Annotated in this window: 55 protein-coding genes and 1 CRISPR repeat array (2 of these 56 cut by a window edge); of the genes, 25 read left to right on the top strand and 30 right to left on the bottom strand. The window is 41.5% G+C overall.

Annotated features, from left to right (window positions below; genetic code table 11):
- A protein-coding gene (locus tag H6G28_RS23965) for an AAA-like domain-containing protein (RefSeq protein WP_190674799.1) crosses the window boundary here: on the bottom strand, window positions 1-307 show its beginning. 1,316 nt of this gene lie to the left of the window's left edge; 307 of the gene's 1,623 nt are visible here — the first part of the coding sequence; the start codon lies at window positions 305-307; its stop codon lies beyond the left edge, outside the window.
- A 383-nt stretch (window positions 308-690) separates the two neighbouring features.
- Between H6G28_RS23965 and H6G28_RS23960 the strand changes: the two genes are divergently transcribed.
- Window positions 691-1,248, top strand: coding sequence for a hypothetical protein (locus tag H6G28_RS23960; protein ID WP_190591026.1), 558 nt, complete (start codon window positions 691-693; stop codon window positions 1,246-1,248).
- Window positions 1,249-1,310: 62 nt separating this feature from the next.
- On the top strand, window positions 1,311-2,081 hold the full coding sequence (locus tag H6G28_RS23955; protein WP_190591023.1) for an ABC transporter ATP-binding protein: 771 nt from the start codon (window positions 1,311-1,313) through the stop codon (window positions 2,079-2,081).
- A gap of 240 nt (window positions 2,082-2,321) precedes the next feature.
- Here H6G28_RS23955 and H6G28_RS23950 read toward each other — a convergent pair whose 3' ends face one another.
- Window positions 2,322-3,089, bottom strand: coding sequence for a response regulator transcription factor (locus tag H6G28_RS23950; RefSeq protein WP_190591021.1), 768 nt, complete (start codon window positions 3,087-3,089; stop codon window positions 2,322-2,324).
- A 561-nt stretch (window positions 3,090-3,650) separates the two neighbouring features.
- Between H6G28_RS23950 and H6G28_RS23945 the strand changes: the two genes are divergently transcribed.
- Window positions 3,651-3,899 (top strand): DUF6761 family protein, encoded by a 249-nt coding sequence (locus H6G28_RS23945; RefSeq protein WP_062296854.1) that lies wholly within the window; start codon window positions 3,651-3,653, stop codon window positions 3,897-3,899.
- Window positions 3,900-4,211: 312 nt separating this feature from the next.
- Here H6G28_RS23945 and grxD read toward each other — a convergent pair whose 3' ends face one another.
- From grxD to H6G28_RS23930, 3 genes are all read right to left on the bottom strand, one after another.
- Complete coding sequence (gene grxD / locus H6G28_RS23940) at window positions 4,212-4,535, bottom strand: Grx4 family monothiol glutaredoxin (protein ID WP_190591019.1); 324 nt, start codon at window positions 4,533-4,535, stop codon at window positions 4,212-4,214.
- Between the two features lie 75 nt (window positions 4,536-4,610).
- Window positions 4,611-4,868 (bottom strand): BolA family protein, encoded by a 258-nt coding sequence (locus H6G28_RS23935; RefSeq protein WP_190591017.1) that lies wholly within the window; start codon window positions 4,866-4,868, stop codon window positions 4,611-4,613.
- A gap of 257 nt (window positions 4,869-5,125) precedes the next feature.
- On the bottom strand, window positions 5,126-5,701 hold the full coding sequence (locus H6G28_RS23930) for a hypothetical protein (protein WP_190674797.1): 576 nt from the start codon (window positions 5,699-5,701) through the stop codon (window positions 5,126-5,128).
- Between the two features lie 173 nt (window positions 5,702-5,874).
- Between H6G28_RS23930 and H6G28_RS23925 the strand changes: the two genes are divergently transcribed.
- The gene (locus H6G28_RS23925; protein ID WP_190674795.1) at window positions 5,875-7,977 is read left to right on the top strand and encodes a S8 family serine peptidase; all 2,103 of its coding nucleotides are present in this window, start codon (window positions 5,875-5,877) and stop codon (window positions 7,975-7,977) included.
- Window positions 7,978-7,998: 21 nt separating this feature from the next.
- On the opposite strand, the gene H6G28_RS23920 is transcribed toward H6G28_RS23925, so the two are convergent.
- The 6 genes from H6G28_RS23920 to H6G28_RS23895 form a co-directional block, all read right to left on the bottom strand.
- Window positions 7,999-8,769, bottom strand: coding sequence for a lysophospholipid acyltransferase family protein (locus tag H6G28_RS23920; RefSeq protein WP_190591012.1), 771 nt, complete (start codon window positions 8,767-8,769; stop codon window positions 7,999-8,001).
- 79 nt (window positions 8,770-8,848) lie between these two features.
- Window positions 8,849-9,364: a tRNA adenosine(34) deaminase TadA gene (gene tadA, locus H6G28_RS23915; protein WP_190674793.1), complete on the bottom strand. Its 516-nt coding sequence runs from the start codon at window positions 9,362-9,364 to the stop codon at window positions 8,849-8,851.
- A 465-nt stretch (window positions 9,365-9,829) separates the two neighbouring features.
- A complete protein-coding gene (gene rtcA, locus H6G28_RS23910; protein ID WP_190674791.1) occupies window positions 9,830-10,900 on the bottom strand; it encodes an RNA 3'-terminal phosphate cyclase in 1,071 nt (356 codons plus the stop codon).
- A 158-nt stretch (window positions 10,901-11,058) separates the two neighbouring features.
- Window positions 11,059-11,328: a ParE family toxin-like protein gene (locus tag H6G28_RS23905; RefSeq protein ID WP_190674789.1), complete on the bottom strand. Its 270-nt coding sequence runs from the start codon at window positions 11,326-11,328 to the stop codon at window positions 11,059-11,061.
- Window positions 11,325-11,543, bottom strand: a complete 219-nt coding sequence (locus H6G28_RS23900) for a hypothetical protein (RefSeq protein ID WP_190674786.1) — start codon at window positions 11,541-11,543, stop codon at window positions 11,325-11,327. Before H6G28_RS23900 ends, H6G28_RS23905 begins: the two co-directional genes overlap by 4 nt.
- Window positions 11,544-11,644: 101 nt before the next feature.
- On the bottom strand, window positions 11,645-12,133 hold the full coding sequence (locus tag H6G28_RS23895) for a hypothetical protein (RefSeq protein WP_190591002.1): 489 nt from the start codon (window positions 12,131-12,133) through the stop codon (window positions 11,645-11,647).
- A 308-nt stretch (window positions 12,134-12,441) separates the two neighbouring features.
- On the opposite strand from H6G28_RS23895, the gene H6G28_RS23890 reads away from it, so the two are divergent.
- Complete coding sequence (locus H6G28_RS23890; protein ID WP_190674784.1) at window positions 12,442-14,286, top strand: serine/threonine protein kinase; 1,845 nt, start codon at window positions 12,442-12,444, stop codon at window positions 14,284-14,286.
- 178 nt (window positions 14,287-14,464) lie between these two features.
- On the opposite strand, the gene rbfA is transcribed toward H6G28_RS23890, so the two are convergent.
- Both rbfA and H6G28_RS23880 read right to left on the bottom strand, forming a co-directional pair.
- The gene (gene rbfA / locus H6G28_RS23885) at window positions 14,465-14,869 is read right to left on the bottom strand and encodes a 30S ribosome-binding factor RbfA (protein ID WP_190590998.1); all 405 of its coding nucleotides are present in this window, start codon (window positions 14,867-14,869) and stop codon (window positions 14,465-14,467) included.
- Between the two features lie 93 nt (window positions 14,870-14,962).
- A complete protein-coding gene (locus H6G28_RS23880) occupies window positions 14,963-15,169 on the bottom strand; it encodes a DUF751 family protein (protein ID WP_190590997.1) in 207 nt (68 codons plus the stop codon).
- A 162-nt stretch (window positions 15,170-15,331) separates the two neighbouring features.
- Between H6G28_RS23880 and H6G28_RS23875 the strand changes: the two genes are divergently transcribed.
- Window positions 15,332-16,165 (top strand): DNA adenine methylase, encoded by an 834-nt coding sequence (locus tag H6G28_RS23875; protein ID WP_190674782.1) that lies wholly within the window; start codon window positions 15,332-15,334, stop codon window positions 16,163-16,165.
- Here H6G28_RS23875 and H6G28_RS23870 read toward each other — a convergent pair.
- The 3 genes from H6G28_RS23870 to H6G28_RS23860 form a co-directional block, all read right to left on the bottom strand.
- Window positions 16,162-16,638, bottom strand: a complete 477-nt coding sequence (locus H6G28_RS23870) for a PD-(D/E)XK nuclease superfamily protein (RefSeq protein WP_190674780.1) — start codon at window positions 16,636-16,638, stop codon at window positions 16,162-16,164. The two genes, H6G28_RS23875 and H6G28_RS23870, sit on opposite strands and share 4 nt — an antisense overlap.
- A gap of 246 nt (window positions 16,639-16,884) precedes the next feature.
- Window positions 16,885-18,102, bottom strand: coding sequence for a HetZ-related protein (locus H6G28_RS23865; protein ID WP_190674778.1), 1,218 nt, complete (start codon window positions 18,100-18,102; stop codon window positions 16,885-16,887).
- 372 nt (window positions 18,103-18,474) lie between these two features.
- Window positions 18,475-19,134, bottom strand: a complete 660-nt coding sequence (locus H6G28_RS23860) for an L-threonylcarbamoyladenylate synthase (protein WP_190590989.1) — start codon at window positions 19,132-19,134, stop codon at window positions 18,475-18,477.
- 97 nt (window positions 19,135-19,231) lie between these two features.
- On the opposite strand from H6G28_RS23860, the gene larC reads away from it, so the two are divergent.
- Entirely contained in the window at window positions 19,232-20,503 is a 1,272-nt protein-coding gene (gene larC, locus H6G28_RS23855; protein ID WP_190674776.1) for a nickel pincer cofactor biosynthesis protein LarC, read from the top strand.
- 212 nt (window positions 20,504-20,715) lie between these two features.
- Here larC and H6G28_RS23850 read toward each other — a convergent pair whose 3' ends face one another.
- Window positions 20,716-21,285: a hypothetical protein gene (locus H6G28_RS23850; RefSeq protein ID WP_190674773.1), complete on the bottom strand. Its 570-nt coding sequence runs from the start codon at window positions 21,283-21,285 to the stop codon at window positions 20,716-20,718.
- 70 nt (window positions 21,286-21,355) lie between these two features.
- Window positions 21,356-21,871, bottom strand: a complete 516-nt coding sequence (locus tag H6G28_RS23845; RefSeq protein ID WP_190674816.1) for a DUF6658 family protein — start codon at window positions 21,869-21,871, stop codon at window positions 21,356-21,358.
- A 212-nt stretch (window positions 21,872-22,083) separates the two neighbouring features.
- On the opposite strand from H6G28_RS23845, the gene H6G28_RS23840 reads away from it, so the two are divergent.
- Window positions 22,084-23,010, top strand: a complete 927-nt coding sequence (locus H6G28_RS23840; RefSeq protein ID WP_190674770.1) for a lysylphosphatidylglycerol synthase transmembrane domain-containing protein — start codon at window positions 22,084-22,086, stop codon at window positions 23,008-23,010.
- 13 nt (window positions 23,011-23,023) lie between these two features.
- On the opposite strand, the gene H6G28_RS23835 is transcribed toward H6G28_RS23840, so the two are convergent.
- From H6G28_RS23835 to H6G28_RS23825, 3 genes are all read right to left on the bottom strand, one after another.
- Window positions 23,024-23,251, bottom strand: a complete 228-nt coding sequence (locus tag H6G28_RS23835) for a DUF167 domain-containing protein (RefSeq protein WP_190590983.1) — start codon at window positions 23,249-23,251, stop codon at window positions 23,024-23,026.
- Between the two features lie 313 nt (window positions 23,252-23,564).
- The gene (locus tag H6G28_RS23830; RefSeq protein ID WP_190674813.1) at window positions 23,565-24,113 is read right to left on the bottom strand and encodes a DUF2231 domain-containing protein; all 549 of its coding nucleotides are present in this window, start codon (window positions 24,111-24,113) and stop codon (window positions 23,565-23,567) included.
- A gap of 26 nt (window positions 24,114-24,139) precedes the next feature.
- Window positions 24,140-24,880 carry an LmeA family phospholipid-binding protein gene (locus H6G28_RS23825; RefSeq protein WP_190674766.1) on the bottom strand — a complete coding sequence of 247 codons (741 nt, stop codon included), beginning with the start codon at window positions 24,878-24,880 and terminating at the stop codon, window positions 24,140-24,142.
- A 256-nt stretch (window positions 24,881-25,136) separates the two neighbouring features.
- On the opposite strand from H6G28_RS23825, the gene H6G28_RS23820 reads away from it, so the two are divergent.
- The gene (locus H6G28_RS23820; RefSeq protein ID WP_190674763.1) at window positions 25,137-26,192 is read left to right on the top strand and encodes a hemerythrin domain-containing protein; all 1,056 of its coding nucleotides are present in this window, start codon (window positions 25,137-25,139) and stop codon (window positions 26,190-26,192) included.
- Between the two features lie 566 nt (window positions 26,193-26,758).
- Here H6G28_RS23820 and H6G28_RS23815 read toward each other — a convergent pair.
- Window positions 26,759-27,049, bottom strand: a complete 291-nt coding sequence (locus H6G28_RS23815; RefSeq protein ID WP_190674761.1) for a hypothetical protein — start codon at window positions 27,047-27,049, stop codon at window positions 26,759-26,761.
- Between the two features lie 528 nt (window positions 27,050-27,577).
- On the opposite strand from H6G28_RS23815, the gene H6G28_RS23810 reads away from it, so the two are divergent.
- From H6G28_RS23810 to H6G28_RS23785, 6 genes are all read left to right on the top strand, one after another.
- Window positions 27,578-30,400, top strand: coding sequence for a CHAT domain-containing tetratricopeptide repeat protein (locus H6G28_RS23810; RefSeq protein WP_313933908.1), 2,823 nt, complete (start codon window positions 27,578-27,580; stop codon window positions 30,398-30,400).
- A 466-nt stretch (window positions 30,401-30,866) separates the two neighbouring features.
- Complete coding sequence (gene pgl / locus H6G28_RS23805; protein ID WP_190674758.1) at window positions 30,867-31,589, top strand: 6-phosphogluconolactonase; 723 nt, start codon at window positions 30,867-30,869, stop codon at window positions 31,587-31,589.
- 299 nt (window positions 31,590-31,888) lie between these two features.
- Entirely contained in the window at window positions 31,889-32,713 is an 825-nt protein-coding gene (locus H6G28_RS23800; RefSeq protein WP_190674755.1) for a double zinc ribbon and FHA domain-containing protein, read from the top strand.
- Window positions 32,714-33,075: 362 nt separating this feature from the next.
- Complete coding sequence (locus H6G28_RS23795; protein WP_190674752.1) at window positions 33,076-33,819, top strand: M50 family metallopeptidase; 744 nt, start codon at window positions 33,076-33,078, stop codon at window positions 33,817-33,819.
- 45 nt (window positions 33,820-33,864) lie between these two features.
- Window positions 33,865-34,248, top strand: a complete 384-nt coding sequence (locus tag H6G28_RS23790; protein ID WP_190674749.1) for a deaminase — start codon at window positions 33,865-33,867, stop codon at window positions 34,246-34,248.
- Window positions 34,248-34,757, top strand: a complete 510-nt coding sequence (locus H6G28_RS23785) for an Imm1 family immunity protein (protein WP_190590968.1) — start codon at window positions 34,248-34,250, stop codon at window positions 34,755-34,757. The genes H6G28_RS23790 and H6G28_RS23785 overlap by 1 nt, the downstream gene beginning before the upstream one ends.
- Before the next feature lie 113 nt (window positions 34,758-34,870).
- Here H6G28_RS23785 and H6G28_RS23780 read toward each other — a convergent pair whose 3' ends face one another.
- Complete coding sequence (locus H6G28_RS23780) at window positions 34,871-36,919, bottom strand: elongation factor G (RefSeq protein WP_190674745.1); 2,049 nt, start codon at window positions 36,917-36,919, stop codon at window positions 34,871-34,873.
- A 273-nt stretch (window positions 36,920-37,192) separates the two neighbouring features.
- On the opposite strand from H6G28_RS23780, the gene H6G28_RS23775 reads away from it, so the two are divergent.
- From H6G28_RS23775 to H6G28_RS23765, 3 genes are all read left to right on the top strand, one after another.
- On the top strand, window positions 37,193-38,119 hold the full coding sequence (locus tag H6G28_RS23775) for a tetratricopeptide repeat protein (RefSeq protein WP_190674744.1): 927 nt from the start codon (window positions 37,193-37,195) through the stop codon (window positions 38,117-38,119).
- An 86-nt stretch (window positions 38,120-38,205) separates the two neighbouring features.
- Window positions 38,206-38,754: a phosphate-starvation-inducible PsiE family protein gene (locus H6G28_RS23770; RefSeq protein WP_190674741.1), complete on the top strand. Its 549-nt coding sequence runs from the start codon at window positions 38,206-38,208 to the stop codon at window positions 38,752-38,754.
- A 156-nt stretch (window positions 38,755-38,910) separates the two neighbouring features.
- Window positions 38,911-39,153 (top strand): hypothetical protein, encoded by a 243-nt coding sequence (locus tag H6G28_RS23765; protein ID WP_190590961.1) that lies wholly within the window; start codon window positions 38,911-38,913, stop codon window positions 39,151-39,153.
- Between the two features lie 221 nt (window positions 39,154-39,374).
- On the opposite strand, the gene H6G28_RS23760 is transcribed toward H6G28_RS23765, so the two are convergent.
- The 3 genes from H6G28_RS23760 to H6G28_RS23750 form a co-directional block, all read right to left on the bottom strand.
- Window positions 39,375-40,337, bottom strand: coding sequence for an N-acetylglucosamine kinase (locus H6G28_RS23760; protein WP_190674737.1), 963 nt, complete (start codon window positions 40,335-40,337; stop codon window positions 39,375-39,377).
- 4 nt (window positions 40,338-40,341) lie between these two features.
- Window positions 40,342-41,604, bottom strand: a complete 1,263-nt coding sequence (locus H6G28_RS23755; RefSeq protein WP_190674734.1) for an MFS transporter — start codon at window positions 41,602-41,604, stop codon at window positions 40,342-40,344.
- A 65-nt stretch (window positions 41,605-41,669) separates the two neighbouring features.
- Window positions 41,670-42,059 (bottom strand): GxxExxY protein, encoded by a 390-nt coding sequence (locus H6G28_RS23750; RefSeq protein WP_190674731.1) that lies wholly within the window; start codon window positions 42,057-42,059, stop codon window positions 41,670-41,672.
- Between the two features lie 109 nt (window positions 42,060-42,168).
- Here H6G28_RS23750 and H6G28_RS23745 point away from each other — a divergent pair, with 109 nt between their 5' ends.
- The gene (locus tag H6G28_RS23745; protein WP_190674728.1) at window positions 42,169-45,195 is read left to right on the top strand and encodes a valine--tRNA ligase; all 3,027 of its coding nucleotides are present in this window, start codon (window positions 42,169-42,171) and stop codon (window positions 45,193-45,195) included.
- A gap of 168 nt (window positions 45,196-45,363) precedes the next feature.
- The gene (locus H6G28_RS23740; RefSeq protein WP_190590936.1) at window positions 45,364-45,804 is read left to right on the top strand and encodes an HmpF-related protein; all 441 of its coding nucleotides are present in this window, start codon (window positions 45,364-45,366) and stop codon (window positions 45,802-45,804) included.
- A 195-nt stretch (window positions 45,805-45,999) separates the two neighbouring features.
- On the opposite strand, the gene H6G28_RS23735 is transcribed toward H6G28_RS23740, so the two are convergent.
- The 4 genes from H6G28_RS23735 to H6G28_RS23720 all read right to left on the bottom strand — a co-directional run bounded on the left by H6G28_RS23735 (window position 46,000) and on the right by H6G28_RS23720 (window position 52,896).
- A complete protein-coding gene (locus H6G28_RS23735; protein ID WP_190674725.1) occupies window positions 46,000-49,257 on the bottom strand; it encodes a leucine-rich repeat domain-containing protein in 3,258 nt (1,085 codons plus the stop codon).
- A 564-nt stretch (window positions 49,258-49,821) separates the two neighbouring features.
- A complete protein-coding gene (locus H6G28_RS23730; protein WP_190674722.1) occupies window positions 49,822-50,664 on the bottom strand; it encodes a tetratricopeptide repeat protein in 843 nt (280 codons plus the stop codon).
- Window positions 50,665-50,889: 225 nt separating this feature from the next.
- Window positions 50,890-51,810, bottom strand: a complete 921-nt coding sequence (locus tag H6G28_RS23725; RefSeq protein WP_190674719.1) for a ribonuclease D — start codon at window positions 51,808-51,810, stop codon at window positions 50,890-50,892.
- A gap of 246 nt (window positions 51,811-52,056) precedes the next feature.
- Window positions 52,057-52,896, bottom strand: a complete 840-nt coding sequence (locus H6G28_RS23720; protein ID WP_190674717.1) for a class I SAM-dependent methyltransferase — start codon at window positions 52,894-52,896, stop codon at window positions 52,057-52,059.
- 161 nt (window positions 52,897-53,057) lie between these two features.
- On the opposite strand from H6G28_RS23720, the gene H6G28_RS23715 reads away from it, so the two are divergent.
- The 5 genes from H6G28_RS23715 to cas3 all read left to right on the top strand — a co-directional run.
- On the top strand, window positions 53,058-53,792 hold the full coding sequence (locus H6G28_RS23715; protein ID WP_190590927.1) for a phosphoadenylyl-sulfate reductase: 735 nt from the start codon (window positions 53,058-53,060) through the stop codon (window positions 53,790-53,792).
- Between the two features lie 572 nt (window positions 53,793-54,364).
- Window positions 54,365-54,763: a CRISPR direct-repeat array (repeat unit 36 nt; unit sequence CTGATTAAACCTTTGATGCCGTAAGGCGTTGATCAC).
- 268 nt (window positions 54,764-55,031) lie between these two features.
- Entirely contained in the window at window positions 55,032-56,000 is a 969-nt protein-coding gene (locus H6G28_RS23710; RefSeq protein WP_190674715.1) for a helix-turn-helix transcriptional regulator, read from the top strand.
- A 12-nt stretch (window positions 56,001-56,012) separates the two neighbouring features.
- Entirely contained in the window at window positions 56,013-56,648 is a 636-nt protein-coding gene (locus H6G28_RS23705; protein WP_190674712.1) for a hypothetical protein, read from the top strand.
- A gap of 163 nt (window positions 56,649-56,811) precedes the next feature.
- Window positions 56,812-57,465, top strand: coding sequence for a type I-MYXAN CRISPR-associated protein Cas6/Cmx6 (gene cas6, locus H6G28_RS23700; RefSeq protein ID WP_190674709.1), 654 nt, complete (start codon window positions 56,812-56,814; stop codon window positions 57,463-57,465).
- Window positions 57,462-57,671 carry the beginning of a CRISPR-associated helicase Cas3' gene (gene cas3, locus H6G28_RS23695; protein ID WP_190674706.1) on the top strand. 2,253 nt of this gene lie beyond the right edge of the window, so 210 of the gene's 2,463 nt are visible here — the first part of the coding sequence; the start codon lies at window positions 57,462-57,464; its stop codon lies beyond the right edge, outside the window. Before cas6 ends, cas3 begins: the two co-directional genes overlap by 4 nt.

Below are 57,671 nucleotides of genomic sequence, written 5' to 3'. Positions count from 1 at the left end.
TGTCTTTAAATAAACTAAATAACTTGGTTAAAGCCTCTGTACTGACTACTTGCCCTTTTCCGGCATCATTTTCTAAGACTAACCCTTGATTACCTGCGCCATGTCCCGAAAAATGCACAATTTCTGGTTCATAGTCTAACAGCGATCGCCGCAAATCTTCGGGACGCACCGCCCAACTCGCAATAATTTCAAATTTATCTCGACTATTGGCACGTTTCAATCCTGCCTGAATTTCCCTGACTTCTTGGTCTAAACGTAATGGTTTGCCGTTGCTAGGATGGGCTGATAGTATCAGGATTTTTTTCACAGAGTGAACTAGTGTAGATTAACCCAGGTTTTTTCCCTAAAATTAGTGTACTACAGCTAATATTCTCTGAATCTATGCTAAAAATAGCAGGGAACAAACTTGGATGTCTTTTACATTCTGTGTGAAGCGATCGCTATCATATCTATACAGGACTTACGCACAAAGATTATCTGTGGAGATTGGGTGCAAGGGTGAAAGGGTTTGGGGTGTAAGGATTTTGAATAAGTACACCCTCGCCAAAACCCTTAATTTTTCGTTTTTATGCGTAAGTCCTACCACAGTTAAAAGTTGAAAATTTAACTATTATTTTTCTTTTTTGAGAATGATTAAACAGGGATAAGTCCCGTTAGGATAAAACTGAAAGCAACAATCTTAATGGAACCGTGACAGCCAATTCAGCTAATACCTCTACAACCATATTTCGCCTATCTCCGTTGATTCGGATTACTCTGTTGAGTTTATATGTAGCACTCACAATACCATTGCCATTTTTAGCCCAAGCAACAGCCGCGCCAACACCACCCTCGTTACTGTGGGTAGGAATTGTCATCGGCTTTGTCGGACTGTATGCAGTGTTGACAGAAAGAGTAATTGTCAATGACCAAGAAATTCAGGTAACTTACCCTGTATGGGTTCCGCGTTTCTTTCGTAAAGGTTGGATTTTACCTTGGTCAGAGGTTAAAGAAATCAAACCCCGTTCTACAGGTCAAGGCGGGTTAGTTTATTATTTCCTCAGCAAAGATGGTAAAGCTTATTTATTACCAATGCGTGTGGCTGGTTTTGCCCGGTTAGTGAACATCGTCCAAGCCAAAACCGGCATAGACACCACAGATGTCCGTCCCTTAGCGCAGCCTTGGATGTATGCGATTTTATTTGGATTTACCTTACTACTGCTGTTAGTTGATGCTTGGACTATTAATACAGCCTTGACACTATCTTAAATTTAAAATCTCACGTAAAGACGAAAAAATCCTTTGCGTGAGAAAAAAGGAAAACTATCACTGTGGATAATTTCACTCCACAAGCCCAACTCCGGCTTGAGCAAGTTAATCTATTTACCAAACTAAAAAGCAATCACCAAGGATACCCAATCTTACAGAATATTTCCTTTCAAGTATTCCCTGGTGAAAGAATTGCGATTGTTGGCGTAACTGGTGCTGGTAAAACCTCATCACTACGCTTGATAAATCGCTTAACTGAACCGACTAGCGGTAAAATCTATCTGGAAAATCAAGAATATCGCCAAATTCCTGCTATTCAACTGCGCCAAAGAGTAACACTGGTGTTGCAAGAGTCAAGACTACTGGGGATGACAGTCCAGCAAGCATTGGAATATCCTTTAGTTTTGCGCGGAATACCCAAACAGACAATTCAGCAACGAGTTAGCCATTGCCTGGAACAACTGCATATTCCTAATGACTGGTTAGCCAAAAATGAGTTACAGTTGTCATCGGGTCAAAGGCAATTAGTTGCGATCGCGCGTGCTTTAATCATCCACCCCAAAATTTTACTATTAGATGAGCCAACATCAGCCTTGGATGCAGGTACAGCCTCTCATCTGATGCAAATCCTCATTCAACTAGCCCAAACCCAACAAACTACAATTTTGATGGTTAATCACCAGTTAGATTTAGCCCAAATGTTTTGTACAAGGCTGTTACACCTGCACCAAGGCCAGTTGTTAGCAGACAAACCCGCCTCTGAGGTAGATTTAGTCAGTTTACAAGCAAGTTTGACTCAGGCAGAAACTCAAGCCGCACAAGAATGGATTTAAAAACCTCTTATCTGATAAATCACCCTAAACACAACTCTTACAGCACTCTTTGTTTGGATAAAGCAAAATAGCCTAGTCTCTAACCTCTAGCCTCTAGCCTCTCTCCTGAAAACTTGTACTGCACCCAACCAAACCCTCTTATGTAGCAGTTGAAGCATAGTTTTAGAAATCCGCAGATGATAAAATCCAGGCAAAATCTATCACCTGTCACCTCTCACCTGTTACCTCTCACCTGCTTCATCACCGTTGAGTAGTTACTGTTGGACGTTGATTGCTAAACCGTTCTTTTGCTAACTTAGTTTGTGATTGGGGAAGATTGGCATTCAAAATTTCCATGTTAAATCTGTATCCCACATTCCGAATAGTTTGAATCAAACTAGGTTGGCGGGGATCAAGTTCTACTTTTTTACGTAGTGATAAAACATGAGTGTCTATCGTGCGCGGGTTGTCAATTGCATCTGGCCAAGCACGACGCAGTAATTCTGAGCGAGACAAAGGTACTCCGCCAGCTTGCGCCAACACATACAACAAACTAAATTCCTGGGGTGTTAAATCAATAAACTCCCCTTGGAACCGGACACGACGCTGCACTAAATCAATTTGCAAAGTGCCATAGTCTAAATAAGCTGGCGCAGTCGGCGTGCGTTTGCGGCGAATTAATGCCTCAACCCTAGCCAAAAACTCCTGCATTCCAAAAGGTTTGCTGAGGTAATCATCGGCCCCCGCCTTTAGTCCTGCGACCACATCCGCCTCGTTGCTACGTGCAGACAGCATTAAGATTAAAGGCTGTTGCTGACGATGCAACCAACGGCAAAACTCGATACCATCTCCATCGGGCAGATCCGCATCTAGAATGACTAGAGTAGGTTGATGGGTTAAAAACACTTCTCTTGCTTGATAAATGCTGGCAGCTTGATTTACCCTATACTCTAACTGTTGCAAGTGCCAACCCAGCAACGACCTCAGATGGGGATTCCCCTCAACGATTTCAATACAAACCGAACCCACGGCGGTAAGACCCCTTAGCGTTGATGACTTTCAAAGTAACAAGCCCATGCTCAAGGTTTTGTAGTCTTTGTTACTTCTACTCACAATTCATTTGACATTTATGCTAAACAAGGGTGGCAATATCTCCCACCTCAGCCTATTTCCAAGGTTAATTAGTAATTTTCTTAAATTTTTGTTAGACTTATCAAAAGTTCTTCTTAACAATCATTTTGCTTTTAGCAAATTGTAACTTGATGAAGAACTTGTACTCAGCCAAATTGTCATCCTTGTAAAAGTCCTTCAGCCTGCTGTTGAAGTCTAGTTTCTGCTTGCTTAAGCTTAACCTCAACCACAAAAATCAGGTTGTTGAAAGAAGAAATCATAAGAATAAATTACTTACCAATCAATTTCCCAGTTTTCTGGAATAGGATCTAAATACGCTGTAGCTGCTGGAGGGGGCAGATCAAAGCAGAATCATTGGCATAATTTATATGCCAAAAACGCTAAAAAAGCGAAAGTGGCACTTCACATTTCAGCGTTAATCATTTACAATTCTCATTCCAAAGAGATCAAACAGCAGTTATGCTTCAAGACACACAAACCATCCGCTATTACCAAAGACTCACAGACGCCTTCGTCGAGCTATGGAATCGCGGTTATCGTATGGACGATATGCGGATGTATTTGGATGGATATCTAGCCGCACTGCGACATGGCAACGCTATCGAGCCATATCTGATTCATCGTCTAGAAGAGGAAGCCAGCCGCTACTTGTACGATGCTTCAAATTTTGCAATGCCGGAACCACAACCACAACACGATTACTACTAAAGCTTTTGCTTTAGCCATTCAAAGTAAACGTAGATTGACGCAGATGATTATAGCACGTTATCTGTATTGATCAAGTGTGCGATGGTGCAAATTTTGGGAGAGAATGTACTGGAGAAAACATCCCCTTTGACTTGTGGTAATTTTGGTAACTCTCATAAGGGGTGTTTAAGATTGTGATTTTAATTAAAAAGCAGAAAATTTTTTATTCACTACTTGCTACTAACCATTGAGTAATTTTTCTGCTTTGGGAAGCGTAGTCCATCAAAAAAGCCCCGTTACAGGGGCTTTTTTGTAATTAAACTTATTTTAAAATTACGAAGCTAGAGCAACTTCCACTTTTTCCTGTAATGAGCCGTTTTGGTACATTTCAATCAGGATGTCGGAACCACCGATGAATTCACCATCAATGTAAACTTGGGGAATAGTCGGCCAGTTGGAATAATCTTTAATGCCTTGACGAATTTCAGAATCCTCCAGAACATTAATCGTCTCGAAGGGAACACCCAAAGTATTGAGGATTTGGACGACGTTGTTAGAAAAACCACATTGAGGCATTAACTTAGTCCCCTTCATGAAAACAAAGATTTTGTTTTGTTTAATTAAGTTCTGAATTCTCTCTTGGACTTCTTGTGACATGGTGTTTTCGTTTCCTATGCTACGGATATAAAAAAATCAATAGTCAATGCTCAACTTAGCTTGGAACTATTGATTTTATGAAGTGGTGGTTGCTTGCCAAGTTTCTGGCGTAAATGTTTTAACTGCCAAGGCGTGAATTGCTTCTGTGGACATAGCTTGCCGCAACGCGCCATAAACTAGCTGATGTTGTTGCACCAGTCCTTTACCTGCAAACTGCGATGATACGACTGTAACTTGATAGTGGTCTCCGCCACCTGTTAAGTCTTGTACTTGTATCTGAGCGTCTTGCAGTTCCGCCTTGATCATAGCCTCAATCTGCTGCGGACTAATCATCGCAATTTCTGAAAAAACTACTTCTCTATTATTAGCAGATTAGGGAGTTGGGAGTGGGGAGTTGGGAGTAGGGGGAAGAGGGATAAGCTGACAGGTGTAGGTTTTTTACGTTCTGCCCCAAAAACCTTGATTTAGGGTGTAGGGGTATAAGGGTGTGAGGGTGATGAAACTCTGATTAAATCGTGATTTTTAGAGTCGCTACTCATCACTCTGTTAAAAACCTACACTTGTGAGAGAGGGATAAGGGGGACAAGGGTTTATTTTTGAGAAGTTGAACCGCCGCTACCTTGTCTGGGGTAGGGGGTATCAACAAAACCGAGTTCAAATAGCTGTTGATATGCTTTTTTACCTAAGTCGCGTGTGGGATTTTGACTTCTAATAATTTGAATTAATAGTGGTACGGCTAATTCTGGCTGATTTTGGGCGCGATGTACGAGTGCTAGTTGATATGTGGCTTCATCTCGCTTTTGAGCAGTTAAGAAAGCTTTTTGACGTTGAGAGTCAGACACTCTGATGTCAATACCAGAAAAGCTAGAGTTTAGGTCTTGATAAAAGTTAGATAGCTGATTAAAAACTTGCCGTGCTTCTTGGAGTTTTTTGGCAGCGAGGGCATAGTTTTGGGCGGAAACTGCTGCTTCTGCCTCTTTCATCAGTCTTTCTCCGCCTTCAATGCTTAACAGGCTATTGGTTTGGGTGGTAGGACGGAGGTTGTTGGGGTCATTCGGGTCAATGGGCTGTGCTTGTTGGCTATAAGCGGGTGATAGCAAACTCAAGAGGAGGGTGACTGAGAAGGAACTGAGGCTAAGAAAAGGTGCAGTTGCAGCTATTTTCATGGATTAAATTGGGTGTGACAAATATATATAAATACTAAGAGAAACTTTGGGTATCTTAACTTTGTTTTCGTTTTAAACAAAACACAGCTATATACTTGGTTTCTTTGCTTTAGACTGAAAATCGGTTTAATCGAGTTCCCAGTGCCTCTGTATACTAATTACCATCGTCTATTATGAGCGATCGCATTAATTCCTCTGATCTTCCAACCACAGGTGTACCAGCCAGCAATTTGGGATTTGTTCTGCAACGCGGTGGTGAAGAATTAGTGTTAGAAAAAGCAACAGACCGTTTCACCATCCGCCCAGCTAACGATTTTACACCTCAACAATTATCTCAGGTAACTTGGGGCATTTGGCAGCGCAGTATTCCCCAAGCACAACTAGAATTATTTCAAGTTCCCCCCGCCCAATTAGATGCGGCGATGTCTCAAGCCCGCGCCGCAGAAACTGTAGCCTTTGCCAGCCATGTTTACACGATTAAAAATAATCCTGGGACTTTTGTTTACTTGGGCGACCAAATTACTATTCAATTTTTAGAAGATATAGCAGCGCCTAGAATTAATGCGATCGCCAGCGCCTATAGTTTAATTCAAGATCAACCTGTTTTGGGTATCCCTAACACTTTCGTATTTTTGGTTAGTAAACAAGCTACAGACAACCCGATTAAAATTACTAACCAACTCCAAGGACTCAAAGAAGTGTTAGCTGCTGAACCTAACATTATCATTAACAGCGAAACACACTATAAACCCCGTGACCCGCTTTATACCCAACAGTGGTACTTAAACCATAGCGGCGGTGAGGATTTAGTTTTAGGTTCTCATATCTCAGTGGAAAAAGCTTGGGATATTACTCGCGGTGTGCGTTCTGTGGTTGTGGCTGTGGTGGATGATTCTTTTGATTTGAATCATCCTGATTTTCAAGGTTCAGGTAAAGTTGTTGCCCCTAGAGATTTGAAACAAAATGATTTTCTACCTTTACCTGATGCGAAAGAAACTAGCCACGGGACAGCTTGTGCAGGGGTAGCCATTGCCGAAGAAAATGGTTCTGGTATTGTGGGGGTGGCTCCTGGTTGTGCGTTTATGCCCATCCGTACCACTGGCTATTTAGATGATGAATCTGTTGAACAGATTTTTAATTGGGCAATTGACAAGGGTGCAAGTGTAATTTCTTGCAGTTGGGGAGCCTCGGCTGTGTATTTCCCCTTGTCTTTGCGGCAACGGGCGGCAATTACCCGCGCAGCCACCAAAGGCAGGAAGGGAAAAGGATGTGTGATTTGTTTTGCTGCTGGTAATGCCAATCGCCCAATTAATGGGAGTGTAATTGAACAAAGTTGGCCTGATAAAATTTTACAAGGTAAAACCGAGTGGCTCAGTGGTTTTGCGGTACATCCTGATGTGATTACTGTTGCGGCTTCCACGAGTTTGAATAAGAAAGCGGCTTACAGTAATTGGGGAGATAGTATTGCGGTGTGTGCGCCTAGTAATAATGCGCCACCAGGAATGTCATTTCCGGAAAAGGGTTATGTGTATACCCAACCTGCGATCGCTGCTTATCTTAACGGGTTGGGTGTGTTTACAACTGACCAATTAGGAGCCGCAGGTTACGACAAGGGGAATTTTACCAGTACTTTTGGTGGGACTTCCAGTGCTACACCTGTGGTGGCTGGGGTAGCAGCTTTGATTTTATCAGCGAATCCCGATTTAACTGCTCAACAAGTTAAACGCATCTTACAAGAAACTGCCGATAAAATAGTTGACCCGAATCCCGACCCCCAATTAGGTTTAAAAGGCGGGACTTACAATGGTAATGGTCATTCCCAATGGTTTGGCTATGGCAAAATCAACGCCGCTAAAGCAGTCCAAGCTGCCAAGCAAATGCGAGAAGGTGCATCACCAGTCAGCCAAAATTTGCGGGTGAGTAATACCAACTCTGTAGGCATTCCCGATAACGATCGCCAAGGTGTGAAAAGTGCGATCGCCATTAACGAAGATATTGTCGTTAAAGATATTCAAGTGAGTGTGAATGTCTCGCACGATTTCTTAGGCGATGTAGAAATTTACTTAATAGCACCGAATAATCAGTCAGTTTTGTTACAAAACCGGACTTTAGGTAGACGGACAAACTTGCAGACAACTTATAGCGTGCGATCGCATCCTGCCCTCAAGCAATTACTATCCATATCTGGTCAAGGGCGCTGGCAATTGTGGCTCATCGATGCTGCACCGCAAGATGTTGGTAGATTAAACAGTTGGGAATTAGTTATTGGTAATTAGGCTTAAATCACACACAAATGACTATTGACCATTAACCATTGACCATTGCCCATTAGTCACTTCTGCTTCTTGATGATTTAAGCTTTGCAGTTCCTTGGCTAACTCATCTGTCATCCGTTTTGCATTTTGTTTGATTGAGCCGTTAGTATATTCTGCAACATTAATCGGGCTGCCGATGTTAATATGCACATCTGTACCCCAGTTGGGATAGGGTTCGCTGTAATTGATACTCATAGGCACAATTTTGACCCCCAGTCCTGGGTGATTCATTTCCGCAGTCAAAGACAAGCGGGCAATTCCTGGCTTTAAAGGATGAACCTTACCATCGCGGAAAATGCCGCCTTCGGGAAAGATGACCAAGGTTTTTCTTTGTTCTAGTAAAGAAACGCCATGTCGTAAGGTGGAAATTGTCGGATGTTGTGGATCTACAGGGAACCCACCTAAACGACGGATAAACCAGCCTTGTAAGCCCTGGCATTCAGTGATAGTCACCATAAAGCGCAAATCTCCCCCAGTAATTAGAGAAGTAGCGTAAGGGACAATTAAAGCATCCCAACGCGCCCGGTGGGTGGGTGCTAAGATAATTGGCCCTGTTGTGGGAACATTGTGTTGTCCCGTGATGGTAATTCTGCCGAAGAACAAAGGTAAAAGCAGATGTCGTCCCAAACGATACGCTATCGGCCCTAACAAGGGAGAAACCTGTGAGGTAGTATCAGCCACCTGATGATTTAATGATTTCTGTGATGTTGGCTTGATCTGTTGCGTATTTTGGGAGAAGTCAAGTTTTATCATGTCGGTAGCTGCGAATTGCCCAGAGGTTGATTAAATAGTGATTAATTAAACCGTAAATTCTCTTTTATAAATTGTGTAGTTATGATTGGACAGTTTTCTTGGTGTCTGTAGTTTTTTGTTGAAGTCTGCGAGTAGCAAACCAAGCTTGCAAATGCTGGCGACAAGCTGATTCTAGAATGCCTCCCAGGACTTGCAGACGATGATTAGAAGCTGCACCATCGGGAATATTTAGGACAGTCCGAATTGCGCCAGTTTTAGTATCGTCCACTCCATAGACAAGCGTCCTCAACCGTGATTGGATAATTGCACCTGCACACATCGGACAAGGTTCTAAAGTTACGTATAATGTACATTCATGCAGTCGCCAGCTATGTAATGTTTGAGATGCTGCTTTAATTGCTACAATTTCGGCGTGGGCTGTCGGGTCTTTGTCCCGTTCTTTGCGATTTTCCCCTTCAGCAATCAAATTTCCCTGACTATCGACAATAACAGCACCAACTGGAATTTCACCCGCCTCTCCTGCGGCTTGGGCGATTTCTAAAGCCCGACTCATCCATTGACGATGTGTCCAATATTCTGGATATTCGATTGACATATCAAATCTAGTTTGATGGTTGAATGAATGCGATCGCTTTTTGTTGGTTAAGACTTAACGCCGTGTGCAACTTTCTCTCAAACCTAACCCCCAACCCCTTCCCTACAAGGGAAGGGGAGCAAGATTCAAAGCCTCTCTCCGCTTGCCTAACGGCAGGCTAACGCCAACGGGGAGAGGTTTGGAGAGGGGTTTCAAGAATAAGTTGCACATCGCGTGACTTACTAATTTTAGCCAATTCGGGCAGAAGCCCCCACCTGTAAAATAAAGTGAGTGCTGAGTCAAACAAATTGGGATTTTATCGTAGGGAACAGGACTAGAGATTATGACTCAGGACTTACGCATCAAAATTTTCTGTGGAGATTGGGTGTGAGGATGAAAGGGTTTTGAATACTTACACCCTCATATTCCTGCACCCTGTTCTAAAACCTTATTTTTTCAAGTCCTATAACTTTCCCAAAATACCTCTCAAACTCTTACTTTCTGCGTCTCTGCGTCAGATATTGGCACTACCTTCACAATCTTTTCCACTTCATCCACCATTACCCGCGACAGTCCAAACTGCTCAATTACAGTTGCATTCGTTGTCAAATGGGTACTAATATTCGCTACGTGATACTGGCTTGCTTCTGTAGCCAAAGTGGCTGGCAAAATTAACTGATCTCCTAAATGCTCATCGACAGGCGCACCCGTTTGGTGAAACTTCAACAGTTGTTCACAAGCAATTTCAGCCACCCTTTCTGATGACATCCGCCATCGTCCAAACCCACCAAATCCCGTCAAGCTGTTCTCATATTCAGCCGTCAGAAAAATCCCAGCCCCCGCCGCGACACCTCTTTCTCGTAAAGCTTGCATAGAAACCTTGAACCCAGCTATGCGTAATATTTTCTCAGCCCGATTTGCCATTCGCTGAGGAATATGAGCAGGTAATTCCGTCACCACTGCCAGTCCCCGTACTTGGCGTAAATGACCGCGTTTGAGTAAATTTATGCCACTGAGTTGACTACCACCACTCACCTGCAATGTTACCTCTCCGCCACCTTGGGGATACCACCCCCAAGCACCTAATTTCACAGATGCTTTAACACCCATACGCTGAAGCATTGGCAGATATACCTGCTCAATATATGTCATTGTCGGGCTGAAGATCACATGAGTACCACCACGCAACGTTACTTGAGAATTACCCTTGGCTAAAGCTAAAGGTAAAAGAATTGTTTGTAAAACTAAAGTAATTGCTCCAGCCGAACCACCTTCTAACACTTCACTGACATCAAAAGTATAGTTTCCTGCCTGCACTGGGCGACTGGGCATAAATTCCAGCATCATCGAACCCAAAGCATCACCCTGTAATTGAGCTTGACAAATCTTCGCCGCCGCGCGGACTGCTGTCAGGTGTTGTGGCGCTAACCCTGGCTTTTTGCGTCCGGCACGAATATTGGCAATGCGAATAGGTTCACCCGTGATAGCGGCTAAACTCAGGCAAGTACGGAGAACTTGTCCGCCTCCCTCTCCGTAGGAACCGTCAATGTCAATCATGAGCAGTGTTGGAATGATAGATGTTGGGTAATGCCCAAGTTTTGACAATTAAAGCACAGATGACCAGAAATAAACACAGCTAAATTGAGCGTAGTCCGACAGGCTTACTTGATGGTGCGTTCCATTCCCCATAATTATTGCCTGTAATAGCTGGTATATTACATCTGAGATAGTAGCCTTTCATACTCTGTATGTGACCCCACCCAAAACCAAATAACTGTGTCTCCCTTTAACTGTCCAACGGCTCGATAGCTTATGCTGACTCTCACAGAATAAATAGGTAATTCTGAATGCACTTTTTTGAAACGTAAACTGGGATGGTTTGGGTCTTGTTTAAATTGGCGATATGCTTGGCGGGTTTGCTCTCGCACATTTTCAGGTAAGTTACCAAAAGCTTGGCGAAACTGAGAAGTGATGCGAGAATTCACAATGTATCTGGATCTAGTTGTTGAGTTTTACCTGCTTGATATTCAGCCATTGCTTGGGCTGCTAAGAAAGCTAGTGCATCTGGAGAACGCTCAAAAGCTGCATCCCATTGCTGTTCATCTTCCAGTTCTTCGAGAATCATCTTTGCCATAGCATCTTGTTGACTGACTGGTAAGCTTTTGAGTTTGATAATCGCTTGTTCAAGTAATTCCGTCATGGTGAATAGTTATCCTCTGTTTTATTAATTTTCACACAGAGTTCAGGGCTAAAATCTACTTGAGGTTGGAGCGATCGCCAACTCAGTTAATGTACTTTTACTCAACTATCAGGTAAACTTGCAAACACCTGCGCTACTAAATTTTTTGTCTTATCTTCTAGATTTTGCCAATCTACTTCACCCAACTCATCAATTAAACTAGTATCAATATCCACAGCCTCATTCTCTGGGCTGTAATTGGCGAAACACACTTGATAACACAATTCCCACAAATCAACGCTGACTTGCTGCTCTTGACGTTGCAGCTGCAAATGATATCCTGGATGGGGCATTGGCAACCGAGACAGGGTATTACGGATTTCGTCTGCTTGTTCTGGTGTGGCACTTTCCATCTCTTCCAACAGTCTTGTTACCAAGGCTTTTATTTCGTCAGTGGTACTAGGCGGCCAAATCAGCACATCATGGTAGGTTCCCTTCCAAGCAGATGCGTCGAGTTGCTTGCGAATGTTATCCACAACTCTAATGAAAGCTGGTTGCATGAGGAGTTCAGCCTGTTGCCATGCAACTGGATTGGTTATTTTAGGTGGCATCGGTCGTCAAACGATTTTGGATTTTGGATTTTGGATTTTGGATTGACTCTAACCGCTAGGGTAAAGAGTTTGAGGATTTTAAATTTTGAAAGTTGATTGATATTACGCCTTGACTTGGCGGAGTATAAACCAAAAAAATCTAAAATCGGCTATCTAAAATCTAAAATTGGCACAGTTAATTAACAGGGTTTATAAAAAAGCTAAGTATTTATTTCAAATCTTTTCTCAAGATAGCGGATTTCAAGGAAAAAAATTTGGAGATATTTATTACCAGCTGGAAAATTAGGTAATAACTCTGGGGAGGGAATATGATCGGTAAGCTACTGGATAATCGTTACCAAGTAATTCAAGTGCTGGCTAAGGGAGGGTTTGGTCAAACCTACATCGCCCAAGATACAAGACGGCCAGGAAACCCTATCTGCGTTGTCAAGCACCTCAAGCCTACCAGTTCTGACCCCAAAATTTTTGAAACTGCCAAACGCCTGTTCCAAAACGAAGCGGAAACTTTGGAACGTTTGGGATATCATGACCAAGTTCCCCGGCTGCTGGCTTACTTTGACGAAAATCAAGAATTCTTTTTAGTTCAAGAATATATCGAAGGACATCCCTTAACTGATGAACTCATTTCTGGTCAACGCTGGAATGAAAATCAAGTTTTGCAAATGTTACAGGAAGTTTTAGGGATTTTAGAGTTTGTCCATCAGCAAGGTGTGATTCACCGCGATATCAAACCAGATAATATTATTCGCCGTTCTTCAGATCATAAATTAGTTTTAGTAGATTTTGGCGCAGTTAAACAGTTAAGTTCCTCAATGGTGACGGTGGGTGGACAAACTACGGCCACTGTCGTTATTGGGACTCCTGGCTATATGCCCACTGAACAAGGACAAGGTAAACCCCGCCCCAATAGTGATATCTATGCTTTAGGGATGATTGCCATTCAAGCAATTACAGGTGTACCAACTTCTGAGTTACAAGAAGACCCAGATACAGGCGAGATTCGCTGGCAACATTTGGCCCCTGTTAGCTATCGTTTGGCATCTATCTTAACAAAGATGGTGCATTATCACTTTAAAGACCGTTACCAAACAGCCACCGAAGCACTGCAAGCTTGTGTGACTCTGATGAGTCCTATGTTAACACCAGCTGCACCACCAGAACCGTCGCTAAATCATGCTTACTCTGGGGCGAAACCTGGTTCGTCTTTTCAACCAACTCTCGCACTCGCGCCAGCAAATCCTGGTGTTAGCAAACCTACCCGCAGAACTTCTAGTAAATCTGATCCCCTACCATTATTAATTGGGATACTTTTAGCTGGTAGTGCGGCGGCTTTGGTGGCGAATGTCTATCCGAATGTGAAGAATTTTACCGCTAATTTTACAGGTCAAAACGTTCGTGCGGGGAATAAGTGTTTGGCAATGGTGACAGGTAATTCTAATATTCGTTCGGAACCGAGTTCGATTAATTCTGATAATGTTCTCAAAACCATTGGTGAGGACACAGCTTTTGAGGTGACTGGACTGCGGACAAAACGCAATTGGATACAAGTGAAATTAAACTCTGGGCGTTTGGCTTGGGCTTATGCAGATGTGATCTCGAACAATGATGAATGGCTGGGTTGTTTGCGGGATAAAGGTATTGCAATTAAGACTGTTGATGATAGCACGCTAATTGCTGCTAGACCTCTTCCCAAACCAAAGGCGGTTAAAACAACGACTCCACCAGAGACAGCAAATGCTGAGGGGGAAAAATCAGAACCAGCAAAAGCTAATGAAAATAGCGACCAGGTTGTGGAACAAGCGAAGAAAAAATATGAGTCAGGAGATTTAGTTGGTGCGATCGCATTATTAAAGTCAATTCCTGCCAATGCTTCTGCTAGTATTCAAGAAACAGGTAAAATCATTAGCCAATGGCAGCAAGATTGGTCTAAGGCTGATGCTCTATTTAATGACATCAACAAAGCAATTGACGATGGTAATTGGGACAAGGTTTTAGATTACAAAAATCATCCCGAAAAGTTACCCGATACCGAATACTGGCGTAATAAAATCGAACCTTTATTTCAACAAGCAGCCGACAATATCGGTAAACAAGCTTTTCCGCCCCAAGAAAAGCAAGATCATCAAAAAACTCCCAAAACAGAGAAACAATAGCGGTTAGGGGTTAGAGAAGAAGTTTTGTATGAGGGAATATTCTTAGGATGTACGCATAAAAATGATAAATCAAGGGTTGGGGAGAGGGTCAAGGGGTGTAGGGGGTATGTATCTAAAACCCTTACACCCCACACCCTTTCACCCAGTCTCAACAGAGAATCTTTGTATGTAAGTCCTGTTAATCTTCTTCTGCGCCAATGTCTTCTTCAGTGTCGTCAGGGTCTAGCGATCGCTCATACTGGAGTTTATTCAACAGCGATAATACCTTAGTACCACGTTCAATAGAACGGTCTTCGATAAAAATTACCTCTGGGGTGCGACGTAGCCTAACTCTAGCGCCAAGTTCACTACGTACATAACCAGTGGCGGACTTTAAACCTGCCATTGTCTCGGCTTTGGCTTCTTCCGTACCATAAATACTGACGTAGATTTTGGCGTGCTGCAAATCGCCAGAAACGTCTACATCAGTGACACTGACCATACCTGTACCCACACGGTCGTCTTTAATGCCGTTGAGTAACATTTGGCTAACTTCCCGTTTGATTAATTCAGCAACACGAGAAATGCGGCGATTTGTAGCCATAAAATCTTTGCCTGTTCACAGAGGTTATAAATAAAGTGCTGAGTGCTGAGTGCTGAGTAACATCAACAACAACAGCCACCCATCGTTCCCAGTCTAAACTGCACTCAAACCCAGCATAGCGCGGAGGGTGAGTGTCACGAAAGCCAGACCGCCCAGTAATAAGCCGACAACAGCAACTAAGGTGACTGGACGTTTTAACAAGGGCAATAATGGCTCGAATGTGTTCACCAGAAGCCCAACGAGGATTGTAATTAAGTAGCGGGGGTAGCGAAGAACGTTATCCCAAAATCCGTCAAACATGGAAATCTAAACTGCCTTGTTATGAACTGACGTTTGTTTTGATATGCTTTATCTACCTAATTGTAATCTATGCGGATGAAAATTACTCACTTAATATAGAATATGCTGCATTAGCGATATTTTGTTATATTTACTAGCTTAAATTAGTGAACTTATCAGTCAATGGTTATTCAAATGCTTCCAGAAATTTATCCACGTCCTTTTTTAAAATGGGCAGGGGGTAAAAGTCGGTTAATTCAACAATATATTAATTATTTTCCGAAGTTTTATCAGACTTACTATGAACCCTTTTTAGGTGGTGGTGCGGTTTTTTTTCATTTACAACCATCCACAGCAATCTTAACAGATATTAACGCTGAACTCATTACTACTTATCGCTGCGTCCGGGATCAAGTGGAAGATTTAATTAGCTTATTACAAGCGCATAAATCTCAACATAGTCGAGATTATTATTACAGTGTCCGCTCTCATACAAGTAATAATGATTTAGAAACAGCAGCACGATTAATTTATCTCAATAAAACTTGTTATAACGGTTTATATCGGGTTAATTCTCAAGGTAAATTTAATGTGCCTTTAGGTAGCTATAAAAATCCGAGTATTTGTCAGGAGGATTTACTCAGAGCTGCATCTCAAGCTCTGAAATCATCGGAAATCAGGCAAGCAGATTTTATTAATGTGCTGAATTATGCTAATAGTAGCGATGATTTTGTATTTTGTGACCCGCCTTATCATCCTATTAGCAATACTAGTTATTTTACTGGTTATAATGGCAATTCTTTTGGCGAACAAGACCAAATACGGTTGCGAAATGTTTGTGCTGAATTAGCAAATCGCGGTGTTAAGGTGATGGTTTGTAATTCCGATTGCGAATTTATCAGAAAAATCTACACAGAAATTAGTTTTAATATTTATGATATCTCTGCATCTCGCTCGATTAATTCTAATACTAAAAAGCGAGGAATTATCAGCGAATTATTAATTACTTCTTATTAAAAATTTTTGTTAGCCCAAGCAATAAACCTATCTAAACTGTAAACTCCGAGTAAGTTATGATTTAGGTTCACTTGCTGTCTGAGCCATTGAATTGCACCTTCGCGCATACCTTCACCACCAATTACCACAATTGTTGGGGCTGGATAATATTCTTGAATGTTCATACTCAAATACGGAAACTTTTCATCTACAGAACCGCCACTTTCTTGCCATTTACATTCAATAATTAATCCAGTGGGTTTGATGGGTAAGCCAACAACAAAAAAATCTACTTTTAACAAAGTATTATAAAGACCTGCGCCGATATAAACTTGTTTAGCGTAGCGTTTCGGTAATAAATGAGCAGTTAAAAGATATTCTTTGGTGACATGATTGCCGATTTGGAAATAATTATGTCCGGTTAATATTGCGTCTACATTACTTTCTAAAATGCGCCCTGCCTGATTTGCCCGTTTGCCTTGAGTCATAGTCATTCTCAAGTCCTCCGTCAATTTTCTATATATTCTAGAATTTCATGGAAGCAGGGACATATAGACAGTTACTTAATATGAATTTTCAAAGGGGAAAAAAGTAGGATATTTTTGGTACTTGTGTACTAAAAAAGTAGTGAAAAATGGTTGAGGTTCAGAGTAGTTAACCGCCGATACACGCAGATAAATTTGGGTGAAGAAAACTTCTATGTTCTGTGTGTTGACTTCAGCGATACTCTGCATTGAAACTCAACCAGTTTGAACTTCGCTATTACCGTTACGGATAGACCAAGCAATTTCTAGGAGATGAGTCCAACGTTTTTGCAATTGTTTGGGAGTACATTTTAAGGCTTTAGCGATCGCTTGATCACTATGTCTAGCTGCTTTTAATTGTAAAATTTGCTGTTGTTGGGGGGAAAGTACTTGAATAAAAGTTTCCCACTGTTGGGAAGACAAGCCTAATTTTTGTTCTAAACCTGCACCTAACCATTGATGAACCAATTGCCATTGGTGCTGTTTGGCGAACTTTTCGACATGATATTTAAAGCGTTGTTGCAGATAATCACGCTGGCGGCTAGTTAAACCGAGAATTTGGTCAATTTCGGGCGCAGACAGGTCTTGTAGCTTCAAGCTGAGGTAGTCGATACAGTCAGATTGACCTTGAGATTCTAAATATTTTACTAATTCGGAGATGACGCGATCGCGTTCTGATTCTTCCGACAAATCACCATGACCTTGAGCAATCATTTTAGAGCGGATTTGCTGCACGGCTGGATTACGTTGGTAAGATTCAGCATCTTCACCCTTCGCTGACTCCACCGCCATTTCAATATCTACAGGAGTTTCTTGGGGTTGACGACGGGCAAAACCTTGAGCGCGTAAGATAATTAACTGTTGATTATTCCCACCAGGTAAATTAATCCGGCGTTTGGCATACTGTTCTGTAAATGCCATATATTCCGCTAATTGCAGCTGAGTGCGTGGTTGATAATCTTCAGCCAATTCATTTTCCCGGCGGAAAGCTTTAATCGCCTCAATATAAAAAGCTTGGAGAAAATCTTCTATTAAATTGTAACGTGCGTCAAATCCGTATTCTGAACCTGATGGCATAACATGACGGTAAACCATCGCACCTAAACTACTGTGTAACTCTACCCGTCCCCGCCGAGAACCAAGTTGGTAGTAGTGCAGACACTTGTGCAGACGATGTTTTGCTAAAGTTAGCTGCCAAGATTGAACTTGTCCAGATGTTTGAATACGGGAACTTTTATCACAAATTCTTCTGACTTCTTTGGCTATGCGTTGCGCTACAGCTTTTACACATCCAGAACTTGCCTTGACTTGCGCCTGTATTTCCTGACACAGCAATTGTATTAAAGCATCTGCCTCTGAGAATTCTTCAATAGCAACATTGCTAACAACAAAATTGGGTGTGGAGGTTGGTAGATTTACAAGGTTAGCTTTCATGAATTTTCCTAGGGTAGGGTATAGCACCGTAACTACAACGCAAAGATAGCATCTGAAAACGTTCTTGTCTGGAAAGTTATTAAGTATTCATCCATACAAGATTCATTGCCAGCACTGCTTATGTATATGACTGTAGGAAATTTAAAAAAGTTACAGTGAAAGTAATGTGTCGCTTTTTGACACCGTAACCAAATTGCAGACAACACAAATATAAGCATCGCGTCCACAATTGGTGCAAATCCTTGCTAGATATACTTTTACTCCTATCCTGACTACCCACTCCCAGCCATGACTTAGTATGACAATCCCCAAACTGGAGCGTTTTTAACCGAGGTTTGCGAAACGGCAGGTTCAGTTTGTGAAGTATGTTTCTTAAACCCAAGCTGCTACTGCTTCCCAACCTAACCCCCGTCTCGTAATCATTGGTTCGTCTCCTGTCAAGTCCAAAATTGTCGATACTTGATATGTTGGTTCTTCACCCGTGTCTACAATTACATCCACTAAGTTATCCAGATAATCAAATAACTCTACCCGTGATAGCTGCGGTTCACCTTCTGAGCTAAATTTCCCATTATCCGCCTCATGACTTGGCAAATGTGCCGAAGTGGAAATAATCGGGTTTTCTAACGCTTCTAGCAAAGCCAGACATACAGTATGATTCGGTACGCGAATCCCAGTTGTTTTCCGCTTAGGATTTTGTACCAGTCGCGGTACTAACTTAGTGGCGGGGAGCAGAAATGTGTAAGGGCCGGGAATCAGCCGCTTCATCAATCTATAAGCTGTATCGCTGACAAACGCATAAGTCGCTACATTTGACAATGAAGGACACAAAAATGTTAATGGTTTATCATTCGCTAACTGCTTGATTTTCCTCACTCTTTCCACCGCCGACTTGGCATTTAAATCACAACCGATCGCATAGACCGTATCAGTAGGGTAAAGCATGACCGCCCCATTTGAGAGCGCAGACTTTATCTCTTCTATTCGGCGGCTTTGGGGATTATCCGGATGCACTGTGAAAATTTTTGCCATAGAAACACGGTGATTTGAAAAAGGGGACGAGAGACATAAGGAAGACAAGGAAGCAGGGGGATAATAACTAATGACAAGTGACTATTGACTAACCCCTATGAGTAAAATAGCTTATCTTCAATGTCCAACGGGAATTTCTGGTGATATGTGCCTGGGAGCCTTAGTCAGTCTGGGTGTTCCTGTAGAGTATTTGGTGACAAAATTAAATGATTTAGGAATTGCTCAGGAGTACCATTTACGGGCGGAACTTGTCCAAAAAAATGGTCAACAGGCAACGAAGGTTCATGTGGATTTAGTCGAGGATGATCATGATCATCATCACCACGAACATCATCACCATCATGGCCGCCATCTGCCAGAAATTGAGCTTATGATTCGTCAAGCAAAGTTACCAGCACGGGCGGAAGCTTGGAGTTTAGCAGTATTCCAACAATTAGCAGTAGCAGAGGGGGCAGTGCATGGAGTTGCGCCAGAAAAAGTCCACTTCCATGAAGTCGGTGCCGTGGATGCAATTGTAGATATTGTTGGCACTTGTTTGGGTTTAGATTGGTTGGGCATTGATAGCGATCGCTCAGGATTCCCCTTACTTTACTGCGCGGCATTGCCAACAGGTGGCGGTACGGTGCGGGCTGCACATGGTCAAATGGCGGTACCAGTACCAGCAGTGTTGAAATTATGGGAAATGAGAAGTTGCCCGGTTTACAGTAACGGCATTGAAAAGGAATTGGTAACACCAACAGGAGCTGCGATCGCTACCACATTAGTCAGAGAATTTGGTAATCCGCCATCGATGACACTCAAACAAGTGGGATTGGGAGCGGGAACTATCAATCTTCCTATTCCCAATATACTACGCCTGTGGCTGGGTGAAAGCACCAGCCTTCAGGCAGATGTCCGCAATTTTCAAGAAATCAGCCCGATTTTAGAACCCATCTCCGTACTCGAAACTCAAATTGATGACTTAAGTCCCCAAGCAATTGGCTATGTGTTTGAAGCCTTATTTGCCGCAGGTGCAGTGGATGTCTTCACCCAACCCATAGGTATGAAAAAATCCCGTCCTGGTATCTTATTAACAGTTATCTGTCATCAGGATAATTTAACCCAATGTGAAGCAGTTTTATTCCGTGAAACCAGCACTTTAGGTATTCGCCGCACCACCCAACAACGCGCCATCCTGCAACGAGAAATTCAACAAATAGAAACAAAATATGGCAAAGTACGTGTCAAAGTCGCATGGCAAGGAACATCGCCAGATAAATCAATCACCAATGTACAGCCAGAATATGAAGACTGCGCCGAATTAGCCAGACAACACAATCTGCCTTGGCGAGAAGTTCACAGAGTTGCCCTGCAACATTGGTATTCGTAAAATAATTTATCACAGGAGGCAGGAGGCAGTGGTTCGGCTTCGCTCACCAACCAGGCAGGAGGCAGGAGGTAAAATTTTTACTATGCCTAGCATTTGTGCTTTTTAAATGTCCTCATCTATACTTCGACTGCTATCCCAATAAAAAGAGAGGAGTTAGAATCATTTTTTCTAACTCCTCTCTTTTTTATTCCCTACTGGAAATTAACTAAATTCTAGTCAATATTTCTCAATGTCCGGTTGACTGTATCACCAGCATCTTCGCCTGCGCGTTGAGCATTTTTTGTTAAGTCTTGAGCCGCATCACTGGTGTTTTCTTTGATATTTTCTAAACCACGTTTTGTTCCCTTCGCTACACCTTCTGCTGTTCCTTGAACAGAACTACCAATATCTTCACCTAAGTTTTTCACTCTTTCTGGGAAAGGTGTACCTTGGCGATAATTACGAGCATATTGTTCTGCGCTATCAATGCCTTTTTCGTTAATATTTCTTTCGGCATTACGGCTTAAATCTTCGGCTCGATTTTTAGCGGCTTTTTCAAAATTTTTCGCTCTCGGATCTACATCACTAAAGTTATTCATCCCACCTTCAGGAGAATTGAGGTTATAAGATTTTGTGGGGTCATAACGCTCAGTATTAGGTGATTGGGCGCTGGGTTGTGGTGGTTGACCTGCAATACTAGGTCGGTTACAAGCTTGTGTCAAAATCAGAAACACACCTGCTAAGAAAACACTTAACACTTTCAAAGGGCGAATATTCTTGAACCAATTAATGACTCTGTTCATAGTTTTACTCCTGTTTCAATTTGGTATCAGTTAAAAATTTATGGAAGTTTCCCACACTAGAACAAAAATTCTATCTGCCGACTGCCGGATTTTTTTGTAATTCTGGTCTAGCACTTGCTTCATCAGCTTTTTCTTTAACAAAGCTGCTGGCATCTTGAAATTGTTCTTTTACGGTTTCCAGTCGTTCTTGCACACGACTTCCTAAATCTGGTTCATTTTGAATTAAATTTCCAGGTTCAGGTTTTTGAAAGTTTTTCTTGGTAATTATTGGTAATTCTTTTTCTTTTTCGACTCTGCCTTGCGGAGTTTCTGCACCAGGGTAGAGGATTTCTGATTCTGGATTTGTCGCAATTAATAAACTAGAAGGTAAATAAGCGTTATTGCTTAAATTTCTAGTATATTTATCTCCACCATTTTTATAAGGATTGTTTGCACCACCAGCTTGTACCGCCGGATTTTGAGGATTTGCCCCTGTAACATCTCCACTACTACAAGCAGTGCTGACTATCAAAATCATACCTGCCAAAAATACTGTTATAACTTGGCGTAGTCTGAGGTTTTTCCATAACGACGTTAAATTTTTCATCATTGCCTCCTTGCAACTATGAACAAGTTTATTTGCTGGTTTAATAGTTAATTAAGCAAGTTAAATTCTTGTTTTAGTTGACTTTTGTTTGACCAACAATTTCCCATATTAATTAGTAAATATTAATCAAACATCTGGCTTAAGTCGCATTATATTCAATGATTATGTAATAATTACATCTGACTGTAGAGAGATAAGACTTAGCTAAAGTGATGAAGCAATTTTTACGCTGGTTGATTTTGGGTGGGACACTATTTTTTGTTGCCAAAGCCTTAAAGGATAATTGGGTAGGAGTAACAACTATCAGAATTGATGCAGCAGGATGGGCAATTTTAGCGATCGCCACTGGGGTAACTTTATTAGCACATACGTGGGCTGGCTGGATTTGGACTTGGGTTTTGCGCGATTTAAATCAACCTGTACCATCGATTCCATTTATTCAAGCCTATTTAAAAACTAATATCGCCAAATATCTTCCGGGTAATGTTTGGCATTATTATGGGCGGATTATGGCTGCGAAAAATGCCAATGTTTCTGGAGGGGTAGCAACCATTAGTGTCTTATTAGAACCATTACTTATGGCCGCAGCCGCTTTAATAATTGTGGTTTTATTTGGCAGTCAGTTGGCTGTGACTCAAACTAATTTAGCTCTCAAAATATTACAATTTGTGATTTTAGTTGTGATACTTTGTGGCATACATCCTTGGTTTTTAAACCCAGTAATTCGCTTTTTATACAGATTAAAAAATAAAAAATCACCTAATAGAAATCAGCCACAAGTCACTATCAATCTTGAACGTTATCCCTTTCGCCCCTTGTTAGGAGAAGTTGGATTTTTAGGACTGCGTAGTTTAGGGTTTATTTTGACTATGTTGGCAATTTACCCCATAAATCTTAGCCAATTTCCTTTATTATTCGGGGGTTTTAGTATTGCTTGGCTGCTAGGGCTAGTAGTTCCCGGTGCGCCAGGGGGGATAGGTGTATTTGAAGCTACAGCGATCGCACTTTTGCAGAATCGTTTTCCCTCGGCGGTCGTGATTAGTGCGATCGCTTTATATCGTCTCATCAGCATCTTAGCGGAGACATCCGGTGCGGCTTTAGCTTGGCTAGACGAACGTTTAGTCAAAACCAATAACTAAAATAGTAGGAATACTAAATCTCAGTTTGAATTTCAATCAACTTTTGTCGAGAAGAGAAACCTGATTTAATACTGACATAAGACTTCGGCACATCAAATTTATCAGCTAAAACCTTAATTAATTCTTCATTCGCCTTCCCATCAATCGGCGGCGATTTTAAATATACAGTTAAACTTCCATCTGCTTGTTCTTCGACTTTTTGTTGTTTAGAATTAGGTTTGACTTTTACTCTTTTTTGCATTGCCTATTTTCCTAGCCACAGCCAACATAAAATGCAACCAAATATATCATAAGCAAAATATCCAATTTTCAAGAGAGTATATTTCTCTTTTTCCCACTACCTCTGACTTGAAAGAGGGTGTACGGGTGTAAGGGTATGGGGGTGTAGGGGAAGGATATCTTTTTAGTTAGCAGTCCCTAAATAAAAAGCCCATCGCTGTGACGATGAGCAAGAAAAAGATGATGAATATTTTTGAGCTACGATTGTGACGCATTTTCTACAAATTAGAAACTCAACAAAATTTTACCCGTCATAACTTGAATCTCAAATAAAGTTATGGATATCTTTTACTACCAGCCCCTACTACACCAATTTTATGACGATAGGAAAGTTCTGCACCAAACCACCCAGAAACACTAGTCAACGTTCCCACCACCAGAGATATTAATAATCCCCAAGGTACAATCCGGGCTTCTGCGTCACCCCAACGCAAAATAAAGTTCAACAGCGTTAAAACTAAGATAGAAACATTCAAGATCAGGTGAGCCCAACCAGCCGTGCGTTTACGGACTCGCTCAATTTTCAAAAAGTCGCTTAACCCGATCGCAGCTGCAATTAAACCTCCAACCAATCCGAGTCCAATCAACCACAAAGAAGCCCGCGCCCAGAAATAATCACGAGTTAACCAATAGCCAAAATCGCTTCCTAAAGCTGCTGCTAAAAAGGCTATGGGGAAAATGACACTTAAAGGGTGTAAGGGATGTCCGGCGATCGCAACTGTGCTAGGTACGCCAGTATCACGATACTCTCGATCATCACTCTCAATCATCGGTGGAATATTGGGAAAAGGACTAGAAGCCGATGTTGTGTCTGAAGTTTCCATAGTTTCCATAAATAATTATCCTTGATTTAAGCTGAGGGAATTTGTTCTACATAAGCTTCTGCTTGCAGCGTTAATTTACTTGGTTCTACTTTTATTTGCTTAACTCGCAAGCTCATACCTTCTAAATCAAAATTAGATAAATTGAGAATTTCGCTGGTTTGCTCAATCAAAGCTTTTGTTAATTCTGGTGAGATTTCTTCACCTCCGCCATACTCGACATTTTCTAACGATACAGTTTCTCCATTAGCACTGACTTTAGGTATTGCAGAGAAAGCAACTTGTTGAATTTCTCTTGTTTCCTTTAATTGAATGGTTGCATTGAGCCATATCTTTTGATGATCAAGTAAGCGAAATTCTACCGATTGGGGTTCTATACTCATGAGTTGACCATTAATATGCACTTTCTGGTTTTGAAGTTGCGATCGTACATATTCCGAATTAAAAGCACGGTTGATATCATTTTCAGTCAATACAACTCTTGCACTAGCTTCTGTCGGTTTAGTCAATTCAATTTTGCCAAAAGCCACACTTAAAGTATTAATGGCAACATTCCCCATTTGCATTTCTAATTCCTCCATTCGGAGGTCTTGCTGCATCACCAAACCTTCACCTGATATTGTGACTGCATCGACTTGCCCCTGAAGCATTTTTATTGGATCAGTTTTGATGTTGACATCTAGATTTTCCACTTCATCCAATTGGCTAGATAATCCTATTTCGGCAGCTTTATTTAGTGCTTGCTCTCCGATTCCAGGGCTTTCTGACATCGCACTCTTATCTCGTGTTTGACTCTCTTTGGACAATTTAGAAAAATAATTGCAAAATTTTATCTACCCAACGATGGAGACAAAAATTATTCTGTGTATCTCTAAAAGAAGAATCAGAAACTCTATATGTAAAAAAAGATTGTTTTCTATCTAGAGTTCTGAAATTAATCGCTCAAAAGAAAGAGGAAAGATGATTAAGTCTTATGACAAGCTGTGACTAGTAATAATCCGATTGCTTTTTGAGGAGAACTTCAGAATGGTATTAACTTTAGATGATACAAAGCGCGATGCTATTGCTAGTAAATTAGCTAGTATTAAATTAGTTCAACAATTATTGATTGAAAATGAAGAGCTATTTTTGAGAGAATCTACAGATAGTGAAATTTCTGATCGTATCCGTGACTTTCTAGAAGACGATCGCAAAAATCTGGGCATCATCGAAACTGTAATCGTGCAGTATGGTATTCAGAAAGAACCGAAACAAACTGTTCAGCAAATGGTTGAACAAGTTCGCAAACTGATGCAAGGCTCGGAACTGAGTTTCTACGAAAAAGTATCCCAGCACGAATTATTAAAACATCAACAAGTTTTGAGTGGCTTGTTAGTCCATAAAGCAGCACAAAAAGTTGGTGCTGATGTTCTAGCAGCCATTGGGCCTATCAATCCCGTTAACTTTGAAAACCGCGCTCACCAAGAGCAACTCAAAGGTATTATCGAAATCTTAGGTGTGCGTGAGTTAACTGGACAAGATGCCGACCAAGGAATTTGGGCAAGAGTTCAAGATGCGATCGCAGCCTTTAGCGGCGCAGTAGGTAGTGCTGTTACCCAAGGTACTGACAAACAAGATATGAACATCCAAGACGTGATTCGCTTGGATCATAACAAAGTAAATATCTTGTTTACTGAATTGCTCCAAAGCAATGATCCACAAAAGATTCAAGAATACTTTGGTCAAATCTACAAAGATTTAACTGCCCATGCTGAAGCTGAAGAGGAAGTAGTTTACCCCAGAGTTCGCTCTTTCTATGGTGAAGGCGATACCCAAGAACTCTATGATGAACAAGCCGAAATGAAGCGGCTTTTAAATCAAATCAAAGGTATTAGTCCTTCAACCTCTGAATTTAAAGATAGAATCAAAAATTTGATGGATATTGTTGGCGACCACATTCGTCAAGAAGAAAGCACAATGTTTGCTGCCATCCGCAACAACTTGAACACTCAACAAAGTGAGCAACTCGCTACCGAATTTAAAGCAGCTAAAGCCAAAATTCAACAACGATTGGGTGGAACTGCAACTGGAGCAAATGTCTAATTTATATAGGACTTACGCACCAAGATTGTCTGTGGAGGTTGGGTTTAGGGGTTAAAGGGGTATGGGGTGTAAGAGTTTTAGATACATACACCTCCATACCCCTACACCCTTATACCCTTGATATTTTGTCTTAGAGGTTGTTTTAAAAGTCTGCTTGTTGGTAGCAAAATATTTTAGATCCCCCTAAATCCCCCTTAAAAAGGGGGACTTTGAGATTAATTCCCCCCTTTTTAAGGGGGGCTAGGGGGGATCAACGAGTACTTAAAACTACGAATAAATACTTTTCAAACATCCTCTTACTGCGTAAGTGCGATCGCCTGATATTGTAGGTTGGGTGAAACGCAGTGGAACCCAACAAATGCTATGAAGAAAACCACAAAATTGTCAACTACAAAAATAACTCAATTTCGATGGTAAAATTTATGCTGCAATTATTTTACCTGCCAAAATATTTTCTCAATATATTCTGATTTTGTGTTGGGTTACGGCGCAATATACATTTGCTATCTTGTTGTCAATATTTCTTGTGCGCCTGCACCCAACCTACTCGCTACCACCAAAATTTGTCAAAGCTTACTCTTCAGGCTTTTTCCTCTTCTTAATACAAATTTCTTAAACTGTGTAGCCCCCCAGAAAAGACTGAGATAGAGTAGCATACCTAAGATTAGAAGCAAAAAGGCTTTATCCCAAGGCAACTGACGTTTTCGACTTGTCATTTGGCAACCAATCACCGCTAACGGCCAAATAATGCTACCAATTAATCCGAAATAATAGCCCACATCACTAAGTCGCCAGAGCAATCCTAAAAATTTGCTTCTCTTTCGTAGTTCCTCGTAGTCCGGGTAATCCAGCGACATAGTAAGTAGAAAGAAATAAAGTAATTTTACTTTGAGAAACTCAAGTGCGATCGCCTGAGTTTGTAGGTTGGGTGAAACGAAGTGGAACCCAACAAATGTTATGAAGAAAACCACAAAACTGTCAACTACAAAAGATAAAATTTTGGTTTTTCAATAGTAAATTGAGCCTTTGAATTAGAATTTTCAGCCTTTTTACTTGAACATTGAGGTTCTGAGGGTAAAAGTTGAGCCTTTAAGGTTGAATGTTGAAGTTCAAAGGGTGAAAAGTAAGCCTTTGAGGTTGAATGTTGAGGTTTAGAGGCTGAATGTTGAGGTTCTGAGGGTGAAGTGTCGAGAAATTTTGTGGGATTGTCTCACGCAGAGGCAAGGCAGCGCGTTGGGCGGGTTTCCCGACTTGTAGCGACTGCCGCGCAAAGGCGCGGAGAGGAAGAAGAAGGTTTTGAGTTTTGTTGACAACAGCTTTACAAAACATTCTGAGGGCGGACATGATTGATGTCTTAACCAAACCAAAATGCTTGTGAGTTGATTGTGAAAAAGTTCTTCAGTGCGATTAATGCTACGGGTGTGTGTCTTGCTCCTTGGATAATGGTGACGGGAATAACACCAGGGTTAGTGTTAAGTATGCCAGTCAAAGGGATGGCGCAACAGCAAACTCCTACATATTCCCCAGAGCAACAAGCAGCCTTAAAGGAAGCTGAAGAACTAAATCAACAAGTCATCAAGTTATACCAGGAAGGAAAATATAGTACTGCTATCCCTTTAGCTGAACGTGTATTAGCTATTAGAGAAAAAGTCCTTGGTCAAGAAAATCTAATTGTTGCCACTAATTTAAATAATTTGGCTGCACTATATCAAGCACAAGGAGAATATCAACAAGCAGAACCTCTGTATCTCCGCTCACTAGCTATTAAAGAAAAATTATTGGGTAACTTCCATCGTGAGATTGCCACTAGCTTAGATAATTTAGCTTTACTGTATAGAAAACAGGGCAAATATGAACAAGCAGAACCGTTGCATCTGCGTGCTTTAGCTATCTATGAAAAGATATTTGGCAAAGAACATCCCGATGTCGCTATTAGCTTAAATAATTTAGCTGGACTGTATCGTCTACAAGGTAGATTTAAACAAGCAGAACCATTGTATCTCCGCTCAGAGGCTATTTATGAAAAGTTGCTGGGTAATTCACATCCTGATTTTGCAACTATCTTAGATAATTTGGGATTATTTTATGATTCCCAGGGGAAATATGAACAAGGGGAAGCACTGCATCTGCGTGCTTTAGCTATTTATGAAAAGGTTTTTGGGAAAGAACATCCCGATATTGCAATTACTTTAAATAATTTAGCTGCACTGTATAATGCCCAAGGAAAGTTTACTAAAGCAGAACCTTTATATCTCCGCGCTTTAGCTATTAGTGAAAAGATTTTAGGTAAATCACATCCCGATGTTGCGAATAAATTAGATAATTTGGCTGCACTATATAGTTCACAAGGAAAATATAAACAAGCAGAAATTATCCATCTCCGCGCCTTAGCCATTTATGAAAAGGTATTAGGAAAACAACATCCTGATGTGGCTATTAGCTTAACTAATTTGGCTTCTCTGTATCAAGCCAAGGGTGATATTGTTCATGCTGTTGATTTTCAGCGTCGTGGGTTAGATATTCAAGCCAAAAATCTTGATTTAATTTTTGCTGTTGGCTCAGAAAAAAACAAACAGGATTATATTAAGACTTTTGCGGGGACAACTGATGCTACTGTTTCCCTGGCTTTACAAGAAGCACGGAAAAATCCAGCCGCCGCATCTTTAGCTTTAACTACTGTATTACGTCGCAAAGGGCTAGTCTTAGATGCTGTAGCAGACAGCATCCAAATATTACGCAGCAAATTAGATAAAAATCCCGAAACACAAAAACTATTTACTCAATGGTTCCAAATACAACAGCAATTATCAGCCTTAGTTTTTTCCCGTTCAACACAACAAACTGCTAACCCAACAGAGCAGATAGGAAAATTGGAATCAGAAAAGGAAAAACTAGAAGCCAAAATTAGTGTGAAAAGTGCCGAATTTCGTCAGCAAATTCAACCAGTCGATTTATTAGCTGTCCAAGCCAAAATACCTCAAGATGCTGCTTTGTTAGAGATTGTGCAGTATAAACCATTCAACGTCAAAGCCACAACGGAAGCGGAAAAATTTGGGAAACCCCGTTATGCGGTAGTGGTATTGCGTTCTCAAGGTCAACCAACATGGGTTGATTTAGGTGAAGCCGCAGAAATTGATAAATTAGCGATAGATTTCCGCACAGCGTTAGCCATTGGTAGAACATTTAATAAACTGGCTCGCACTTTAGATGAAAAATTAATCACACCCATTCGCCCTTTGTTGGGTGATGCGCGGCATATTTTAATTTCTCCTGATGGACAATTAACATTAATTCCTTTTGAAGCTCTCAAAGATGAGCAAGACAAATTTTTAATTCAGAGTTATTCATTTTCTTACCTGACAACTGGGCGGGATTTATTACGTTTCCAGTCAAATTTTAGTAATACTTCGCCTCCGGTTGTGTTGGCAGATATTGATTATGACTATCAAAATACAACTGTTGCCTCTAATAAAAAGCCCAGTGTACAGACCTTGCCAAATCAACGCTCTAGTGACTTGGCAACCTTGGAATTTCTGCCCTTGTCTGCAACTAAATATGAAGCGATCGCCATTAAAAAAGTTTTGCCAAATGCCAAATTATTATTAGGAAAAAATGCCACAGAAACGGCAGTGAAAAAATTACATAGTCCGGTGATTCTCCACTTGGCAACTCACGGTTTTTTCATCGCTGATATTGCCCAAAATATCAACGCCTCATTAGATTCGGCAGAAAAACCAAATTCACAAAAGATATTAGCAGTAGAAAACCCCTTATTGCGTTCTGGTTTAGCCTTAGCTGGTGCAAACAAACGTAATCAGGTAACAACAGGTGATGATGGGATTTTGACGGCGCTGGAAGTTGCTGGTTTAGATTTACGTTCTAATCAGTTAGTGGTGCTGTCGGCTTGTGAAACTGGTAGAGGCGATGTCAAAGTGGGCGATGGTGTGTATGGTTTGCGTCGCGCTTTAGTAATTGCTGGTTCTCAAACCCAAGTTTTAAGTCTGTGGTTAGTAGATGATGCTGCAACAAAAGATTTGATGGCGAAGTATTACCAGAATTTGCAAGCAGGTAAAGGAAGACATGAAGCTTTGCGTGCAGCACAGTTAGATTTACTCAAAACACAAGAATATCAGCATCCCAGATTTTGGGCGGCGTTTGTTCCTTCGGGTAATTGGACACCTTTGCGGAATGTAGCAGGTGATAGGTGATAGGTTACAGCAAACTCTTTCCTACCTTGAGTGAGTACTACGGGAGCTTATTTCCCTACACCCTGGTTACTGAGCGCAGCGCCGCCCTGAGCCTGTCATTCGCGTAGCGTCTCCGACAGGAGAAGGGTCGAAGTACACCCTTAAACCCTGACACCCCTCTTCCCAGTTAGTACCACTGACTACGGACAAAATAACCTGACAGATGATAACCATAAAATAGGTTAAACTTTGCCCACCTAACTGATGATGTTAGGACTTATGCAGTGAGATGAAAAATCAAAAGTTTGGGCAAGGGTGTAGGGGTATATGGGTGTAGGTATCTAAAACCCTTTCACCCCTACACCCATTGTTCACAGATAATCTTGGTGCATAAGTCTTAGATGTTAAAAGTTTCAAAAGTTCAAAGGAGGGTTTGTAAGAAGTTCGGTATCGTATTGCTGGAAGCCGGCAATGTAATTATCAAGCCATGAATAAACAGGTAGAAGTTCTATCGGATCAGTCTGCGCTGATAGCGCGATCGCTAGAGTTAATTTTATCGAAGTTAGAAACCGCCATTGCTCAACGGGGGCAATTTACGATTGCCTTATCTGGCGGGAGTACACCCAAGCCTTTATATGAAGCGATCGCTACAAAAGATTTGCCTTGGGATAAAATTCACGTCTTTTGGGGTGATGAGCGTTACGTTCCCCCTGATCATCCCGATAGCAATGAATTAATGGCGCGGCGTGCATGGTTAGACCGTGTTGATATCCCCGCCGCCAATATTCACGCTATGCCCACTTTAGACGCTGATCCAGCTTTATCGGCTGCCAAGCATGAGCAGGATTTACAAGAATTTTTTCATTCTGCTCCCGGTGAGTTTCCATCATTAGATGTAATTTTGCTGGGTATGGGTGATGATGCCCATACAGCATCTTTGTTTCCCCACACCGAAGCCTTAAAAGTGAGCGATCGCTTAGTGACTGTGGGTAATAAAGATGGCAATCCTCGCATCACCTTTACTTACCCTTTTATCAACGCTGCTCGTAGCGTGATTTTTGTAGTAGCTGGTGCTAATAAACGTCCAGCTTTAGCCCAAGTCTTTGCCCCTCAAGCTGATGACTTTAGCTACCCATCTCGCTTAATTCGCCCTCAAGGGGAACTTTGGTGGCTACTAGATGCGGCGGCTGGGGCGGAATTGCCAAACTAGAAGTGCTGAGTGCTGAGTGCTGAGTTAAGTAAAAAGTACAAATGCCTTGCCCCTTTTGGGCAGCATCTTCTCACCAGATGTAGATTTATACTCTATTCCCCAGTCCTTTTGGGTGGTCTTTTAACTCAGCACTCAGCACTTTCAACTCAGCACTCTTCATTATCATGAGTAGTTGTTAAAATCGAAAGCTAGAATTGCCCCCTTGCAAAACTGCTGATTGGTGGAAGCAGAAGCATCTACGGAGTTTTTTCTGCTTACCAGTGCTATCTAACGCTGATCTTCAACAAAGGCTTAAATCAATGATCGTCTGCCCGAATTGCAATCATCCCAATCCCAACGGCGCTGTCCAGTGCGAAGCTTGCTATACGCCTTTACCAGCGACTAGTAACTGTCCCAACTGCGGAGCAACGGTACAGGCTGATGCTGCTTTCTGCGGTCAATGTGGGTTTAATCTCCATTCTGCTGCTGCACCTGCTCCTGTTCCTCCTGCGGCTGTTGCACCTACAGTTGCTCCCGAAGTTCCTATACAAGTACCACCATTAGTGACACCAGATCCTTTGTTGGATCTGTTACAACCAGACGCACTAGGAATTAATGCACCACCAGCCACAGCACAACAACCCTTAGCAGTGGAAAGCGCACCTCCATCTCCACCGCCTGTAGCTGCTGTACCTGCGCCCGAACCAGAACCAGAACCCGCACCCGCACCTGAACCTGTACCTGAACCAGAAGCAACAGTACCCGCACCTGTACCTGTACAAGCCCCCGCAGGTGTATCTAGAACTCAGTTACAACAGGTAACAGCGCGGTTAGTTCACATTCAAAGTGAGCGCGAAATTGAGTTACCCCAAAGCCTGTCGGTAATTCACATCGGTAAACCCAACGATCGCATCCCCCCCGATATCGATGTTTCCGGGTTTAGTAATTCAGAAATTGTCTCTCGCATCCACGCAGATGTTCGCGTTGAGGGAGATGCTTTCTATGTTGAAGATGTCGGTAGTTCCAATGGCACTTATATTAATAACTTGCCATTATTACCAGGGAACAGACACCGCCTCCGCCCAGGCGATCGCATCAGCCTCGGTAAAGGTGACTTGGTAACATTTATCTTTCAGTTAACTTAAAAAAAGGGAGTAGGGAGTAGGGAGTGGGGAGTGGGGAGTGGGGGCTTTCAAGGGCAGGTTTTTAAACCTTCGATAAATAGTTGAGAATATTCTCAATTATGAAACGTAGTTTTAACTGTTCAGACAATAATTTTGGTTTTAAAAGCCCAAAAATTTGTCTAATAAAAAAAGCCTGCCCTTGAAAGGGGAGTGGGGGAGGGGTGGGAGGATGGTGAAGAAGTCTTTCCCCCCACACTCCCCACACTCAGCCTCCTGCCTCCTGTCTCCGGTTGGTGAGCGTAGCCGAACCACTGCCTCCTTAGATTAGGATGGATGAAAAGACACTCCACTCATTGGGGTAATTACATTCAGGAAAGTACGCCATGAAGGAACCAAGTAAAGATTTTGCAACTTTGCTCTCTACAGAAGCCCCACCAGAGGTAGAACGTATGGGGTTGACTTGGTTAGTTGCAGCTGCGATCGCTACGGCTGTGTTGTGGCAGGTTCCCGGCGGCGACTATATTTTATACCCGTTCACCATTCTGGCAACTTGGTTTCACGAAATGGGACACGGTTTAATGGCGCTGATTTTAGGTGGACAGTTTCAAAAGTTAGAAATTTTTAGCAATGGTTCCGGTGTAGCTACTTACCGCATCGCCACCTCACTTGGCCCCCTTGGCCCCGGTTTAGTCGCTGCGGCTGGGCCGATGGGGCCGCCAATTGCTGGTGCAGCTTTGATTCTGGCTTCCCGCAGTTTTAAAGCCGCATCTTTGAGTTTAAAAGTTTTAGGTAGTTTTCTATTGTTATCTACATTAATTTGGGTGCGTTCTTGGTTTGGGTTGTTAGCAGTTCCCTTATTAGGTTTAATTATTCTTGGTATTTCTTTAAAAGCACCCCGTTGGATGCAAGGTTTTGCTATTCAATTTTTGGGTGTCCAAGCTTGCGTGAGTACTTATCACCAACTCAATTATTTATTTAGTTATAGTGCTGGTTCTTTGGGGCTATCTGACACAGCCCAGATGCAAAGATATTTACTTTTACCTTATTGGTTTTGGGGCGGCTTGATGGCGATCGCTTCTTTGATTATCTTGATTCAAAGTCTCCGCATTGCCTATCGTTCAGTGTAATACTCAATTCAAAGGAGAGCAAAAACGGACAGTATTTTTGATGACTTGGCTGAATATAGACAGCATCTGGGTTTACCTCCTGCTGATAGTGAAAATGACGGCTCAACAATTGCTAAACTAGAAATAAATGGTCAAACTTTTTTTGGTATAAATTCTAGTAGTAATCCCTATCGTCGGCAAATAACTTTGAAGGTTAATATTATTTCTAAAACTCATGCGGAAGCTGATGCCTTTCAGCAAGCATTAGAAGCTGGTATTAAAGCAGCCAAAGCGCGTTTGATAGTAGATAGAGATTTATGTCGTGCTTGTGGTTTACAAGGCGCTGTTAATTCTATGGCTTATCAATTAGGTATAGAAGAATTAGAGATTATTACTTCCAGTGGAAGTCAAACCATTAAAGTTACAGTTCCGAAGACAAGGAGCAAATAATGTTTGTATCCAAACTATATACAGATAAATGGACAGGGAACAAAAATGAAGAAACTTTCATTGAAAATCCTAATTGGCAACAAATAAAAACAGCTATTTGTGAGTTAGATGGTAAAAGTAAAACTTTAGTTAGTTTAGAAGCTGATGAGCAAAGTTATATGATGATTGGTGGAGGTAATGAAGGTCAATATATTGTTACTGTCACTTTAGATAATGAGATTTTTTATTCTCTTTTGCATCCAGTTAATTATGAAATAACCAACTCAGATACTTCTGATGATAAAATTAATTTATCTATCTTTTATCAATCATTAATAAATGCAAACAACAAAAATACAAATTCTGCAAATGAGCAAAAATTAGTTGTAGGTGGACAAGCAGGGAATTATTCTGAGAAAATTTGTGTTAATTTACCCCAATGCTTAATAGCTGCAATCACATTTGCCGAATCAGGTGAACTTGAACCTTTGTTTACTTGGCAAGAAGATGAATCTTTAGTATTGGTATAAAAATGGATAAACATTCTGCCTATTAAAAAATTAACTGTTGTGAAGCAAGAAATTGGAGTGATAAATATTACCACTCCAAGATTCTGAATAGAGAAGACATTTTTTACTCAATATTACTTGCCGTTGCCGTTACCGTTACCATTACCGTTACTAGCAAGCACACGTTCGGCAAGTTTTTCTGGTACTTCTTGCAGGTGGTCATATTCCCAGTGGAAGGAACCAACGCCTAAAGTGAGCGATCGCAACTCAACAATAAAATTCTGCATCTCTGCTTGAGGCAAATACGCAGAAATATTATCCCAGCCTTGCCAATCTTGTCTACCTTCGTAACCGAGAATTTGTCCCCGTCTTCCACTCAGCAATTGCAGGACTTTGGCGGTAAATTCGCTGGGTGTGGTTACTATTACGCGCAAAATTGGTTCTAGTAAGGTGGGTTGCGCTTGGGGTATCCCTGTTTGCATTGCTAAACGTGCAGCTTGCTTAAAGGCTTGTTCGGAACTATCAACGTTGTGATAAGAACCGTTAGTTAGCGTTACAGCCACATCCACAACGGGGAAGCCTAAAGGCCCATGCGCGAGAAATTCCCGCACACCGACTTCTACACCCGGAATATACTGTCTGGGAACTACGCCACCGACGATGGTTTCTTTAAAGTTGAAGCCTTCACCCCGTGGTAAGGGTTTGATATCGAGGAAGACATCACCAAACTGTCCATGTCCACCGCTTTGGTGTTTATAACGCCCATGTACAGAGGTAACGGGTTTACGAATTGTTTCTTTATAAGGTACTTGCGGCAGATGGGTAGACATGGGCAAGTTATATTTGCGGCGCAGTCTGTCTAAGGCGACTTGTAAATGAATTTCGCCTTGTCCCCAGAGAATAACTTCGTGGGTGTCGCCATGTTGTTCCCAAGCCAGGGAAGGATCTTCTTCTAATAGTTTAGCGATCGCACTGCTGAGTTTAACTTCATCGTTGCGTTTTTCGGGTGTGATTGCCAACGCATATACAGGTTCTAACTCTTCGGCTTTTGATAGTGTGGTTTTTAGCGTTTCTGTGGAGAGGGTATCACCTGTTTTCACACCTTCCATCCGGCTTAAAGCAATAATTTCGCCAGCCACAGCTTCATTCACAGATTGCTGTTGTTGTCCCATCAAGCGATAAAGTCCACCCACACGCACACCGTTGAGGACAATCCCATCGGTTAATTTACCTTGCCAAATTCGCACTAGGGAAAGTTTACCGCCTTGGGGAGTGTAGTAAGTTTTTAATACCTGCGCTAAAGGTGCTTTGCTGTTGATTGCTTTTAAACGACGTTCGGCGGTGCTTTCTGGTTCTGGTGCTTCTCGTAGCAGTGCTTCTAATAACGGTCTTACGCCATAATCTTGTTCTGCAACCCCAAAGAAGACAGGAACTACTAAATCTGCGCCTAGTTCCATTTTTAAATCGTTGAGAATTTCTTCTTGGGGTGGTTCAATATCTTCTAATAATTCTTCCAGTAAGTGGTCATCAAAATTTGCTAAAGCTTCGAGCATTTCGGCTCGTGCTGCATGTTCTTCGGCTTTGAGATGTTCGGGGAAAGGTATTTGATCGGCTGCTGCGCCGGGATGATATTGATAAGCTTGTTCGCTTACCATATCAATAAAGCCTGTTAATTGTTCCCCTTGCATAATGGGGTATTGGTGCGCCACTAATGGACGGCTAGAAACGGCTTTTAAGGCGTGTAATGTTTCGAGAACATGAATATTTGCCCGATCCATTTTGTTGACAAAGACAATATGGGGAATTTCCCAATCGTCTAAGAATTTAAATAGAGGAGCAAGAGTATGGACGCGATCGCGTATGGGTTCGCAAACGACAATTGCTGCATCAACTCCCATCAAAGCATTGTAAGTTTCTTGGGCAAATTCTACGCTTCCCGGACAATCTATAAAGGTAAACCGAGTTCCGTTATAGTCGGTGCTGGCGGCGCTAACTTCTACAGTCATTTGGCGATCGCGCGATTCTGCTGCACTATCTCCAACTGTGTTACCATCCTTAACGCTGCCTTTGCGAGAAATCGCACCAGTCACAAACAATAAACTTTCAAGTAAGGTAGTTTTTCCACTTAAATAAGGGCCGACAATTGCAACGTTCCGCGAACCCGTGTTGACTTTTTCGCTCATACAACCTCCCTTGCGGTAAGTTATTCTTACCTGCACTACCTGTATGTATTTTTTGGGGATAAATATTCTGGCTCTTAACCAAGAATCATCCCTGCTTTAATTTGTAATTATCCTCCTTTTAATCAGATGCTAAAAAAATTGTAGTCAGTCGTAAGATTTAGCTTAAGAAATATTAAGCAAATCAAACTTTAATGGAAAAGTTAAAATATTTGTTAAAACTAACAGCAAGACCAAATTTTTTATTAGCTTAATCTAAATTAAAATTAGCGAAAAATGGGCTGGTTATTCTATAAATATCCCATAATAGGGTTAATAAATCTCACATTCTTGGGTGGTAGTATTTTTTGGCTAACGCCCACAACTTTGCCTGTGGAGCCTGCTGTATTGCTGGCACAATCATTTAATCAAGCGGCTGTAGACTGGTTAAATCAAGGCTTACAGTTAATTCAAGCGGGAAGAGTGCAAGAGGCGATCGCATCCTTCCAAAAAGCCATTCAGCTAGAACCAAGATTAGCCGCAGCCCATTACAATCTAGGGTTAGCATATAGGCAAAGCGGACAATTAAAGCCAGCCGCCGACGCATTTTATCAAGCCACCCAAGCCGATCCCCAGTTTGCCTTAGCTTTTGCCAATTTAGGCGGTGCTTTATTAGAAGGTAATAATGTCCAACAGGCAAACGATTATTTACAAAGAGCGATAGAATTAAATCCTAAACTGGGTTTTGCTCACTATAACTTGGGCTTAGTGAGACAACAGCAGCAAAATTGGGAACAGGCGATCGCATCCTTTAAAAAAGCCGCAGAATATAGTAAAAATGCGCCGGAGCCTCACTATCATCTGGGTATATGTTATTTGCAACAAGGTAAACTAGATAAAGCTAAAAGTGCCTTTCGCCAAGCTATTAAACTTAATCCTAAATATGCAGAAGCTCACTATAATTTAGGAACAGTTTTGTTTAATCAAAAGAAATTAAATGAAGCATTGGTAGCCTTTAGAAAATCTGCCGAATCTAACTCTAATTATCCTAATGCTTATTATGGTGCAGGGTTAGTATTTATGCAGCAAAAAAAATATGCCGAAGCTGCACAAGTACTGCAATATGCGAGAGATTTATATAAAGCTCAAGGAAATGTTCAGTGGGTACAAAATTCCGAAAAACTGTTGCAACAAGTACAAAATTTAAATTACCAACCACGCTGAGGCGCGAATCTTAATATTAAGTCACAATAAGAGAAATGGATAGACTAGCTGGTGTGGGGTGAAATTTACCTCATAGGAAAATACCAATGCAAAAACGCTTCAAAAGTCGCTTTTTATTTTGCGATCGCTGGCTTGATCGACATTCAATCGCTCGTAATATGGAAGCTTTTCAAGACTTACTTGTGATTGTCTTGTGCTTAAGCTTATTTGCAGTCATGATTATGCAGATATGGAGCATAATTATTGCTCTAACCCACACATTAGACTATAAACAAGTAACTGCCAAAATTCTCTTTGTCTTAATATTAGTCGAGTTATTTCGACTCTTAATGATTTACTTGCAAGAACACAGCATTTCTGTTGGTGTAGCAGTGGAAGTTACAATTGTCTCTGTTCTGCGAGAAGTAGTAGTTCACGGAGCCTTAGAAATTTCTTGGATTCAAACAGCCGCAATTTGTGGCTTGTTATTTATTTTAGGCAGCTTACTACTAGTCTGTGCCAAGACACCACACATGGACTGCATCAGTGCTAACACCAAATTTTGTCCCATTGTCTATCAAGGGGGTAGAGAAAAACAACCAGAACAAGAATTGCGCTATTCACATCAGTGTGATAAACATCAACCACTGACATAAATTATCCAATAGGTGATAACTCTGTGGTTATAAAAATCCAACTTTTATTTAAGGCTGCATCAGCAGCCTTTGTGCTTTTTTCTACGCTTTTAGAGAGATGAATTGCGCTTTTAGGGTAAGTAGAAATTAAATAGAAACTTACATAAGGTCAATAATATGACTACTACAGGTAACGGACAATCTCAACAACCCATTAGCAACCTAGAATATGATTTTGTCACCGTACTGCATAATAAAGCTGAAGCAGTCAAAGCGTATGATCAATACATCCAAGATGCACAACAAGCAAACTCTCAACCTTGTGTAGAGTTATTTCAAAGACTGCGCCAGTCTGACATAGAACATGCACAAGAAATTCGCCAACATCTGCAACAAGTTTTGCAACACGGCAAAATGTAAAAAATAAAAATTAAAGTGATTTTTTAATCAGGACTTACGCAAGTGTCACAATCGTTGGTTGGTGCGTGACACAATAAGTCTCATAACTACGTTCAAATTTGCTCGCCGTCACGCACCCTACAGAAAAAATATGCCAGTTGCGTAAGTCCTCTTAATATCCCAATACTGACATATTAAGCTTTTCAATTATCCTTACTTAACAAGTACAAAAAATACGAATTTTATCTTACCAAACTCTGCAAAGCCAATAACCCAGCACCATAAACAGGTTCATACCTTGGAAACATTACTTTTACGTGTGGAAACTGATTAACTAGGGCTGTGGTAAATCTCTCATATATTTGAGATTTGCCTTGCCATACACTACCTGTTGTCACAATTTCCACAACTGAATCAGGACTAAAAATTGACTCAATAACTGTAGATGTAGCTTTTACCAATTCTTTAACAGCATCATTAATTATATTATTCGCTAACTTATCACCCGAAGCGGCTGCTAAATCTACAATTGGTGCTAAAGATGCGATTTCTTTAACTCCCCATCCGCGCCGATATATTATTTCGATTAATTCTGCTATATTCTGCAAACCCAGATGCTGTTGAAAATCTTTGATTAAACTTGTTGATATTTCCCGGCCATCATAAGATTTTAATGCTGCTTGTATACCAGCAACAGCAATTTTATAGGCGCTACCTTCATCACCTAAAATATGTCCCCAACCGCCCACACGTTTAGTTTCTCCTTGGTGATTTCGACCAAAAACTATGGAACCAGTACCCGCCGCTACCACAATTCCCACATCATGAGCGACTCCGCCAACTAAAGCAATTAACGCATCATGACAAATTACAATATTATCTGGTTGTAAATCCCAAGTAATCGGTAGGAATTGACTGTTTTGTAATTCCTGCACCATACTTTTAACTACTGCAATATCATCAGAACGTCCAACACCAGCTAAACCTAAACAGATGGCTGATATTTGAATTGTACTTGTGAACTTTAATGCTTCATTTGCTGCTGTTTGAATAGCAGAATGAATTGATTGGATTGCTGCTGTAACACCGATGCTTTGATAATTAGATGCGCCTGCTGCACCGCGACCTAGCACTTGATGTTTATCATCCATCAAAATACAGACGGTTTTGCTACCACCACCATCTATTCCGATAACATAAGTCATGGTGTTAATGTGCGATCGCTCTTTTTTGTGCTTCTGCTTTTAAGGGGATAAAAAATAAAACAATCATTCCTGGAATTGTCAGCAAACACACCAAGCTAAAGAATAATGGATATCCTAATAATGGTTGTAAATAACCGCTAACTATTCCGGGTAGCATCATCCCTAAAGCCATAATCCCAGTAGATATAGCAAAATGGGATGTTTTATATTCCCCTTGGGAAACATACATTAAGTAAACACTAAAAGCTGTAAACCCAAAACCATAACCAAACTGTTCTAATGAAACCAGTGGATAAACCAAGGTTAGAGAAGGTTTAGCATAAGCCATATAGACATAAAATACATCTGGCAAATTCAAGGCTAAAGCCATCGGGAATAAACATTTTTTTAACCCATATTTAGCAATAACCAATCCCCCCAAAATCCCGCCAGCAATGAGTGAAATTACGCCGAATGTGCCGTATACTAAACCCACCTCAGATGTCGATAAACCCAATCCTCCCGCCTCTGGTTTATCTAACAAAAATAAAGAAGCAAACTTAACAAGCATCGCCTCGCCAAATCTGTAAAGCAAGATAAATGCTAGAACGACTATAATTTTTTCTTGGGCAAAATAGGAACTAATAATTGTCCAAAATGGGATTTTATCTGTGGCTTGTAACTGCCGTGGTTGATCGGAGTCGGGTAAGGGTAAACTGAAACGGTGAAACAGAGAAAGTATGGCTAAAACTACTGCCGAAAAACCAATGGCTACAGTCCAACTTAAGGGAATATTCTTGAGATAGCCTTCAAGTTGTCCCGCTAAAACAACTAGTAGTCCTGAACCAAAAATCACCGCCAGCCGATAAAATAATGAGCGAATGCCGACAAAAAAGGCTTGCTGTTCAGGAGTTAAAGCTAATAGATAAAAGCCATCTGTGGCAATATCATAAGTTGCAGAAATAAATGCTCCCACTGTTAAGGCGGCGAGGGAGATAAAAAAGAAATTGGGCAATTGTAAACAAAAGGCAATTAAACCCAAGCAACAGAACATTGCTAGTTGGGTGTAGAGTATCCAGTTGCGTTTGCTGGAGTAAGTATCAACAATTGGCCCCCAGAACATTTTAATGACCCAAGGGAGATAGAGAAGGCTTGTCCATACGGCAATTTGGGTGTTGTCTACGCCGAGTTTTTTGTAAAAGATGACGGAGACGGTGTTGATGATGATGTAAGGTACACCGGAGGCAAAATATAAGGTGGGGATGTAAAGCCAGGGGGAGCGTGACATAGGATAATTTTTTTAACGAACCGCAAAGGACGCAAAGGACACAAAGGAAGAGAGGAAAAGAGAAGTTAAGAAGAGAGGATTATGCGTTTGATGCCATCTCTAAGGAGAGGGACGTTGAAGTTGATGAGTAAAGCTAAAGGGTAGTTAGTCATTTTAAGGTAGGAGATGACTTGAGCTTCGTGAAGAGGCGTTAAGTTTTGTACAGCTTTTAATTCGATAATTAAAGAGTCTCCAACTAAAAAATCTAATTTTCCTTCACCCACTGGACGACCTTTATAGTGTATTTTCACTGGATGTTCAAACTTGTGAGGAATCCCACGCATGATAAATTCTTCTCTCAAAGCCTTGTGATACACTTCCTCCAAAAACCCAGCACCTAAAATCCTATGTACTTCAATGGCCGCCCCAATTACCTCGTAAGCTAAATTTTCTAACTGCTCATTTAAATGTCTCATCTTCTCTTTTCCTCTCTTCCTTTGCGCCCTTCGCGTCCTTTGTGGTTCGTTCCCATCTCAACCCTGTGGCAAAATTTATTAAAGTTCTTCCACAGTTAATTTTCCCAGCATGACCGCAACTATCTCGAATCTTCCCAGTCTCTACGATCCCTTTACCACTGAAGCTAAGTGGCAAAAATTCTGGGAAGACAACCAAGTTTACAAAGCTGACCCAAATCATAGCGGTGAACCTTATTGTGTTGTAATTCCGCCGCCAAATGTCACTGGCAGTCTGCACATGGGTCACGCTTTTGAAAGTGCGCTAATTGATGTTCTGGTACGCTATCACCGGATGCAGGGACGCAATACTTTGTGGCTACCGGGTACTGACCACGCTAGTATTGCTGTCCACACAATATTAGAAAGACAACTCAAAAAAGAAGGTAAAACTCGTGCTGAGTTGGGGCGTGAGGAATTTCTGAACCGCGCTTGGCAGTGGAAGGCGGAGTCTGGGGGAACAATTGTGAATCAGTTGCGCCGCTTGGGTGTGTCGGTGGACTGGTCGCGGGAACGGTTCACAATGGATGAAGGCTTATCGAAAGCTGTGGTGGAAGCTTTTGTAAGTCTTTACAATGAAAAATTAATTTATCGTGGCGAATATTTGGTGAATTGGTGTCCGGCTACTCAGTCGGCGGTGTCGGATGTGGAGGTGGAATCAAAGGAGGTTGATGGTAATCTCTGGCATTTCCGCTATCCGCTAACAGATGGTTCTGGTTATGTGGAGGTGGCGACGACTCGACCGGAAACGATGTTGGGCGATACTGGGGTGGCGGTGAATCCCAATGATGATAGATATAAGCATTTGATTGGTAAAACTTTAACTCTGCCAATTATGCAGAGGGAAATTCCGGTTATTGGCGATGAGTTGGTTGACCCCACTTTCGGAACTGGTTGCGTGAAGGTAACACCAGCCCATGATCCCAATGATTTTGAAATGGGTAAGCGTCACAATCTGCCGTTTATTAATATTTTGAATAAGGACGGTACTCTCAACGCTAACGCTGGGGAGTTTCAAGGACAAGACCGTTTTGTGGCGAGGAAAAATGTCGTGTCTCGTTTAGAAGCGGATGGAGTTTTGGTAAAGGTAGAAGATTATAAGCATACCGTTCCTTATAGCGATCGCGGTAAAGTCCCCATTGAACCTCTCCTATCCACTCAATGGTTTGTCAAAATTCGCCCACTAGCAGACAACGCCCTACAATTTCTCGACCAAAAAGATTCTCCTGAGTTTGTTCCCCAACGCTGGACAAAGGTTTACCGTGATTGGTTGGTCAGTCTCAGAGATTGGTGTATTTCCCGTCAATTGTGGTGGGGACACCAAATTCCCGCTTGGTACGCGGTGAGTGAAACAGACGGACAAATTACTGATACTACGCCGTTTGTGGTGGCGAAATCGGCTGATGAAGCTTGGGAGAAGGCAAAAGCCCAATTTGGTGAAAATGTCCAGCTACAACAAGACCCAGATGTATTAGATACTTGGTTTTCTTCGGGACTGTGGCCGTTTTCCACTTTGGGCTGGCCGGAACAAACTGCCGATTTAGCTAAGTACTACCCCACGACTACCTTAGTTACAGGTTTTGACATTATCTTTTTCTGGGTTGCCAGAATGACGATGATGGCTGGTCATTTTACGGGAAAAATGCCGTTCCAGACAGTTTACATCCACGGTTTGGTCAGGGATGAAAACAATAAGAAAATGTCGAAAACGGCGAATAATGGCATTGACCCGTTGATTTTGATTGATAAATACGGCACAGATGCCCTGCGCTATACCTTAGTTAAGGAAGTGGCGGGTGCAGGTCAAGATATTCGCTTAGAATACAACCGCAAAACTGATGAGTCAGCATCGGTGGAGGCTGCGCGTAACTTTGCGAATAAGTTGTGGAATGCGGCGCGGTTTGTGATGATGAATTTGGATGGACAAACCCCCTCTCAACTCGGACAACCACTCAGCACTCAGCACTCAGCACTCAGCACTCAGCACTCAGCACTCAGCACTGAATTAAGCGATCGCTGGATTCTTTCTCGCTATCATCAAGTTATTAATCAAACTACCAGTTACATCAATAACTATGGTTTAGGGGAAGCCGCCAAGGGAATTTACGAATTTATTTGGGGCGATTTTTGCGACTGGTATATTGAGTTGGTGAAATCCCGCTTACAACCAGGTGCAGACCCCGCATCCCGCCGCGCCGCCCAACAAATTCTCGCCTACGTGCTGGAAGGGATTTTAAAATTACTGCATCCCTTTATGCCCCACATCACCGAGGAAATTTGGCAAACCCTCACCCAACAAAACCCAGATTCTCCACAAACTTTGGCTTTACAAGCTTATCCCCAAGCAAATGCCGACTTGATTGATACTGCTTTAGAAGCACAGTTTGACCTGCTAATCGGCACTATCCGCACAATTCGTAATTTACGGGCGGAGGCGGATGTTAAGCCAGGGGCAAAAGTCAAGGTGAATTTGCAAACAGGTAATTTGCAAGAACAGCAAATTCTCATAGCTGGGCAAGCTTATATTCAAGATTTAGCCAAGGTGGAAACCTTAAGCATTGCCGCCGAACAAAAAAGCCAAACTGTCGCACCCGCAAAATCACGCTGGAGTTGGAAAACAATTGGCTTAATATTTGTGGGGCTAATTTTTCTGCGCGTTGGTTTGGCTGTAGCCGACACAGTTAATCGCATTCCCTTAGCTGGTACTTTCTTTCAACTTGTGGGTTTAGGTTATAGTATGTGGTTTATTGCCCGCAGTATATTATTTGCCAAACCTAAACCAGTGAATACTGTCTCACAACAACCAACAGCAGTTGCAGAACCATTACCAGCCTCAGAACAAACCATTGCTGGGGTAGTTGGTACAGTTCAAGTGGTCATTCCCTTGACTGGTGTTGTTGATATCGAAACCGTACGTGCCAAATTAGAGAAAAACCTCAGCAAAATCGAAGCAGAAGCCCAGTCTCTCAGAGGTAGGTTAAGCAATCCTAAGTTTGTGGATAAAGCTCCCGCCGACGTGGTACAAGGGGCGAAAGATGCCTTAGCTGAAGCTGAGAAACAAGCCGAAATTTTGCGCGATCGCCTCCAGGCATTACAGTAAACATAGCCTGAATGATCTAACATCACGACAATGGGTAATGGCAGAGTCATCACCCATTGCCCAAGGATGATTTTCAAAACAAAATCAGTATTTTAATTTTGTTGTTTAATAGAAATTTTTGTACTTAATTTTTAATTTTTAATTGTAAGCTGGAGCAAAAAGACGATCATGCTATACCTAGCTCAGGTACATAAAAACGAATTTTTAGACCAGTACCAGTTGCGTTTGTTAGCACGTCAAGATACTGATAAACTCTGGGCAATTATTCCCGAAGAAGCTTTTATTTTGCTGGGGAAAGGTAAAACTATGAGTGAAGGCTTACTAGTTTTAGTAGAAATTTCTGCCACCGGTGAAATCGAAAAATTAGAAGAAGCTAGTAATTGGGTAATGAATTTAGTTGAGTCTTACCTCACCACTGGCATTACCCCAGAACTGTTACAACAAGAAGCAGAACGCGCGGAACAGTGGCGACAATCTCTGACTTTGCAAAATCAAGATTTGGCGCGTCGTTCTCTAGAATTGGAAGCCCGCCGCGAACAAATTCAAGCTTTAGAAGAAAGTCTCAAGCGCGAGAGAAACGGATATAACGATGAGGCTACTAGTAGTTGAAGAATGCCTTTCAATAATAAAAGAGTTTCAGGGAAGAAAAGGCATTTCTTTTATATTTTGCGATCGCGCTGCGGTATTAAATAGGCAGATGCAAAAGAACCCAACATTCACGCATACTTTGTTGGGTTACGCTATCGCTACACCCAACCTACTATTCTCTTAACTTTTCTGTACACAATAGGGAGTTAGAAAAGCCTACTTTCCAGCAGGAAGCTGTAGTTCTATCCCTAATTTGTCGCCTATTTCCATAACATTATTTGTAAAATCTGTGATACCTGCAATGGGGGCAGCAATTAAACCAGCAGCAGTAAGTAAAGCAATGAGACGCTTTTTGAGTTTGGGTTTATTGCGTTCTGGTTCTGGCTTTTGAATTTCAGCTTCTACATCATCAATATCGATAGTGATGTCGTCGCGGATGTCTGGCGGAAATTGGGCGGCAGTTTGACGTAGGTTGTTGATTAGTTGCAGAATTTCGGTGATGTTTGCGCCACTGGTTTGAGTGAAATCTGAGGCTTGCTGACTGGCTTTGTCTTGGACTTGGTTGGCAAAGTTGGCAATGTTTGAGTTGTGAAAGTTGTTTGTATTTTGTGTCATAGGTTTATATTCTGCTTGGTTGCTATTGTAAATCTTGTTGACAATTGTCAGGCGATCGCTCTCTAAACCGACTCTTTGTGATTTCTGACGCGATTCTAATGATTCGTAGCCGTCTAAAAGTTGACGTAAATTCAGTTTTAATTTTAATTTGCCGATAGTAACTGTGCTTTCACCCATTGCCTCAAGTCCCAAGAGTTCTTGATAGTCGAGGGGGGGATGATTGGGATAGCCGGGGACGGGAACCCATTCGGTAATTTCGAGGTTGGGGAGACTTTTGTGGATTTTTTGGAAGTCATGGCGGAGGATACCGAGAAATAAGCGGCGGGTTTCTTTGCGTCCGCTAATGGCGATGAAGATTTTTTTGTCTTCAGGGTCGGCTTTTATCCGCGCAATGTTATAGATTTCGTTGTTTTCTTGATATTGCAGCATTACGCCACTGCGCCAATAGACTTGGTTATAGATTTTTTCGTGGGTGTTGACGATAAAACGAGAAATAATACTTTCTGGGAGAACTTTGTAATGGTATTGAAATTCTAGGGTTTCCCCTTCTAATTCTGTTTCTTCTGGTTGGTCTTTGGGCAGAAGTCCGGCTATTAGAAATTTTGGCGAGGGATATTCTAATTCAAAGCAAAGCTCAAATTCTTTCATCAACCCAATCAGATAATTGTGGCGTTGGATGGGGTAACGTTGTGGATTGAGAATACGTCTGAGGTCAGCGAGTGTGAAAATGCCTTTGGTTTGAGTTTTAAGAATTTCATCGCTGAGAAGTGCGTAAATACCTTCTGTCACCCAGTTGGGTTTGAGGACGTTGGTATCTTTAAGGATGGGATGGTCGCGGAAGTTGAGAACTAAGCCGAGTCGATGCAGTAAATCAATGAGTTGTTCTTGGTTTTGTTCTTCGGGAATTTTGTTTTCATAGCAGATGCCAATATAGTTGCTGTAGCTGATAAAGTCTTGGGGCATTGATTCGAGTTGTTGTTTCACCTCAAACCATGAGAGGGGTAGAAGGTCGTAGACTTCTTTGAGGTTTGCAATTTGCTGAAAAATAGCGGTGCGGAGTTCATCAATGCCGATATTGTCTTGACAGGAAGTTTCGACAATAGCTTGAATATTGGGATATTTTTCGCGTAATGCTTTGCGGTTGATGTCGAGGGGTTGTTCGTCTCTTTTGTTGCCAACAATAATCACGGGGGACTGTCCGCCGAAGCTTTCAATTAATTTCAGCCAATATTCAATGCGATTTTCTTCTTCGCTGGTGCGGCAATTGCAAACTAAGAGATAGAGGCTGCGCTTAGTCAAAAAAAACTGATGGGTGGCATGATAAATTTCCTGTCCGCCAAAGTCCCAAACATTCAAGCGGATGTCTTTGCTATTAACCTGTACGTTCCAAGTTTGGACATTCAGTCCGTCAGTTTGGGGTTGATTTTTATCATATTGATTACGGATTAGTCGCTCGATGAGGGATGTTTTGCCGACGCTACCTTGTCCGACAAGCAAGATTTTAGCTTCATTGAGTGGACGTACTTCACCACTACGGAGTAATCGCAAGTAATTAAAAATTTCTTCAACTGAACCAACATCATCAAGAGAAGATCCTAAAATTTCTGGTGAAATAGAAAGCGGATTTCCCCGTAAATATAATTTTTCTAATTTCGGTAAACTTTCAATCGCCTCTGGTATCTCGGTAATTTGGTTGCCAGGGAGGTAAAGGTGGGTGAGATTGGTTAATTTTGTAATCGTCTCTGGTATCTCCGTGATTTGGTTGCCACCGAGGTAAAGGTGGGTGAGATTGGTTAAATTAGCGATCGCCTCTGATATCTCGGTGATTTGGTTGCCAGGGAGATAAAGGTGGGTGAGATTGGTTAATTTTGTAATCACCTCTGGTATCTCGGTGATTTGGTTGCGACCGAGGTCAAGCCGGGTGAGATTGGTTAATTGAGCCAGCGCCTCTGGAATTTCGCTTATTTGGTTGTCACCGAGGTAAAGCTCGGTGAGATTGGTTAATTGAGCCAGCGCCTCTGGAATTTCGCTTATTTGGTTGTTACTGAGGATAAGCTGCGTCAGATTGGTTAAATTTGCCAGCGCCTCTGGAATTTCGCTTATTTGGTTGCTATTGAGGTAAAGCTGCGTCAGATTGGTTAAATTTGCCAGCGCCTCTGGGATCTCGCTTATTTGGTTGCCATTGAGGTAAAGCTGCGTTAAATTGGTTAAATTTGCCAGCGCCTCTGGGATCTCGCTTATTTGGTTCAAAGTGAGGATAAGCTGCGTCAGATTGGTTAAATTCGTGAGCGTTTCTGGAATTTTGTTAATTTGGTTGTTATGGAGGTAAAGCTGCGTCAGATTGGTTAAATTTGACAGCGCCTCTGGAATCTGGCTTATTTGGTTGCTACTGAGATCAAGCTCCGTCAGATTGGTTAAATTTGCCAGTGCCTCTGGAGTCTCGCTTATTTGGTTGCTACTGAGATCAAGCTCCGTCAGATTAGTTAATTTAGCCAGCGCCTCTGGTATTTCAGTTAGCTCTACTCGAATTAAGATAAGTTTCTCTAAATGTAGTATTTGCATTACCACATCGGGAATTTTCTCTAAAGGATTGCCACTAATATCCAACTTACGCAAATTAGGCAAATCCAATAGTTCGGGTGGAAGCATTTTTAAATTGTTGCCTGAAACCTCTTCGAGAAAGCGGCCTCCTACTCGTTCATAACCTTCAACCTTCTTTCCCAAAATCAGAGACTCAAGCTGCTGCAACTTACCAATTTCTACAGGTAACTCAGTCAACTCTTGCCCTGACAAGTCTAACTCTCGCCAACCCTCAGCCGCCGCTTGCTCTATCATTGCTAACAACTCATCTTGCGTCATAATTCCAAGCCAAAGGGTAAAAGGAAAGAAGACTGTTGAAGATGATTTTAGCGGATCGGGGCAAAATTTTATACCATTGCTTTGTAGCGATGCCTGCGGTGGTCACTGAGCTTGCGATGCCCTGAGCTTGTCGTTCGCGTAGCGTCTCCGGCAGGAGAAGGGTCGAAGTACGGGCTACGCCAACGCACATTGATATTTTGTGGTTAGCGACGTAGTTTTTAAATAAACGTTAATTCGACAGACCTCTCCCTCTTCTAAAAGGCGAAAGTCTGGGTTTTATTCCCCTCTCCTCATAGGCTACGGCTATACACAAATCTGGGTTAAGTGCATCTGTCCTGCCTCGGAATAAATTCCGAGTCTCATAGCGCAAGTCCTCTCAAGAGGACTCAAAGAAAAATTGATTCCAGTCTACTTCAGTAGACTTTGGCTATGAGCCTGGAACTTTAGTTCAAGGCGGGATACGGTTTCATACTGTAAATTTTCGATTTCGTTTACTGAATGCAGCACCGCCCTAAGCTTGTCAAAGGGTCGAAGTAAACCCAACTTCAACACACAACGCCTAAACTATTGCCCAAGTTCCTGCATATTATTCATGACTTGTTGATACAAGTCGTTATTACCTTGACGTTGTAAAATGGCGGCGGCTTGTTCTAAGTCTTTCATTGCGCCTTGTTTGTCCCCTTGGGCGGCGCGGGCGTTACCGCGATTATTATAAGCTGGTGCAAAGTTGGGATTGAGGCGTATAGCTTCGTTGTAGTCGGCTATGGCTCCTTGTTTGTCTCCTTGAGCAGCCCTAGCGTTACCTCGGTTATTGTAAGCGATCGCATAACGCGGATTAAGAATAATTGCTTGGTCGTAATCTTCTAGAGAACCATCCCTTTCACCTATGGCTGCACGGGCATTGGCGCGGTTATTATAAGCTTCGGCATAGTTGGGTGACAGTTTAACGGCTTGGGTATAATCTGCGATCGCACCTCGATTATCTCCCAAGGAGGCGCGGGCGTTTCCCCGACTGTTATAAGCTTCGGCATCGTTAGGAGACAGGCGCAAGGCTTCGTTATAATCATCGATGGCTTTTTGTTTGTCTCCCGTATCAAAATAAGCCAGTCCCCGCCCTTTATAAGCTGCACTATATTCAGGGTTGAGGTTGATGGCTTTAGTATAAGATGCGATCGCTGCTTGTAAGTCGCCTTTGAGGTGCTGATTTTGTCCTTGAAGATACAGCGCCCCAGCTTGTGAAGTTTTAATAGTCCGGCGGCTAGGAGGAGTAAGGCCGATTTCTGTCACCAAAACATTCTTATCTCGATTGCAAGAGACAAGGGTAATTGCACTCAACACAGTCAGCACAACCATAGCCAATGCTTTATTTTCCTTCACCCGCTTTTGCTCCCATAACCGCAGCTTCATAAGTTGCTTTTAACCACCATTCCACCTAGATTTAATTAGCACCCAATTTTCTTAATTCTGGAATTTTACACTTAACTGATATTCCCTAGGTTTAATAACGGTTAACTCTTGCCTTAACCGGGAAGTTTATCAACTTTTTGTGTTTTAGCTTGTAATTTAACGGTGATGAATTATACGTTCTTGCTTATTTATTAATAAGAATTGCACTCAAATCAGTCACTCTTCCTACTCATCTTCGCCATTAGTTTCTTGAGTTTTCGGAGTTAGCCGCAAAGCATTAGATGTATCTATCTCTACAGATAATTGTTCTAAATTTTCACCTAAATCTTTTTGCAGCTTTTGAGTCAAGGTAATCGGAAAATCTAAATTTAATCCTTGAGTTTGTACCAGTCTTGCCAGTTCTAAGAATTGGGCTTTTACAGTTTTGCGTTCATAAGCTGTCAACTTAAAAGCAGATGTTTCTGATACATTTTGAGCCTGCATAGCTTTTTTAATGCGCTCTTGTAAATGTTCATATTCAGAGTTTAATAGCTTCCATTGTTCTTCTATTTGGGTATATCTAGCATTCAGAACTATTAAATCTTCTGTATCTGGTTCGGGATTACCTTCTGCTTGTAATTCTAACAAACGTTTATGCACTTGAGCAAGATAAATGCAGTCAAGATAAGCGTAGTCTATTTGTTCTTCTGATAAAGGTCTTTTGCTCCAGTCGCTACTTTGTTCTTGTTTATCAATATCGTGAAAGTTACATAAAATAGTTGCAAGGGTTTTGAGTTGATAATTCGGTACTGGTAACAAATAATAAGGAATTTTTTTCGCTATTTCTAAAGTACAAGTAATATTTTTAGCTTTTTTATTACCGAGGAATTTGACATCATAACTGGCATTATGAAATACTTTTTCAATATTCGGATTTAACATTACTTGCTGAATAAAATCAGCTACCAAATCATCTTGATTTAATACATCCAATAAAAAAACGCGATCGCCACTCATATCATCAGCATCATCTAACACCTGAATTAACGACAACCTAGGATTTCGGCTATTATAATCAGCTACTTCTGTATCTATCCACAAAGTTGCAGCTTGAGTATATTCAGCAATCATGTTATGAATTGCACGAGCAGTATTCAAGTAAGGCATTTTAATGTTTAATTTGATTTCTGAAACAGTCCAGTAGGGTGTTTTACGGGTTATACCAATTTAATATGAAGACGCATATAAAAATCAATTACCCCCCCTTAATCCCCCCTTGGAAAGGGGGGAAATAAGAGAATCTAGTTCCCTCCCCTTTATAAGGGGAGGGTTAGGGAGGGGTAAAATACTGTGCAGCTTCACATGCAACTGGTATTATTTAAACTCTGATTTCTGAATTCTGACTCCTGCATTCTACTGTATAACTGGTTTCCGCCCAAAGGTAAAAAATGTAGTAATATCATTCCAAATTCCTTGTGCAGTTTCTAAAGCAGCTAATTCTAATTCAAATTCTGCCTTAACTTGCTCTACTTCTACTGTTGATAACTGCGAAAAAGGATTAGGAAATTGCCCCGGTGCCGGATAAGAACTACCCAACCACATCGCCTTAGCTTGCTCTAAACTAATATAACTACCATATTGCTCAGATATAATTTCAATGCAGTCATAACCTGCTGTTTCTAGTAAATGACGACACTTTTCTGTTGTGCCTGTAGGCTGGTTTAAATAAAGAGCAATGCCATACTTTGCCAAAACTTTCTGCACGACAATACTAGGAATAAATGCCGTCTCTGCAAAGGCATGAAACCCAAGTAAACCCCCAGGTTTTAAAAATTGATGCCAATGCTGTAATGCACCTGGAAAATTTTCCAGCCAAATCAATGCGGAAGAACACAAAATACAGTCAAAACTGTTAGCTGGAAAGTCGAGGGATTCTGCATCCGCTAATTGAAATTCAATATTTGTCAGCCCTAATGCTGTGACTTTTTGTTGTGCTTGTTTCAGCATTCCCGATGAAATATCTATACCAATTACCTTACCGCCAGCGCCTACAACTTGAGCCGCCGCAATTGCAGCCATCGCCGTACCAGTTGCAATATCTAATACCTGATCTCCTGGACGCAGTTGGGCATATTCCACCAAACGATGAGCAATTTGCAAATGCCAATCGCTTTGATCATAAGTTGGACTTCTGCGATTAAAGAGGTCAGCTATTTGTTGCTTGTAGTCGCTGAGTGGGAGTTGATCGGGCATTGGGTATGGCTAGAGTGAGATAATTGCAGTGTAACAGCGATCGCATCTTGCAGCTTTAGCGCAATATATGGGGTAATTTCCGTAAGTCGTGGTCGAGAATTAGTATAACCGCATCTGAAAATTGGTAAAATTCAAGTTCAGAGAGAAGAGAACATTCAAACATGGTAGCCGCCCATACGGATTTAAATATTGCAGCTTTAGAAGCAGAATATAGCCAAAAATCACCGAGAGAAATTCTCAAATTTGCCTTGGACACTTTTGATAACATGGCAATTTCTTTCAGTGGTGCTGAAGATGTTGTATTGATTGATATTGCTTCTAAAATCACCAAAAACTTCCGAGTTTTTACCCTCGATACCGGGCGCTTGCACCCAGAAACATATCAGTTGTTAGATAAAGTCAGAGAACATTATGGCATTAAGCTAGAAGTTATGTTCCCTGATGCCGCAGAAGTCCAAGCTTTGGTAGAAGAAAAAGGATTGTTTAGCTTTTATCAAGATGGTCACAAAGAATGCTGTGCTATCCGCAAAGTTAGACCACTGCGCCGCAAGCTAAATACTCTCGATGCTTGGGTGACAGGACAGCGTAAAGACCAAAGTCCCAGCACTCGCAACCATATTCCCGTCATTGAAGTTGATACCGCATTTTCTACCGAAGACCATCAGTTAATTAAATTCAACCCCTTAGCTAACTGGTCTTCTGCACAGGTATGGGAATACATTCGCGCTTTAGATGTACCTTACAACAAATTACACGAGCGTGGTTTTATTAGTATTGGTTGCGAACCTTGTACTAGACCAGTTCTCCCAAATCAGCACGAACGCGAAGGTCGTTGGTGGTGGGAAGAATCTACTGCTAAAGAGTGTGGTCTACACTTAGGGAATTTACAAAAATAGGACTTACGCACCAAAATTATCTGTGAAAAATGGGTATAGGGTGTAAGGTTTTTGGATACATACACCCGGATTTCTCACCACACCTTTCAAAGCCTGTGCAGGGGAGCAGGGGAGCAGGGGGGCTGGGGAGAATGAAGGTACTCTCTCCCCAGCCCCTCCGCACCTCTGCCCCTCTGCCCCATCAAACGCCTGAAGCTTGTGAGAAATGCGGGATACACTCCTATACCCCTACACCAATAACTAGCTACCCAACTTTTTAGCCTTTCATCACTATATTCACAATTCACATCTTGCAGCTGTTTTGCATGGATCTACGACTGTGCCTTTCAAAAACCAATCAAAAAATCATATAACTGTTGTCAGTGCTGACTTCCAAGGTTTTCACATCACTTGAAGGTGCTTGCATTTTATTTTAAGAGCTTGAAATCTAGATGAGACAAGGCTTCCAAGATTAGCATCTGTTCAAAAAAATGAGACTTAGGTAAAAATTTGTTTTCTATATTGCTCCTGGGTGCTAGGTGCTTGTAATATCAAATCTCAGGGCAGACAGGATATGGATTAGAGCGATCGCTCTGATTAAACCTTTGATGCCGTAAGGCGTTGATCACTAAATAATTCTTCTGATGATTTGCATGATTCTTTAGACTGATTAAACCTTTGATGCCGTAAGGCGTTGATCACTAGTGTCTGCCATAGAACCGGGGCGGGCAGTCTTGACTGATTAAACCTTTGATGCCGTAAGGCGTTGATCACTCTAAATTTTTATTCGTCACCCCCATTGCCCATCTCAACTGATTAAACCTTTGATGCCGTAAGGCGTTGATCACCTCTCTAACAGTCGAGTCAACTACAACGACAAAGGGCTGATTAAACCTTTGATGCCGTAAGGCGTTGATCACTTCAGGCTCAGGGTCAAATTTCCATACTTGTTCTTTCTGATTAAACCTTTGATGCCAATAGGCGTTAATTACAATAGCGATATCGTCACTGCTATAGAGTTCAGTTAGGGATTTCCAAGAAATAAATTATCCAATCTTGTGGGGCGGGCTAGAAGCCCACCCCACAAGAAAAATTGTATGTTTTTTTATTTGGAAGTCCCTTACATAGCATACCCACCATATTGATAAGAAAGTTTGATTTTTGCTCGGAGAAATCAAATTTTTTTATTTTCTTCTGAAGGCGGAAACAATTTTGCCGGGTAGTCTTTCTAAGATGAGTTAAATCAATTAAGCGATCGCTATGTCTCGTCATCTAGAAAGATTATTACAACTAGATTCTCTGCTCAGAACTAGGCAACGCCCAACAAATGCTAGTCTCGCTCAAGAGTTAGAGGTGAGTGAACGGACAATTCGTAATGATTTGGCTTTCTTAAAAGATCGCTTTCATGCTCCTTTGGAGTATAGCCATAAATTAGGACATCATTATACTGAACCAGAATGGCGATTGCCGAGTATTCCTTTATCTAAAGGTGAACTATTTGCCTTGACTGTTGGAGCAAGAATGCTAGAGGCTTATGCTGGTTCACCTTATGCTTTACAGTTGCGAAGTGCGATCGCAAGGTTGAGTGAACGTTTACCTGAAACAATCTGGGTAAATATGCAGCAACTGGCGCAGGAATATATTCTTTTTGGTGCTGGTGCAGAAACAGATTTAGATCCAGATATTTGGCACAAAATAGAAGACGCTTGCAGTTTACGAAAAAGAGTCATGATGACCTACTATACTGCAAGTCGGAATACAACTTCTGAACGCAAACTAGATCCTTATCTGTTACTCGTTTATCGCGGTACTAATTTATATTTAATTGGCTATTGCCATACCCGCCAGGAATTTCGCTGGTTTAGGATAGATCGAATTACAAAATTAGAAATATTACCAGAAGATTACACTCCAGATCCTAACTTTAATATCAAAGAATATATAGGTAGTGTGTTTCAGCATGAGGTTGGAGACAAACAGCTTGATGTGGAAATTTGGTTTGACTCAAAAACTGCACCTTATATTCGTGAACGACGTTGGCACTACACCCAGGAGATTGAAGAACATTCAGATGGTTCGCTGACGCTGAAAATGAGTGTACGCGGCATTAACGACTTGAAGCGGTGGGTGATGTGGTATGGCAAAGGTGCAATTGTCAAGAGTCCGCCTGAGTTGGTGGAGTTGGTACAAGAGGAAATTGAGGGTATGAGGAAAAATTACAATGCTTGAAGGAATGTCGCAATGATGTCAACTGCCTATATTGTTAAAGTATGTATATCTCTGATGCCCTCAAGTAACTTTGAGCAGGTGTTGAGCACTAAGCTGCTAAATCCAGAAACTAGATTCTTAAGGTTTCTAGCTATCGGTGATGCCGTAAGGCGTTTTTACAATATTTTACATAAAGGGATTAATTTATGTAAGCAGCTAAATTCAGTAATCAGTGATAAGATAAAAAAAATCCAGTTCTACGCGAACCGGAAAAATAACAATTTTTATTCAATTATTATGATGCCACAAAATAACGGCGGCAAAAATATTCAGCTGCCAAATAGGATGGACAGCCTTCAACTATCAGAAGAGCCATCTTCTTGTGAACCGATTTTGGAGATCCTGGAGCGATTTACGAATTCACAGATGGAGTTGCTTGACCGATTTACGAAGTCACAGATGGAGTTCGTTCTAGCAATGACAAGGCTTTCCCAGCAGTCTTTCCATGATTCCTCTAGTGTTCGTAGCTGGCTTATGCCTAAAGCTAAACAATATGATAATCGTTTGCAGCCTCTAAATTCTCGTTTGGAATTGAGAAGTAACGATGAGCTTTTAGAATTTATCGTTACTTGTGCAATAGCAGAAACTAACAGCAAACATTCTTGCTAATCAAAAAAAGCTATTGCTTACATATAGCTGTATGAGCGGTTAAATTTAGCTAAATGACCATAGTTTTGCACCTCTTAGTTTAACTGGGAGGTTGCAAAGCATCGCAGTAAGAATTATAGATATAAACTAATTCTGGCAACTAAGATTTTTGGAAAACTGAATTATGCTAGCAGCAGATTTAGCAGGGGTAAGAACAAATGAAAGTAACTTACCTTATGTTGAACTCAACTTTGATATTTTTGGACACACTTTACCGGCTGACCACGGATACGCTTTATACAGTAATATATCTCACCTCTGTCCTCAACTGCACGAGCAACAATGGCTGAGTATCCAAACCATTATGGGTATTCCTGATGGCAAAGGGAAGATTTACCTGACGGAAAAATCGCGTTTACGTATACGTGTTCCTGGCGATATGGTTCCTGTTGTTTACTCGTTAGCAGGTAAAGCCTTGACTATTGGTAAGCATTTAATTCGTTTGGGAATACCGCAGATTTTCATGCTGCAACCTGTGTCAAGATTGCGATCGCGAATTGTTGTGATTAAGGGATTTCAAGAACCAGAAGCATTTTTATCCGCAGCGAAACGCCAATTGGAATCATTGGGAATTCAAGGTAGGGTATGGATTCCTATAAATGCAGACAAAGAAGCCGACCGCAAAACCATCAAAATCAAAAAGTATACAGTTGTAGGTTTTGGTTTAGAAGTTGCAGATTTAAGCGATGAAGATTCTATCAAGTTACAGATTGCAGGATGTGGGGGAAAGCGACGTATGGGGTGTGGGATTTTTATACCTAAAAGAGGTGAAGTATGAAAATTCCTCCAAAATTGCTTGCAAAATCCTATGACCGCGATAAATATCAACAACCACCTGATTATGCGCTTTACATTCAACATAATCGTGATGTTGCTGCTGCTTGTAAAGCACTAGCAAAGATAGTGGGTGCTATAGCATTAAAAAATGCAGGATTAGATCCCAATCTAATTGATGAATTCAGCAAAACCCTGTTGGCAAATGGT

Source organism: Nostoc sp. FACHB-190, assembly GCF_014696905.1.
GTDB lineage: Bacteria > Cyanobacteriota > Cyanobacteriia > Cyanobacteriales > Nostocaceae > Nostoc_B.
Note: the sequence above shows the minus strand (reverse complement) of the source record. Positions and strands in the feature narration are given on the sequence as shown.

Bases quoted from the DNA above. Each gene is read 5' to 3' on its own strand.
- H6G28_RS23945 (WP_062296854.1), top strand. From the start codon at position 3,651: ATGCTTCAAGACACACAAACCATCCGCTATTACCAAAGACTCACAGAC.
- grxD (WP_190591019.1), bottom strand. From the start codon at position 4,535: ATGTCACAAGAAGTCCAAGAGAGAATTCAGAACTTAATTAAACAAAAC.
- H6G28_RS23935 (WP_190591017.1), bottom strand. From the start codon at position 4,868: ATGATTAGTCCGCAGCAGATTGAGGCTATGATCAAGGCGGAACTGCAA.
- H6G28_RS23930 (WP_190674797.1), bottom strand. From the start codon at position 5,701: ATGAAAATAGCTGCAACTGCACCTTTTCTTAGCCTCAGTTCCTTCTCA.
- H6G28_RS23925 (WP_190674795.1), top strand. From the start codon at position 5,875: ATGAGCGATCGCATTAATTCCTCTGATCTTCCAACCACAGGTGTACCA.
- H6G28_RS23920 (WP_190591012.1), bottom strand. From the start codon at position 8,769: ATGATAAAACTTGACTTCTCCCAAAATACGCAACAGATCAAGCCAACA.
- tadA (WP_190674793.1), bottom strand. From the start codon at position 9,364: ATGTCAATCGAATATCCAGAATATTGGACACATCGTCAATGGATGAGT.
- rtcA (WP_190674791.1), bottom strand. From the start codon at position 10,900: ATGATTGACATTGACGGTTCCTACGGAGAGGGAGGCGGACAAGTTCTC.
- H6G28_RS23900 (WP_190674786.1), bottom strand. From the start codon at position 11,543: ATGACGGAATTACTTGAACAAGCGATTATCAAACTCAAAAGCTTACCA.
- H6G28_RS23895 (WP_190591002.1), bottom strand. From the start codon at position 12,133: ATGCCACCTAAAATAACCAATCCAGTTGCATGGCAACAGGCTGAACTC.
- H6G28_RS23890 (WP_190674784.1), top strand. From the start codon at position 12,442: ATGATCGGTAAGCTACTGGATAATCGTTACCAAGTAATTCAAGTGCTG.
- rbfA (WP_190590998.1), bottom strand. From the start codon at position 14,869: ATGGCTACAAATCGCCGCATTTCTCGTGTTGCTGAATTAATCAAACGG.
- H6G28_RS23880 (WP_190590997.1), bottom strand. From the start codon at position 15,169: ATGTTTGACGGATTTTGGGATAACGTTCTTCGCTACCCCCGCTACTTA.
- H6G28_RS23875 (WP_190674782.1), top strand. From the start codon at position 15,332: ATGGTTATTCAAATGCTTCCAGAAATTTATCCACGTCCTTTTTTAAAA.
- H6G28_RS23870 (WP_190674780.1), bottom strand. From the start codon at position 16,638: ATGACTATGACTCAAGGCAAACGGGCAAATCAGGCAGGGCGCATTTTA.
- H6G28_RS23865 (WP_190674778.1), bottom strand. From the start codon at position 18,102: ATGAAAGCTAACCTTGTAAATCTACCAACCTCCACACCCAATTTTGTT.
- H6G28_RS23860 (WP_190590989.1), bottom strand. From the start codon at position 19,134: ATGGCAAAAATTTTCACAGTGCATCCGGATAATCCCCAAAGCCGCCGA.
- larC (WP_190674776.1), top strand. From the start codon at position 19,232: ATGAGTAAAATAGCTTATCTTCAATGTCCAACGGGAATTTCTGGTGAT.
- H6G28_RS23850 (WP_190674773.1), bottom strand. From the start codon at position 21,285: ATGAACAGAGTCATTAATTGGTTCAAGAATATTCGCCCTTTGAAAGTG.
- H6G28_RS23845 (WP_190674816.1), bottom strand. From the start codon at position 21,871: ATGAAAAATTTAACGTCGTTATGGAAAAACCTCAGACTACGCCAAGTT.
- H6G28_RS23840 (WP_190674770.1), top strand. From the start codon at position 22,084: ATGAAGCAATTTTTACGCTGGTTGATTTTGGGTGGGACACTATTTTTT.
- H6G28_RS23835 (WP_190590983.1), bottom strand. From the start codon at position 23,251: ATGCAAAAAAGAGTAAAAGTCAAACCTAATTCTAAACAACAAAAAGTC.
- H6G28_RS23830 (WP_190674813.1), bottom strand. From the start codon at position 24,113: ATGGAAACTTCAGACACAACATCGGCTTCTAGTCCTTTTCCCAATATT.
- H6G28_RS23825 (WP_190674766.1), bottom strand. From the start codon at position 24,880: ATGTCAGAAAGCCCTGGAATCGGAGAGCAAGCACTAAATAAAGCTGCC.
- H6G28_RS23820 (WP_190674763.1), top strand. From the start codon at position 25,137: ATGGTATTAACTTTAGATGATACAAAGCGCGATGCTATTGCTAGTAAA.
- H6G28_RS23815 (WP_190674761.1), bottom strand. From the start codon at position 27,049: ATGTCGCTGGATTACCCGGACTACGAGGAACTACGAAAGAGAAGCAAA.
- pgl (WP_190674758.1), top strand. From the start codon at position 30,867: ATGAATAAACAGGTAGAAGTTCTATCGGATCAGTCTGCGCTGATAGCG.
- H6G28_RS23800 (WP_190674755.1), top strand. From the start codon at position 31,889: ATGATCGTCTGCCCGAATTGCAATCATCCCAATCCCAACGGCGCTGTC.
- H6G28_RS23795 (WP_190674752.1), top strand. From the start codon at position 33,076: ATGAAGGAACCAAGTAAAGATTTTGCAACTTTGCTCTCTACAGAAGCC.
- H6G28_RS23785 (WP_190590968.1), top strand. From the start codon at position 34,248: ATGTTTGTATCCAAACTATATACAGATAAATGGACAGGGAACAAAAAT.
- H6G28_RS23780 (WP_190674745.1), bottom strand. From the start codon at position 36,919: ATGAGCGAAAAAGTCAACACGGGTTCGCGGAACGTTGCAATTGTCGGC.
- H6G28_RS23775 (WP_190674744.1), top strand. From the start codon at position 37,193: ATGGGCTGGTTATTCTATAAATATCCCATAATAGGGTTAATAAATCTC.
- H6G28_RS23770 (WP_190674741.1), top strand. From the start codon at position 38,206: ATGCAAAAACGCTTCAAAAGTCGCTTTTTATTTTGCGATCGCTGGCTT.
- H6G28_RS23765 (WP_190590961.1), top strand. From the start codon at position 38,911: ATGACTACTACAGGTAACGGACAATCTCAACAACCCATTAGCAACCTA.
- H6G28_RS23760 (WP_190674737.1), bottom strand. From the start codon at position 40,337: ATGACTTATGTTATCGGAATAGATGGTGGTGGTAGCAAAACCGTCTGT.
- H6G28_RS23755 (WP_190674734.1), bottom strand. From the start codon at position 41,604: ATGTCACGCTCCCCCTGGCTTTACATCCCCACCTTATATTTTGCCTCC.
- H6G28_RS23750 (WP_190674731.1), bottom strand. From the start codon at position 42,059: ATGAGACATTTAAATGAGCAGTTAGAAAATTTAGCTTACGAGGTAATT.
- H6G28_RS23745 (WP_190674728.1), top strand. From the start codon at position 42,169: ATGACCGCAACTATCTCGAATCTTCCCAGTCTCTACGATCCCTTTACC.
- H6G28_RS23740 (WP_190590936.1), top strand. From the start codon at position 45,364: ATGCTATACCTAGCTCAGGTACATAAAAACGAATTTTTAGACCAGTAC.
- H6G28_RS23735 (WP_190674725.1), bottom strand. From the start codon at position 49,257: ATGACGCAAGATGAGTTGTTAGCAATGATAGAGCAAGCGGCGGCTGAG.
- H6G28_RS23730 (WP_190674722.1), bottom strand. From the start codon at position 50,664: ATGAAGCTGCGGTTATGGGAGCAAAAGCGGGTGAAGGAAAATAAAGCA.
- H6G28_RS23725 (WP_190674719.1), bottom strand. From the start codon at position 51,810: ATGCCTTACTTGAATACTGCTCGTGCAATTCATAACATGATTGCTGAA.
- H6G28_RS23720 (WP_190674717.1), bottom strand. From the start codon at position 52,896: ATGCCCGATCAACTCCCACTCAGCGACTACAAGCAACAAATAGCTGAC.
- H6G28_RS23715 (WP_190590927.1), top strand. From the start codon at position 53,058: ATGGTAGCCGCCCATACGGATTTAAATATTGCAGCTTTAGAAGCAGAA.
- H6G28_RS23710 (WP_190674715.1), top strand. From the start codon at position 55,032: ATGTCTCGTCATCTAGAAAGATTATTACAACTAGATTCTCTGCTCAGA.
- H6G28_RS23705 (WP_190674712.1), top strand. From the start codon at position 56,013: ATGATGTCAACTGCCTATATTGTTAAAGTATGTATATCTCTGATGCCC.
- cas6 (WP_190674709.1), top strand. From the start codon at position 56,812: ATGCTAGCAGCAGATTTAGCAGGGGTAAGAACAAATGAAAGTAACTTA.